The sequence below is a fragment of the Flavobacterium sp. YO64 genome (assembly GCF_004119505.1).
In the GTDB taxonomy this organism is placed as follows: Bacteria; Bacteroidota; Bacteroidia; order Flavobacteriales; family Flavobacteriaceae; genus Flavobacterium; species Flavobacterium oncorhynchi.
The window spans coordinates 1-57,671 of record NZ_NRQV01000019.1 but is presented as its reverse complement, the minus strand read 5'-3'; the positions used below and the strand labels follow the sequence as shown (position 1 = coordinate 57,671).

Sequence of the window (57,671 nt, the reverse complement as noted above, 5' to 3'; positions counted from 1 at the left end):
GAATTCAGTTTGGAGCGCTTCGTGTTCTGAACGACGACACAATTGCGGGCGGAATGGGTTTTGGAACTCATCCTCACGATAATATGGAAATCATTACAATTCCATTAGAAGGTGATTTGGCGCATAAAGACAGCATGGGAAATACTGAAATTATCAAAAATGGTGATATTCAAGTGATGAGTGCCGGAACCGGAATTCAACATAGTGAGTTTAACCCAAATGCTGATCAGCAGACTAAATTATTGCAAATTTGGTTGTTTCCGAATAAAAGAAATGTTACGCCACGTTACCAACAAATTACTTTGAATGTTGCCGACAGACACAATAAATTAGCTCAGGTTTTATCTCCAAATGCTGATGATGACGGAGTTTGGATCCATCAAGATGCTTGGTTCAATATGGGAAATTTTGATGCCGGAATCGAAACTGAATATAAAATCAAAAAAGAAGGAAACGGAGTTTATGCTTTTATTTTGAAAGGAAATGTTACAATCAACGGTCAGGAATTAAACACTCGCGATGCGATTGGAATTTCAGGAACTGACATTTTAAACATTAAAGCCAACACAGACGCTGAATTTTTATTGATGGACATTCCAATGAACTATTAATTCAAAGATTACAATTAATATTTTTTTTAGAAACGATATTTAAGTTGATTTTCAGCTTATTATCGTTTCTTTTTTTGCTCAAATTTCATCAAAAACCAAAAAGAAAACGTAATTTTATTTAATGAAAATTGGTCTTAATTTACTTAAAACTAACTATTTAAAATTTTCAATCATGAATCCAAATAACCTAACTAAAGAATATACAAACGGCGAAGTAACAATTGTTTGGCAATCTGGAAAATGTATACATTCAACCAATTGTGTGAAAAATAATCCTGATGTTTTTCGTCCAAAAGAAAAACCATGGATTGTAGCCGAAGCTTCTACTTCTGAAAAAATTATCGAAACGGTAAAAAAATGTCCATCTGGAGCTTTGACATTTTATATGAATAAGAAAAGCTAAACTTTAAGCATTAGTTTTTTGCTACAGATTACACAGATTAAAGTGATTCTTAGTCGCCACGAATTTCACAAATTTTCACTAATTAAATTGGGTTAAAAATCAAATAAAAATTAGCGGAAATTTGTGAAATTCGTGGCGACATATTTTTTTTTAATCCTTTTAATTTGTGTAATCTGTGGCAAAAAACATTACATTTTTTATTTCTTAATCTAGGTTAAGTGCGTTACCCTTACTACCACCGTAACTTTGTCCTATCAAAATGAAATTAATTATTTAAAAAATAAAATTATGGCAACTACAAAATGGTCAATTGACCCAACACACTCAGAAATTGGTTTTAAAGTTAAACACATGATGTTTACGAATGTTTCAGGTAAATTTGGAACTTATGACGCTACAATTACTACACAAGGAGATGATTTCGAAAATGCAGATATCCAGTTTTCTGGCGATATCGCTTCAATCGATACTGCAAATGCAGATAGAGATGGTCACTTAAGAAGCGGAGATTTCTTTGATGCTGAAAATCATCCAAAATTAGCCTTCAAAGCTTCCTCTTTCAAAAAAGTAAATGATGGAGAATATGAATTAACTGGTGATTTAGATATTAAGGGTATTTCTAAAACTGTAAAATTTCCTGTAGAATTTAGCGGAACTATGACTGATCCTTGGGGAAATACAAAAGTAGGCCTTAACATAGAAGGAAAAATTAATCGTAAAGATTGGGGCTTAAACTGGAACTCAGCTCTTGAAACTGGAGGTGTTTTAGTTGGTGAAGAAGTAAAATTAAACATTGAGTTACAATTTGTAAAACAAGCTTAATACTTTATAAATAGGTTTTAATTTGGTTGGTTAAGAAGCCTGCACTTTTTCTCGGGAGTGCAGGCTTTTTTTGTTTGCTTTTAGGAACGGGGGCTTCGACTTCGCTCAGCCTGACAATCGTATTCTCAAGATTCGTATTTCAGGCTGAGCGAAGTCGAAGCCCTTTTTTACTTTATATTTCGAAATTCCGTTGGCGAAACTCCTGTTTGCTTTTTGAAGAATCTGGAGAAATACGAATAATCTTCGTAGCCAACTTTGAAAGCTACTTCGTTTACGGCTAATTGTTTGTCGATCAACATTCTTTTAATCTCAAGGATTACGCGGTCTGTAATTACTTCTGTGGCGGTTTTTTGCAGAATTTCATTGCAGATTCGGTTTAAATGTTTTAGCGTAATATTTAGCTTTTCTGCATAAAAAGATGGGAGCTTTTCTGTTCTAAAATACTCTTCCAATAATGATTCAAACTTGTTGATTTTAATATTGTATGAATGTGTTTGATGCGAATAAGTTTCACTGTATTTACGAGCAATTTCAATATGAATTGAATCTAATAAATTCAACATTTTATCTAATTGATATTTCGCATTTTCATTACTTTCTTGAATCAATAAATTAAAATACGAAAGAATTCTGGGAATTTCTTTTTCTTCAAAAACCATTTCAGGACGATTATGAATGGAATGATAAAAATTGTAATCGTTGATATTTTTTTGTCCGAAATATAAATTATACAATTCCTGAGAAAAAATAATTACAAAACCCTCGACATCTTCAGACAAACTCCAATGATGCATTTGCCCAGGCTGCAGCACAAACAAACTGCCTCTTTTTATTTCGAATTGATCAAAATCGACTTCATGCAATCCCGAGCCTTTTGTAAAAAAGACCATTAAATAAGAATCATGACGATGCGGTTCTTCGACAAAACTGTGGCTTTTTAGATGTTCTTTAAAGGTATTCACATAAAAATCACGATGAATATCATTGCAGTTAAAATTCTGAACACTATAAACGGGATATTTCTTCATAAAAATGTCTTTATTGTGCTATAATCAGCGAAGATATAAAAAAGCCTTTTATAATACTCTGAATTACCTTTGTATAAATAAAAAATAACAAGATCATGTCAAGCGCATTAACTCATATATTAAGCAACGAATGTCCTATTTGTCATAAAGGAAAAGTATTTACAGACAAAAATATTTTTTTGACTTTCGGACTTCCAAAAATGAATGAATACTGCAGTCATTGTAATTATAAATTTCAAAAAGAGCCTGGTTATTTCTTTGGTGCTATGTATGTAAACTACGGATTAACAGTCGCTCAGGGGATTGCAACGTATTGTATTGCACAGTTTTTCTTTGAGAAAAATTTCGATTTAAGAATCATTCCAATCATTGCTGTTGTTATTACTTTACTAACTTCTTTCAACTTGAGATTCTCTAGGTTAGCATGGATTTATATGTTTAAGGATTATACGAAATAAAAAGTGTTATTTTTGCCTTTCAATTGAAGCTAATTTTCAATTCCAAAAAATAAAACAAATTAGACAAATGAAAGCATACGTATTTCCAGGTCAAGGCACACAGTTTACAGGAATGGGCAAAGACTTATATGAAAACTCGGCTTTAGCCAAAGAATTATTCGAAAAAGCTAATGAAATTTTAGGTTTTAGAATTACAGATATCATGTTTGAAGGCACTGCCGAAGAACTTAAAGAAACCAAAGTAACACAGCCAGCTGTATTTTTACACTCGGTTATTTTAGCTAAAACTTTAGGCGAAGATTTTAAACCAGAAATGGTTGCTGGACACTCTTTAGGAGAATTCTCAGCTTTAGTTGCCAACGGAACTTTATCTTTTGAAGACGGATTAAAATTGGTTTCGCAACGTGCTCTTGCTATGCAAAAAGCCTGCGAAATTACTCCATCTACAATGGCAGCAGTTCTAGGTTTAGCGGATAATATTGTTGAAGAAGTTTGCGCTTCTATCGATGGAATTGTAGTTGCTGCAAATTACAACTGCCCAGGACAATTGGTAATTTCAGGAGAAACTTCAGCAGTTGAAAAAGCTTGTGAAGCAATGAAAGCTGCAGGAGCAAAACGTGCTTTAATTTTACCTGTTGGAGGTGCATTTCACTCTCCAATGATGGAACCAGCAAGAGAAGAATTGGCTGCCGCAATTGAAGCTACAACTTTCTCTGCTCCTATTTGTCCAGTTTACCAAAACGTAACGGCAAATGCGGTTTCTGATGCAAACGAAATTAAAAAGAACTTAATCATTCAATTGACCGCTCCTGTAAAATGGACGCAATCAGTACAACAAATGATCGCTGACGGCGCTACTTTGTTTACAGAAGTTGGACCAGGAAAAGTATTAGCTGGTTTGATTAATAAAATTGACAAAGAAGCAGTTACTGCGAATGCTTAATTACAGAGCTGGACTGCGGTTCGTCTTTTAAATCAAATATTACACAAAAAAAGCTCTGAAAAATATATTTTTCAGAGCTTTTTGTCATTTCGACGAAGGAGAAATCGTAGCGAGTAGCTCGACAAAGTTTGTGGAGTTTCTTGTGGAGATTTCTCCTTCGTCGAAATGACATACTTAAAGGAAATACTAAACTTCGGACTCAAATGCTTTCTTTTCCTTTTTCTTATAATTGACAATAAAAACTCCAAGAATAATAAGCGCTGTCGCTATAATAAAATCAATTGTAATAATTTCATCTAAAAGCAACCAGCCTAAAAATACTGCAATTATAGTATTTACATACGATAAAATAGAAACCTGTACCGCTGTAACATGTTTTAAAGCATAATTATAACAGAAAAAAGCAATTACCGAACCAAAAACCGACAAATACAAAGCCGCAAAAACACTTCTTGAACTCCATGAACTAAAATCTGGATTTGGTGAAAAAATAGATGCCAACACCAGCTGAATGCAAGAAGCCATCGTAAATTGATAAAACAAATTGAGCGTAATATTATTAGATTTTACGGCATGTGTTTTTGTATAAATTGTTCCCGCTGCCCAAGCTAAAATTGCAAATCCCATAAACATCATTCCCGTTTTATAATTTGCATCTAAAAAGGATCCGAGTCCGTCTTTAAAAATAAAAACCACACCAGAAAACCCAATAATTACACCGACAAATCCTCTTAAACTCATTTTTTGCAATCCGAATAAAATACTTCCTAAAAAAATAAGTATAGGAGACAACGCACTTATTACAGAAGCCAATCCGCTAGGGAGCGTTTGCTCTGCAATTGTTGTAAAACCATTTGCAATTACAATCATTAAAACTGACGGAATAAGTTGATGTTTTAAATTTTTCCAGCCAATCCATGTTAGTTGTTTTTTAAATAACAAAATAGCCATCATTACAAATCCTGCCAATCCTTGACGAATTGAAGTAACAAACCAAGGCGGAATAGTTTCAACCGCAACACGGATTCCTAAAAATGTTGTTCCCCAAATAATTCCAACCGCCGCAAGAGCAAAAATCAATTTATAATCTAAACTTTGTTTCATAAAAATGAAATATCATTTAAAAAAAATACCAAATAATCAAAAATCGATTATCTGGTATTTTTTTATTAATTAAAACACACTATTGTGCGTCTCGACAATATATCTTTCTTCAAGTTCTTTCTTTAAGAACGAACTTTTTGCTCCCATTTCCAAGCGCTTGCCATTGCTTCGTCCAAACTTAATTCAGCTTTCCAGCCTAAAACATTGTTTGCTTTATCTGTATTTGCATAAGCTTCAGTAATATCACCTTCGCGACGCGGCATAATTTTATAAGGCAGTTTTTTATCGCTTACTTTTTCGAAACTATTAATTACTTCTAGAACTGAACTTCCTTTTCCTGTTCCTAAGTTAAAGGTTTCTACTTTTGCTAAATTCTTTTTATTCAACAAGCGTTGTAATGCAATTACGTGCGCTTTTGCTAAATCTACCACGTGAATGTAATCACGAACAGCAGTTCCGTCAGGAGTTGGATAATCATCTCCAAAAACAGACAATTCTTTACGAAGTCCTATTCCGGTTTGTGTAATAAACGGTACTAAATTTTGAGGAACACCAATTGGTAATTCTCCAATTTCATTTGTAGAATGTGCCCCAACTGGATTAAAATAACGCAGCAAAATAGCATTGATATTAGTTACTTTGGCTGTATCTGTAATAATTTCTTCTCCAATTTGTTTAGTGTTCCCGTAAGGCGACATTGCAGCTTGCACTGGAGCATCTTCTGTGATTGGCATTTTTTCGGCTTGACCATAAACCGTACATGACGAACTAAAAATAAAACTCGCTTCTGGTTTTTGCTGCAATTCTTGTAAAAGATAAACTAAACTGCTGATGTTATTTTCATAATACAGTAATGGGTTTTCAACACTTTCTCCAACTGCTTTTGACGCTGCAAAATGAATTACTCCTGTAACATCGTTGTGTTTTTTAAAGAAATCCTGAACGGCACTTTTTTCTCTTAAATCAATTTTTTCGAATAAAGGCGTTTTTCCTGTAATTGTCGTAATCCCTTTTAAAACATCTTCGGTAGAGTTTGAAAGATTATCAATTATCACAACTTCAAAGCCTTCATTTTGCAATTCGACTACGGTATGAGAACCAATAAATCCTAATCCTCCTGTTACTAATACTTTCATTTTGTGGTTGTTTTGTGCTGTTGTTTATTTGGTTTAATTATTTTATTTATTCAAAAATTCTAAAACAGAATCTGTTATAAATTTAATTTGTTCATCATCAAGCTCTGTATGCATTGGCAAAGCAATAACTTCTTTTACTAATTGATTTGTAACTGGAAATTGCTCTTCTTTATAACGAGAATCTACATATGCTTTTTGAGAGTGCAACGGAATTGGATAATAAATTGCACATGGAATTCCTTTATCTAATAAATGCTGCATCAAAGCATTTCTATCAGCATCTAAAATTCTTAATACATATTGATGAAAAACGTGATCGTTTTCGTTTACATCAAAATCTGGCGTAATAATATGTGCATTTCCAGCAAAAGCTGCATTGTATTTTGTTGCCGCTAAACGACGTGCTTTATTATACTCGTCCAATAAAGGCAGTTTTGCATTTAAAACTCCGGCTTGAATACTGTCTAAACGCGAATTTACTCCCACAACATCATGGTGATAACGCTCATACATTCCATGATTTACAATTCCACGAATAATGTGCGCCAATTTATCATCGTTTGTAAAGATTGCTCCACCGTCTCCATAACAACCTAAGTTTTTAGACGGAAAAAATGAAGTTGCCGCAACGTGACCAATTACTCCAACTTTAGTTTTTGCGCCGGATTTAGAAATATAATCAGCTCCAATAGCTTGTGCATTATCTTCAATTACATATAAATTATGCTCAGCTGCAATTTCCATAATCGCATCCATATTAGCTGCGCGTCCAAATAAATGTACCGGAACAATTGCTTTTGTTTTTGGCGTAATTGCTTTTTTTATAGCTTCAATATCAATATTCATATTTACCATATCAACATCAACTAAAACTGGTGTTAATTGCAAAAGCGCAATAACCTCAACAGTTGCTGCAAAAGTAAAATCGGCAGTAATTACTTCGTCTCCTGGCTGAAGACCTAATCCCATCATAGCAATTTGCAAAGCATCAGTTCCATTTGCACACGGAATTACGTGTTTTGCTCCTAAATAATCTTCAAGATTTTTTTGAAATTGATGTACTAAAGGTCCGTTTATATAAGTATTAGTATCTAAAACTTCTTGAATCGAAGCATCAACAGTAGTTTTTATTTTTTCATATTGACTCTTTAAGTCAACCATTTGAATTTTTTTCATTTTCAATATATTTTAAAATTAAAGATCTGTTTTACTATCAGATTCTCTAAAAGGAGGAACAAAAATAGTTATTTAATAACTTCAAACCATGAAAATAGTCGAAAGAAATGTATTTTAGCCACAAAAATAAACAGATGCTTTTTCTATATAATTTAGTTATTTCTATTGCGGGCTTTTTTCTGAAAATTGTCGCCCTTTTTAGTCCGAAAATTAAGCTTTTCGTTGAGGGACGAAAAAACGTTTTTTCAATTTTAGAAGAAAAAATAAAACCATCAGACAAAACTATTTGGTTCCATTCTGCATCACTTGGCGAATACGAACAAGGTCTGCCTGTAATTGAAAAAATCAAAGAAAAATATCCTTCTCACAAAATTATTGTAACCTTTTTTTCGCCTTCAGGATACGAAGTGCGTAAAAACAACACTGTTGCCGATGTTACTGTTTATTTGCCATTAGACTCTAAAAGCAACGCAAAACGTTTTCTAAAACTCGTTCATCCTGAATTTGTCTTTTTCATTAAATATGAATTTTGGCTAAACTATTTAAAAGAACTGGAGAAAAGCAAAACGCCGACTTATTTGATTTCGGGGATTTTCAGAGACAGTCAGATGTTCTTTAAATGGTATGGAGGTTTTTATAGAAATGCTCTAAAAGCTTTTGCCTACTTTTTTGTTCAAAACGAAAGTTCCAAACAAAAAATCGAAACAATTGGCTTTAAAAATGTAATTATCTCCGGCGATACACGTTTTGATAGAGTCGCAGCAATTTTAAAAAGAGATAACACACTTGATTATATCGAAAATTTCAAAAAGAATCAGCCAACCATAGTTATAGGCAGTTCTTGGCCAAAAGACGAAGCCTTAATAGCGGAATATATCAATCAAGCACCTGATAATGTAAAATTCATTATTGCCCCTCATAATATTAAGACCGATCAAATTGCTGCGTTGAAATTGCTCCTTACAAAATCTACTATTTTGTATTCTGAGAAAGAAGAGAAAGACTTATCAAATTACAATGTTTTTATAATAGATACTATTGGACTTCTAACAAAGATCTATAGTTATGCTACAATTGCATACGTGGGCGGCGGTTTTGGAAATCCAGGAATTCATAATATTTTAGAACCGGCCACATTTGGAATTCCAATTGTAATTGGACCAAATTTTGCAAATTTTGCGGAAGCTGTTTCTTTAGTAGAACTTGAAGGATGTATGCCGGTATCTACTTTTAACGAATTAAAAACTGTTTTTGATCGTTTATTAAATGATGCTATCTTTTTTAAAGAAAAAAGCAAAATCTGCAAGTCGTTTATTCAAGAAAACAAAGGTGCAACAGATACTATAATGAGGATCGTTTCATAAACAGTCTTTTTCTTTACTCATTATTGCGGTTCTTATTTTTACATTATACACCAATTTACCCATTTTGTTTTTTTTACCATCTTATAAATTCATTAAGAAAACAAAATAAACCTTAATCAAGAGGATCAAAACCACCTATTTCTATAAAGAATATTCAGCAAATAATAATTTGCACAGAAAAATAAACAATTTAAGATAACTTTATCATTCTGGCACATTATTTGTTAACTAAGATAAACGTGAGCAATGAAAATATTTTAAAAAAAAATAAAAAAATATTTTACATATTAAAAAATTTATATCTTTGCCACGAATTAATAATTAACCTTTTATAATAAAGTAAGATGAAAAAAGTATTTTTAAGTTTAGCTGTTGTTGCTGTTTTAACTGTTGTATCTTGTAAAAAAGCTGACGCTGCAGCTACTGAAGCTGTAGATTCTACTGCTGTTGCTGTTGATTCTGCTGCTACTGTAGTTGATTCTGCTGCTGCAACTGTTGATTCTGCTGCTGCTAAAGTTGATTCTGCTGCTACTAAAGTAGAAGAAGCTGCTAAAGAAGTAAAAAAATAATTAGAACCTAAATTCTAAAAATTTTAAAACCATCGATTCGATGGTTTTTTTTGACCCAAATTCAACCTTTGGATTTTACAAATAAAAAAAAGCGCTCACTTCTGTGAACGCTTTTTTTTATTCTTCTACTTCTTCCTCAACCGAAACCTCCTCATCCCCAAAAATAGATTCACCAGATGAGAAATCCAAAATCTCCGATCTCGAAGCATAAGTCACAATTTCCTTAATTCCTTTTTGAAGAAGCAATTCCGTAGTATATTTTCGACTTGTTGCAAAGTGAACATCACCCAGCATCAATTTAAAAAAATACTTCCCTCCCGAGCCTTTAAATTTCAAAAATCTCGAAAGCTCAATTGTCTTTTTAAACTTCTCAATATCTTCTTCACACTCAAACCTCAACTCATAACTCAAACTCGTAAAAATAACCTTTCCTTTCCTAGATGTAAACACAAACTTATATTCATCATTAAACCGCTTGCTAATTACAAAAGCCCCCATATTTTGATTGTTGATTTTAGATTTTAAATTATTGATTTTAGACTCCCTTAGAATCTTCAAAATCAATCTACTCTGCAAATTGATTTTATCATTGAGTTTACACCACAAAAAAAGCCTCTTCAAAAGAAGAGGCTTTAGTACTCAGAGCGGGACTTGAACCCGCACGAACATTGCTGTTCACTGGATTTTAAGTCCAGCGTGTCTACCAATTTCACCATCCGAGCATTGTATGGTTTTGAGCGAAAAACGGGGCTCGAACCCGCGACCTCGACCTTGGCAAGGTCGCGCTCTACCAACTGAGCTATTTTCGCATTTCAAATTCTAATTAAGAACTGCAACACTTGAATTGTCTTGTATTGCGAGTGCAAATTTAGGACATTTATTCAATTACACAAGCGTTTTTTCAAAAAAAAATCAACTTATTTTATAACTTTCTGATAACCTAAACTTTAAATATGAAATTATTTTTTAACCAACATTCTTTTTATCTCGTTAAGCTTCATCAGTGCTTCAACAGGTGTAATCGCGTTTATATCAAGCCCCAGAATCTCCTCTTTTATCTCTTCTAACAAAGGATCATCTAAATTAAAGAAACTCATCTGCATTTCATCATTAACCTCTTTCACTCCATTTAAAGCTTCGCTAGAATGATTTTTTTCTAACTTCTTTAAAAGCTTCTGCGCTTTTAAAATTACAATTTGAGGCATTCCAGCCATTTTTGCCACATGAATTCCAAAACTATGCGCACTTCCTCCTTTTACGAGCTTACGAACAAAAAGAACGGTATCTTTTAACTCTTTTACCGCAACATTATAATTCTGAATTCTAGACAGCGATTCTGTCATTTCATTTAATTCATGGTAATGCGTTGCAAACAAAGTCTTCGCTCTACCAGGGTGCTCGTGCAAAAATTCAGCAATCGCCCACGCAATCGAAATTCCGTCATACGTACTAGTTCCTCTTCCAATTTCATCTAAAAGCACTAAACTTCTATCAGATAAATTATTCAAGATCGAAGCTGTTTCATTCATTTCTACCATAAAAGTAGATTCTCCCATCGAAATATTATCAGAAGCTCCAACTCTGGTAAAAATCTTATCTACAATTCCCATTCTTACGCTGTCAGCAGGAACAAAACTTCCCATTTGAGCAAGTAAGACAATTAAAGCGGTTTGTCTTAAAATAGCCGATTTACCAGACATATTAGGTCCGGTAATCATAATAATCTGCTGCGTTTCTCTATCTAAGAAAACATCGTTTGCAATATAAGGTGTTCCAACCGGCAATTGTTTCTCAATTGCAGGATGTCTTCCGTTTTTTATATCAAGTTCAAAAGTTTCATCAATTTCTGGACACACATATTGATTTTCTACAGCTAACTGAGTAAACGAGCACAAACAATCTAGTTGCGCCACCAAATTTGCATTCATTTGAACAGGCTTAATATAAGTTGCAATCCAAGCAATTAATTGCTCAAAAAGCTCTGTTTCAATTTTATGAATCTTCTCTTCTGCACCTAAAATTTTTGTTTCATATTCTTTTAATTCCTCAGTAATATAACGTTCCGCATTTACAAGTGTCTGCTTACGAATCCATTCTTCTGGAACTTTATCTTTATGCGTATTTCTAACTTCAATATAATACCCAAAAACATTATTGAATGAAATTTTTAAAGAAGAAATCCCTGTTCTTTCTGACTCTCTTCTTTCAATTCCTTCTAAGTATTCTTTTCCTGAAGTTGAGATAGCACGTAAATCATCTAATTCTTCACTTATACCTTTGGCAATTGCATTTCCTTTTGCAATCGCAACTGGCGCATCTTGATTTAAAGTTATTTTGATTTTCTCTCGCAGTAAATCACAAGCATGCAGACTGTCTCCTATAATTTTTACCGCCTCCTGTTTACTTTCCAGCGCTAAGGTTTTAATTGGGACAATCGCATCTAAAGATTCTTTTAAGTAGACAATTTCGCGAGGAGAAACTTTTCCTGCTGCTATTTTAGAAATCAAACGCTCTAAATCTGAAATCTGTTTAATTTGATATTGAATATTATGTAAGACTTCTGGATTTGATTTCAAATATGAAACCACATCATGGCGTCCTTTTATTTTTTTACTGTCCTTAAGCGGCAAAGCCAGCCAACGCTTCAACAATCTCCCTCCCATCGGAGAAAGCGTCCTATCTATAACATCCAAAAGTGTAACAGCATTTGGATTATAACTATGATACAATTCTAAGTTTCGAATTGTAAAACGATCCATCCAAACATATGCATCTTCTGCAATTCGCTGAATAGCCGTTATGTGCTGCACACGATTATGCTGTGTTTCGGACAAGTAATACAAAATCGCTCCAGAAGCAATAATTCCTTCTTTTAATTCTTCTACTCCAAAACCTTTTAAAGAGTTGGTTTGAAAATGTTTGGTAAGCGTTTCGAGTGCATAATCTTCTTTATAAATCCAATCTTCTAAGTAAAAACTATGAAAATCATCGCCAAATGCATCTCTGAAATCGCTTTTATTATTTTTAGGAACTAGAACTTCACTCGGATTAAAATTCTGCAATAACTTATCAATATATTCAGCATTTCCTTGGGCTGTTAAAAACTCCCCTGTTGAAACATCCAAGAAAGAGATTCCGATATTTTTATTAGCAAAATAAACGGATGCTAAAAAGTTATTTGTTTTAGAATGCAAAACCTCATCGTTTAAAGAAACTCCCGGCGTTACAAGTTCTGTAACACCACGTTTTACGATAGTTTTAGTCATTTTAGGATCTTCCAGCTGATCGCAGATGGCAACACGAAGTCCTGCTTTAACCAATTTTGGCAAATAGGTGTTAACTGAATGATGAGGAAAACCTGCCAGCGCTGTTTCTGTATCTGAACCTGCGCCTCTTTTTGTTAAAGTAATGCCTAGAATTTTTGAAGCTCTAATGGCGTCTTCTCCAAATGTTTCATAAAAATCTCCTACTCTGAAAAGCAGACATGCATCAGGATATTTTCTCTTGATTTCGTTGTACTGTTTCATTAAAGGTGTTTCCTTCACTACTTTTTCTTTAGCTGCCAAAATTGATATATTTTAAATGAAAATTAAGACAGCGAATTTATAATTTTTTAACGGCATATTGAAGGCTTCAAAAATTAAAATATTTTAAGCTATTTTTAAGCTCACTTTTAAGAATTTTATATAGATTTGTTCAATCATTTAAACTAAGAATCTAAAAAGATGAAAAAAATAATTTTATTCGCTATGTTAGCAGTTGTTGGTATTACAGCTTCTAACGCTCAAAGCACTAAAAAAGCTGCTGCTAAAGCTGCCAAAGTAGCTAAAATTGAAGGAGCTGGAATGGCTTTTGAAACTGAAACTATTGATTACGGAACTATCGCGCACAATGCTGATGGAAAACGTGAGTTTGTTTTTGTTAATAACGGAACAAAACCGTTAATCATTACAAACACAACAGGATCTTGTGGATGTACTGTACCAACAACTCCAAAAGAGCCGATTGCTCCTGGTGCTAAAGGTATTATTGGTGTAAAATACGCTACTGACAGAGTTGGTGCTTTTACAAAAACAGTAACTGTTACTTCTAACGCTGAAGGACAACCTACAAAAGTACTTACTATTAAAGGTACAGTTTTACCAGATCCAGTAAAAAGCTAATCTGAAAAACAATAAAATAATCGAAAAAGCTTCCTTATCTTTGGAAGCTTTTTTTATGACCTGAATTTATACCAATGAGAAAACTAGAAAACAGCGAACTAGAACGCAAATCAATTGAAGATTTTAAAAAATCAGACAAGACACCTTTAATATTAGTTTTGGATGATATTCGCAGTTTGCACAATATTGGATCTGTTTTTAGAACTTCGGATGCTTTTTTGATCGAAAAAATAATGCTATGCGGTATCACTGCAACACCTCCAAATAAAGAGATTCACAAAACAGCTCTTGGCGCTACTGAAACAGTTGCTTGGGAACACCACGAAAATGTATTAGAAGTTATCGAGAATCTTAAAAAAGAAAATGTAATAACACTAGCCATTGAACAAGTGGAAAGTTCTATTTTTCTTCAAGATTTTAAAGTGGAAAAAAATCAAAAATACGCTTTGGTTTTTGGAAACGAGGTATACGGCGTTGCACAAGAAGCTGTAGCTATTTGCGACGGCTGTATCGAAATTCCTCAATTAGGAACGAAGCATTCTCTAAATATAGCAGTTAGTGCTGGAATTGTAGTCTGGGATTTGTTTCAAAAACTAAACTGGCCAAATAACGATTAAGAAATTATTCTTTTACAAAAAACTGTGATTTTAAATCGAAAAGCAGCTGTAAATGTTAGATTTTTAAATATATTTTTTTATTCTTATAAAATTGATACTTTTATAAAATGAAAAATGTTAATTTCTTTAAAATATCGTTTTTACTACTTCTTTTAAATGTGGTAAAAACTCATGCAAATGAAAATTTTAAAACTGAAAATAGGTACGCAGACATATGCTTACATGACAGTCTTAAAATCAATAAAAAAAGAAATACAACCTTAGATTTTGCTATTACACCTCCCGTTATAACTGCAACTGGAAATCAATTTTACTGTCCGCAAAGCACTATAAAAATTGTAGAGACTATTAGCATAACTCACGATCCTGCTGAACCATCTACTCAAGCAGTTTACATTCAAATTTCATCTGGTTATTCAAGTGGTCTTGACAAACTAGAACTTTCAAACCCAGCTTCGCATCCTGCAATTACAACAAGCTGGGATGTAACCGCTGGAAAATTACGACTATATAGTTCGACAGGAGCAAATATCTTGTATTCCGATTTTGTTAATGCAATTGAAGATGTTGTATATTCTAATTCATCAGCTACAGCCTCTGGCACTAGAACTTTTTCTATAACGATTGGTCAAGCCAATTATCTTCCATCGACACAACATTTTTATTTATTTGTACCAAGTATTGGCATCACGTGGTCGAGTGCAAAAACCGCAGCCGAATCAAGTACTTATTATGGATTACAGGGTTATCTTGCTACTATTTTATCTGCTGATGAAGCTAAATTAATTGGTGAACAAGCCTCTGGAACGGGATGGATTGGAGGAAGCGATGCAGAAACCGAGGGTGTTTGGAAATGGGTTACCGGCCCTGAAGCAGGCACTGTTTTCTGGAACGGAAGTGCAAATGGTTCAACACCAAATTTTGCTTTTTGGAACACTGGAGAACCAAACAATCAAGGAAATGAAGATTATGCTCATATTACCCAGCCCGGCATAGGAATAAAAGGTTCTTGGAACGATTTATCAAATACGGGATCATTAACTACAGGTGATGCTTATCAGCCAAAAGGATATGTTGTCGAATATGGCGGAATGCCAGGAGAAGCTCCTTTACAAATTGCTTCAAGCACAAAAATCACAATTCCCGAAATAACAAGTTTACTTACTCCAAGTCCAGTTTGTGACGCAGGAAGCTTTACTCTAAACGCAACTGCAACTGCCGGCACCACTATTAGCTGGTACGATTCACCTACAGGTGGAACTTTATTAGGAACGGGAAACAGTTACACAACTCCATCACCGATAACAGTAACTACAACTTATTATGCTGATGCGGGCTGTGAAATAAATAGAAAATCAGTAATTGCAACGGTCAATAAAACTCCGAATAATCCAACTGCTGTTTCTTCGAATGTCTCAAGATGCGGATCTGGAAGTGTAACTTTACAAGCCAGTTCAAATATTGGACTTATTAATTGGTATGCTGACTCAACTGGCGGAACAAGTATTTTTACAGGCAATAGTTTTCAAACTCCTGCTATTTCTACAAATACCACTTATTACGCAGAAGCTTCAAATAACGGCTGCATTAACACAAATCGTATTCCGGTTACCATTACTATCTACACTCCTCCTGTTGTTGCAGATGAAACTTTGCCTTTATGCCAATTTCAAACTATAACATTAGATGCTGGAATTACAGGAATGAGTTATTTATGGTCTAATGGAGCAACAACACAGACTACCGACATTACTGAAGGCGGCATTTACACTGTTGATGTAACCAGCCCTGCTCCTGAAAATTGCACAAGCCGAAAGACAATTACAGTTGAAGAACATGAGATTCCGCAAATAGATCGAATTGGTGTCAGCGGTACAAAAGTTGTGATTTATCTTAAAAAAGAAACTGCTTATTTTGAATATTCTGTTGATGGAATAAACTTTCAGGATTCAAATACTTTTTATGATGTTCCTGGTGGATTGCAAACAGCATATGCTCGAGATAAAAATGGCTGTGGACTGGGAATGCAAAATTTTGTTGTTCTTATTTTTCCAGCATTTTTCACCCCAAACAATGATTCTTATAATGACACTTGGGAAGTTACCGGAATGGAAAATTATCCTCAGGCACAGGTTACTATTTTTGATCGATACGGAAAGTTGATTGCGCAGCTAAATGCATCTAAAATGAGTTGGGACGGAACATTCGACAAAACTCTTTTGCCTGCTTCTGATTATTGGTACGCTTTAAAAATTGATAACACACAGCCTATTTTACGAGGTCATTTTTCGCTGAAAAGATAATTTACTAATTAGAGAATATGTCAATTAGAAAATTATCTTATTGACATATTCTCTAATTATCTTAATTCAATTTCTTTCTAATTTCGTCTAAAACAAACAAATAATCTTCTTGTTTTTTCACAAAATCACGATTAGAAACATCAATAATCAAAACATTCAAATCAAATTGGGATTTAATATATTCTAAATAACCATTGTTGATTTTATCTAAATATTCGGCTTCTATATTTTGTTCGTAGCTTCTGCCTCGTTTCTTTATATTTTGAAGAAGTCGTTCTGTATTTTGATATAAATAAACATACAAATCCGGCTTAGGCATTTCTTTGTAGATAATATCAAACAAGTTTCGGTACAAGCGATATTCATCTTCCGCCAATGTGATTTTAGCAAAAATCAGCGATTTAAAAATATGATAATCGGCTACAATAAAATCTTTAAACAAATCAAACTGTGCCAAATCATCTGATAATTGCTGATAACGATCTGCTAGAAAAGACATTTCGAGCGGGAATGCATATCTATTTTGGTCTTTATAAAACTTGGGTAAAAATGGATTATCAGCAAAACGTTCTAAAACTGTTTTCGCATTAAAATCGTCGGCAATTTTATGCACTAAAGTAGTTTTACCTGCACCAATATTACCTTCGAAAGCAATATAATTAAAGTGTTCAAGTGCAATTTCCTGCAAGGGATTTTTTAGATCCTGAACGACTGTACAAACGCTGTCATCTGGCGAAACTGCAATTAACTCCGAAATTGATTTCTGAAAAACCGGATGTTTCCAATCCAATTTTAAATCTGATATTGGTAATAGAACAAAATTTCTATTCTGCATTAATGGGTGCGGAACCTGAAGTTTTTCAGATTCGATAATTTCATCATCATAAATAATCAAATCAACGTCAATAATTCGAGATTGGTATCCGTCTTTATTAGATCGAATTCTGCCTAATTGTTTTTCAACTTTTAAAACCTGATTTAATATTTTTTGTGCAGATGAAGCCGTATGCAAAAGTAAAGCGCAATTATAAAAAGCATCGCTCTCAAAACCCCAAGCAGGTGTTTCATACAATTTTGAAACCTTGATTACCGTTCCCACTTCTTGATGTATCAAATTGATACAACTTTCGATGTTTTTTAACCTGTTTCCTTGATTGCTGCCTATAGATAAAACGACTTGATGCTGTGACTTCATAATAAATGCAAATTAACTAAAACTATTTTAGAATTAACCACATTATTTGTTTCAAGAATTAGAAGTTTCCAACCACTTCAAACTCTTTCTTATTGTCTTTATTTTCTGAAACACGTTTTAAAAATGCATTCAAATCGCTCGTTAGAGGTAATTGGTTTTGACTTTTCCAAAATTGTTCTGAATATGGATATTTTACTTTAAAAATATCTTTATCCATAGACAAATTTGATTTTGCTTTTTCGGCAATAAAACTATTCGTTACAAAAAAATTGGTCGAATAATCATAAAAAGCTTTTGGAACCTTTTCGTTACCAAGCAGTTCAACTCTAACATCTGATTTTGCATTATTTAAATAATATTTATTGGTACTGCTGTTCTTTCTATAATTTGATGTTGTTTTAAAAATCGTTGTTCGATATTCTACATTACCCTTTTTTTGAAACGGTACTTTTTCTCCATCATCATAAAGATCAAAGTGTGTTTCGACAATTGCATAATCCTCCTTATTAATTATAAAATAGCCGTTTGTTTTTTGCCCAACAGAATTATCTAATTTTTTACTAAAACTAATTTTAAAAAAATTATTCGCTGCATTTTTTTCCTGTGTAAGTTCGAAGTCTTCCAATTTTATAGATATCATCGCATTGATGTCGAATAATTTTTCAAAGCTTTGAAATTCAAAATAAATAAAATCTTCTTTATCCTTAATTCCAACTTTTCTCATATTCAAAATCTCAACTTCACATTTGTTATCCGGCTGAGTTTTGGTTTTAAAAATACTTTTTCTTGATACTTTCCCATAAATATCCTGCAGCCTGACTAATTCGTCATTTCTTTTCAAAACACATCGCAGAAAGAAATTTTCATTATAAGGTTCTAGTATATAATTTTCCTTCATTTTAGCATATGCCTTTTTCATAATAGCCATTTCACCGCCTACTACTACTTCTTCAAGCTCAATTGTTTTGCTTTGTAAAAAAATTGTATCTCGTTTATTTACTTCCTCAAAACTAAGTTTTAGATTTTCATAACCAATCAAGCTAAAATTCAATTCATTATAATCTGTAATAAAAGAAAAATAACCCTCTTCATTTGTTATCGAATTATCTTTTAAATTATAAACATTTACTTTCTCCAAAGGCAGTTTTGTCAATTTATCAACCACCACTTTTTTAGTTTGTATTTTTTGTGCTTCGGCATAAAAACCAACGAGAAAAAAAAGGCTCAACAAGGCAATTTTATCTTTCATAGTGCAGTATTTATTTTTATCAAATATAAAATATTCCATCTTCAAACCATACTTATCTTACAAATTATGCTATCTTTAATTAGACGATTAAAAATGTAAAAACTACAAATATTTCGCTGATGCGGATACAAAAGTTAAATCGATTTTAGATTATATTTGTAACAAATCCATCTTTTTGATACTTATTAAAAAAATATACATATGAAATTTTTAGGAAATGTAATCGCCACTGTTATTGGTATTTTTGTATTTATTATGATCTTCTTTTTTGGAGTTATTCTAATTGGAGCCATTTTTGGGGGAGAAGACAAGGTTTCTGTAAAAAGTGATTCTGTTATAGAATTAAATCTAAAACAAATCAATAACGATTATGCAGGTAAGTATAAAGATCCTTGGGTAACTGTTTTTTCAGAAAAAAAAGGAATTGGTTTAACGGATGTTATTAATGCTATTGAAGCGGCAAAAACAGACAGTAATATTAAGGGAATTTCGATTTTAAATGATGAATCATCTTTAGGATTGGCTCAATATAAAGATTTGCGAAATGCTCTTGAAAGCTTCAAAAAATCAGGAAAATTTGTTTGGGCTTATGCTAATACTTATTCTCAAAAAGAATACTATTTAAATTCTGTTGCCAATACTGTTTATTTGAATCCAGCCGGAGATCTTGATTTTAAAGGACTTTCGTCTGAAGTTATGTTCTTTAAAGATTTTCAGGAAAAATCAGGAATTCATATGGAAGTTATCCGTCACGGAAAATATAAAAGTGCGGTTGAGCCGTTTTTAGAAAATAAAATGAGCGATGCAAATAGAGAACAAGTTACTGCGCTTTTAAATTCTATTTGGACAACGGTTTGCAGCGACATTTCGAAAAGCAGAAATATTCCTGTTGCGAAATTAAATGAAATAGCAAATGGTTTATTAGCCAGAACTCCTGCAATGGCAAAAGCAGAACGTTTAGTTGACATTGTTGCTTATGAAGATGTTTATCATAATGCCATCAAAAAAGCTTTGAAAGTAACTGGTGATGATGATTATAACAAAATTTCTATTCTAGATTATACTCAAAACAATATTACTACTGCATTAACAAATACTGCTGATAATCAAATTGCGATTATCTATGCTCAAGGCGAAATTATTGGCGGCGAAGGTGATGTAACTGTAATTGGCGAGGGCTCAATGCGTCGTTCGCTGCAAGAAGCTCGAAAAAATGAAGATGTAAAAGCTATCGTTCTTAGAATTGACAGCCCAGGAGGAAGCGCTTTAACTTCAGATTTAATTTGGAGAGAAATTGAAATCACTAAAAAGGTAAAACCAGTTGTGGTTTCAATGGGAAATTATGCAGCTTCTGGAGGTTATTATATTGCTTGTAATGCAAATAAGATTTTTGCAGAAAGTAATACGATTACGGGTTCTATAGGTGTTTTTGGAGTATTGCCAAATTTCACGCCGTTGGCTACTAAATTAGGAATTTATACAGAACAGGTTAAAACACACGAAAATTCAGCAAATTACAGTCCGTTTGTGCCGCTTGATGAAAAATTTAAAGCGTTTACACTTGAAGGAGTTGAACAGATCTACAAAAATTTTGTTACGCATGTTGCTGAAGGTCGAAAAATGACTTTTGCACAAGTTGATTCTATTGCTCAAGGAAGAGTTTGGTCTGGATCTGAGGCGGTAAAAATTGGATTAGTGGACAAAATTGGAGGTCTTAATGACGCTATTGCTGAAGCTGCTAAAATTGCTAAGATTAAAGATTACAGCACACAAAATTATCCTGAGTACGAAAAAACTTTTAGCGATTTAATGGCTAACCTTCCTTTTGCAAAATCGAAAGAGGCGTTTATAAAAGAAGAAATAGGTGAAGAAAATTATCTGCTTATCGAGCAAGTTAAAAGATTTCAAAGACAAAAAGGTGTGCAGGCAATGATGCCTTTTGGAATAAACATTAAATAATGCTATCTAAAAAAATGAAAACTATATTTCTCTTTTTTTCCGTTTTATTCCTGACAATTGCAAATGCACAAAGTACAGCACAGCATACTTTTAAAGAAACTAATGTAACTTTAAAAATCAATGTTGATCAGCTGTACGGAACTCTAACTGTTCCTGATGAAGTCAAAAAATGTCAGGTTGCTTTGATAATTGCAGGTTCAGGTCCAACTGACCGAAATGGGAACAATCCGATGATGAAAAATAATTCCTTAAAAATGCTGGCAGAAGCTTTAGCAAAAAAAGGAATTGCATCATTACGATTTGATAAAAGAGGAATTGGAGAAAGTAAAGCTTCTGCAATAACAGAATCAAGCTTGGTTTTTGAAAACTATACCGAAGATGTAAAAAGCTGGATTAACTTTTTGAAACTTGACAAACGTTTTACACAACTTACTGTTATTGGTCACAGTGAAGGTTCTTTAATTGGAATGATTGCGGGCGCAAAGGCGAATAAATTTGTTTCTATTGCAGGCGCAGGAGAATCTGCAGATAAACTTATAAAATCGCAAATAGCTTCTAAATCAAACAAACAATTAGAGGATATGACGTTTCCTATTATTGACAGTTTAAAAAGCGGTAATAAAGTAAATAAAGTTGATCCGCTTCTAAATTCACTTTTCAGACCAAGCATTCAGCCTTACTTAATTTCATGGTTTAAATATGATCCTCAAACCGAGATTAAAAAAATCACCGTTCCTATTTTAATTTTACAAGGAAACAACGATTTGCAAGTAAGCGTTAAAGATGCCGAAAATTTGGCTCAAGCCAACAAAAATTCGCAACTGGCTATCATTGATAAAATGAATCATATTATGAAAATTATTGACGGCGATAAACAGGCAAATATGGAAAGTTATAATAATGAAACCCTGCCAATTTCAGAAGTATTGATTGAAAAAATAGTCTCCTTTATTAAAAAATAAATACAATATCATAAATTTAAATCCGTTTGAAAATTATCAGACGGATTTTTTTTATTTTCGTTTTACAGCTATTTCCTACAGTTTTTAAGAAAACTTTATCATCTGTCTCATTCAAAAAAACTATTTTTGCATGAGTCCTAATTTCAAATTAAATCTCAAATCTATAAATATGTTAAAGAAAATTCTAAAAATAAGTGCCATTGTAATTGTGGTTTTTGTTGCCGCATTATTCGCCATTCCTTATTTCTTTAAAGACCAAATCAAAGCAAAAATTGCCGATGCTATAAATGAAAGTGTAGATGCTAAAGTAAGTTTTGCCGATGCTGATTTAAGTTTGTTTAAAAACTTTCCAAATGCAGCGGTAGGAATTGAAAAACTAGTAATCATTAACAAAGCTCCTTTTGAAGGTGATACACTTGTTTCGTTAGGCGAGTTGAATTTAAAAATGAGTATTAAAGAACTTTTTAAAGGAAAAGATGAACCGTTGAACATTCAGGGAATTACTTCTGAAAATGGTTTAGTAAATATTATCTTTAATAAAGACGGTGTAGGAAACTTTGATATTGCTTTGAAAGACAAAAAAGATACGGCTAAGGATAATGCAAGCAAACCACTTTCGTTAAAAATTCAAAATTATAAAATCGAAAACTTCACGTTTAGATACATTGATCAAGGATCAAAAATAAAAATGGCTATTGATAGTTTAAACCATGAAGGAACAGGAGATTTTACCAATTCAAAATTGGATTTAACAACAAAATCAACTGCTAAAGTATCTTTAGATATGGATAAAATCAATTACATGAAAAATGTAAAATTGACTTTAGATGCAGTTTTAGGAATTGATTTAGATCAAAGCAAATACACTTTTAAAGAAAACAAAGCTTTAATTAATCAATTGCCATTAGAGTTTGACGGCTTTATACAAATGGTTGAAGCGGGACAGATTTATGATTTAAAATTTAAAACGCCAACCTCATCATTTACTAATTTCTTAGGTTTAATCCCGTCAGGCTATTCGTCAAGTCTTGATGGCGTAAAAACAACTGGAGACTTTACAGTTGCAGGTTTTGCAAAAGGGCAATTAACAGATACTACTGTACCAAAATTTAATATTGCGATTGCGTCAAATAATGCTTCATTTCAATATCCGAACTTGCCAAAATCAGTTCAAAATATTGTAATCGACACTAAAATTATAAATGAAACTGGGATTTTAAATGATACTTATGTTAATCTAGACAAACTTTCGTTTAGAATCGATCAGGATGTTTTTAATGCTAAAGCAAATATCAGAAACATTACTGTAAATCCTTTTGTTAATGCGGCTTTAAAAGGAACAATCAACTTGGCTAATCTGTCAAAAGCATATCCTATTAAAATGGATAAACCATTGGCAGGTATTTTAAAAGCTGATGTTACTACACAATTTGATATGGCTTCTGTAGAAAAAAGCCAATATCAAAACATTAAAAATGCTGGAACAATGAGTTTATCAGGATTTAAATATACTGATGAAAACAATAAATCGATGAACATCAGCACGGCATTGGTTGAATTCAATCCAAGTACAATTAACTTGAAACAATTTAATGCGACAACCGGAAAAAGTGATCTTGCTATAAATGGTGTTCTGGAAAATTTCTACGGTTTTATGTTCAAAAAACAGGAATTAAGAGGAAACTTCAATATGAGTTCAAATCAACTGGCTGTTGATGATTTTATGACTGCCGGCGAACCTGCAAAAGCAGAAACCAAGACAGAAACAAAAACTGCCGCAAAACCAGCTGAAGCAATGAAAATTCCAGCTTTTTTAAACTGTACATTAAATGCAAAAGCAACAACTGTTTTATACGACAATTTGAAGCTTAAAGATGTTTCTGGAAAATTAATCATCAAAGATGAAAAAGCTTTACTGGAAAACTTTAAAACATCAATTTTTGGAGGAACAATTGGCTTGACTGGTGCAGTTTCAACTAAAACCAAAGTTCCAACATTTGATATGAATTTAGGTTTTAACCAAGTTGATATTGCGCAGACTTTTACGCAATTAGACATGATGAAAAAAATTGCTCCAATTGCTGGAATTATAAATGGTAAGCTAAATTCGACTGTAAAACTAAACGGTAATCTTGATGCAAATGAACTTACTCCAGATTTAAAATCAATTTCAGGAGATTTATTAGGGCAGCTGCTTTCGACTACTGTAAACTCTAAAAACTCTACTTTATTGAATGCTTTAGGTTCGAATATCAAATTTATTGACATGAATAAAGTCAATTTGAATGATATTAAAGCGGCTTTGACTTTTGATAATGGAAAAGTAAACGTAAAACCATTTGATATTAAATATCAAGACATAAAAATTACGGTTGGCGGAACTCATGGTTTTGATCAAACGATGAACTACAATTTAAAACTTGATGTTCCTGCTAAATATTTAGGAAATGAAGCAAACGCTTTTATTGCTAAAATGTCTCCTGCTGACGCTGCAAAACTGCAAAACATACCAATAAATGCTATAATTACTGGTAATTTTTCTAATCCAAAAATTAGTACGGATATGAAAACTGCAGTTTCTAGTTTAGCCACACAAGTAGCCAATCAGCAAAAAGAAAAGCTGACGCAAAAGGGTACTGCAGCTTTGACTGATTTAATCAATAAAAATACTAAAGCAAAAGATACGACGCAGGCAGCGAAAACTGAAAAAGAACAAAAAACGCAAGAGGTTACTAAAAAAGCAAGTGATTTATTGAATGGATTATTTAAGAAGAAGAATTAAATAAAAAAAGGCATCCTGTTAAACGGATGCCTTTCTTTTTTCTTTTACATTTAAATAGCTTTCGAAAAGATATTTAATTTACCATTGTTTAGAATTGAATTAATGGTTTTTATATAGTCCTTTTTAGAATACAAATTAACGTCTATCCCTACGCTGCAATTATCATAAGGCTCGTATTTTTGTATGTTTGAAACAGAGAATAAACCAATTGTAGGTGTTTGAACGGCACTTGCTAAATGCATAATTCCACTGTCAGCACCAATAAATAAATCTGCATTTGCAATAACTGAACCTATTTCGCGAATATCTTTACTATAAAATGTCGGCGCTTTAAAATCAATCTGCGAAACATTTTCTACGGGTAAAATTTCAACAATATTGTAGTTTTTATATTCTGTAGCAAGCTGCGAATAAAAAGATTCCCACCACTCTACTGACAAACATTTTGCACCAGTTGCATAAGTAAAAATGCAAATTGTTCTTTTGGCATTAGAAACTAGATCATTTAAAATTTCTTTGCCTTCAGCAATTTCAGAAGAAGATAATTTGAGATCTATTGGAGCTATGATTTTGTTACTTTTTGCAAATCCTAGTTTTGTTAGATAGTATCGGAAATTATAAACTGGATATTTTGCAATATGATTGTAGTCGCTTTTTACAAGTTGAGATTCTTCTAATAAATCTCCAAAGAATTTGTACTTAGCATTTGAGAACTGGACCGCTAAACGTCCTGAAGAAGAATTTTGATCGACGTTGATCGCAATATCATATTTTCGTCTTTTTATCGAAATCCAAACATTTAGATATTTCAATAAACTTTTGAATGGCTTTTTGGGTAAATCAATAACTTTATCGATACAGTCGTAATTCTCAAAAATTACCGGAGCTAAAGTTCCCTTAACAAACAAATCGACTTTACAATTTGGAAACATTTCCCTTACTTCCTGAACGAGAGGAGTAATCAGTAAAAGGTTTCCTAATCTGGCATTTGGTCTGCAGACTAAAACCCTTTTTATCTCCATTTTGTCTACTAAAACAAAACCGGGATCTTCCTTTGGTTTTCCAATATTCTTAGTCAGACCACGCATTATACTGCGCCTGTATTGATTTACTTTTGTTAAAACACTCATCTGTATCGAATAATTTATGAATTATTAAATCGTATTAATTTTAGAATAAAACCTCTAATGACTTGTTTCCAAATCTAGGTTCTTTATTTTTCTAAAAATAAATTCTTTCAATAAGCATTTATTACAAAATTGTAACCAAATGTATCAATATTTGCATCTTTATGTCTTTGGAAAGAGACATAAAAATACAATAATAATTTCATAAACAACAAAATACTAGATAGTTACGACACAAAAATCGACAGACAGGTAAATTCCCTAGACGTTTATATTGACTACATATCCTTCAGAACCGCGAATATTAAAGACCGTTCCGTTTTCGAAAATTAAATATTGACCTTTAATTCCAATTAGTTTTCCTTGAAATGAAGGTGTTTTATCCAAATTCAAACTTGCAACTTTTGATGGGTAATTCAAAACGGGATAGTTTAACTCGTATACATCGTTTTTCTCACTGTAGAAGTAGTCTTTAACCTCAGCAGGGATTAGGTTTTCTACTTTTGCTTTTTCAAGAATCAAATCACAAGATTCCGCAGTACTCTGCAGCATCTTTCTCCAATTCGTTTTATCGGCATAATGATCTTTTAATGCAACCTCAGTAATTCCAGCCAAATAACGATTTGGAACTTCAACAATTGTAATTGCCTGCGTCGCGCCTTGATCAATCCATCGTGTCGGAACTTGCGTTTTACGCGTTACTCCTACTTTTATCTCACTTGACAATGCCAGATAAACAATATGTGGCTGCAATTGTACTTTTTGTTCATATTCTAAATCTCGATCAGCAACTCCTAAATGTGCCGTACTCAATTCTGGTCTCATGATCCAGTCGCCCACAGCTGGACTTGAATAAAAACACTCGTAACAAAAACCTTGTCTGTAGATTTTTTTCTTTTTATGGCAATTCAAACACTCGTAACCTGCAAAATTAATCTCAATCTCTTTATTCAATAACTGATTAACGTTGATAAAACTGTCCTCAAAAACCAAATAATATTGAATTGGGTTTCCTAGTTCAGTCTGCATTTTTGTAAGTACGCCTTGATATTGCATTTAATTTTAGGTTTTAGATTGCTGATTTAAAAATTTTAGATTCAGTTCTGAGAAGTTCGGCTTTTGAAGTAGAATCTTTGCCTTAAATAGAATTGTTTTTTGCAAAAAAACACTATTTTTGATACAACGGCAAAGTTAATATTTGTCTGTCGATATTCAAATTTTAAGTTTCGTGTTTTTTACGTCAATCTGTAAAGACTAACATCTAAAATCTAAAATTCACTCATGCCCTTATCCATTATAAATTCTTTCGCTTCTTGGGTCCTGAAACAAAGGATACATCAAATAGAACTTTTTCTAAAATATCCAAATGAAGTTCAAGAAGAACTCTTGCATAATTTATTGACAGCATCAGAAAACACAGTCGTAGGAAGACAGTATGACTTTGCATCTATAAATTCTTATCAAACTTTTGCTGAAAGGGTTCCTATTTCAAGTTACGAAGAACTGCAGCCTCTGATTGAACGCACGCGTCAGGGTGAACAAGGTGTTTTTTGGGAGTCACCGATTAAATGGTTCGCCAAATCGAGCGGTACTACGAACGCCAAAAGTAAATTTATCCCTGTTAGTAACGAAGCTTTAGAAGATTGTCATTATAAAGGCAGCAAGGATTTACTTTGTTTGTATTTGAACAATAATGAGGATTCTGAATTGTTTCTTGGAAAGAGTCTTCGCTTAGGCGGAAGTTCTCAAATATATGAAAACAACAATACTTTCTTTGGCGATTTATCGGCAATTTTGATCGAAAACATGCCAATTTGGGCAGAATTCAGCAGTACGCCAAGCAGTAAAACTTCGTTAATGAGCGAATGGGAAACTAAAATTGCTGCGATTATAAATGAAACAAAAAACGAAAATGTAACTAGTTTTGCAGGAGTTCCTTCCTGGATGCTGGTTTTAATGAACAAAGTTTTAGAAAATACAGGCAAGCAAAGTTTATTAGAACTTTGGCCGAATCTTGAGGTTTATTTTCACGGAGGTGTGAGTTTCTCTCCTTACAGAGAACAATACAAGAAAATTTTACCGAGTAAAGATTTTAAATATTACGAGATTTACAATGCTTCTGAAGGCTTTTTTGCGATTCAGGATTTAAACAATTCCAGCGATTTATTATTGATGCTCGATTACGGAATTTTCTATGAATTTATTCCAATGGAAACTTTTGGAACTCCAAATCAAAAGGTAGTTCGTTTAGCTGATGTAGAATTGAATAAAAACTACGCTATTGTTATTACAACCAATTCTGGCTTATGGCGCTATCTAATTGGCGATACCGTTCGTTTTACTTCTTTAAATCCATACAGAATAAGGGTTACGGGAAGAACAAAACATCATATTAATGTTTTTGGAGAAGAATTAATGGTCGAAAACACAGATCAAGCCATTGCAAAAGCCTGTCAAATTACACATACGGAAGTTATCGATTATACGGTTGCTCCTATTTTTATGCAAGACAAAGAAAAAGGCGCACACGAATGGATGATCGAATTCAAGAAAAAACCTGCCGATGTTGGTCTTTTCCAAAAAGTACTGGATGAAACGCTGCAAACTTTAAACTCTGATTACGAAGCGAAACGCTACAACAATATGACACTAAATCCTTTGGTAATTAATGTAGCTCGCGAAAACTTATTCTATGACTGGTTAAAGGAACGTGATAAACTTGGCGGACAGCATAAGATTCCTAGACTTTCAAATCAGAGAGATTATTTGGAGCAGTTGAAGGAGATGTAGGATTTAAGACTTGCCACTAATTTCACTAATTAGCACGAATTTTAATATCTATTTTTCCATAGCCACTAGCTTTAGCTAGTGGTATAAATGCATCTTTTCTTGGCTTTAGCCAAATTCTACATGCCTAATTAATTTGGCTAAAGCCAAAAATCTATTCAATCAATATTACTCCAGCTAAAGCAGGAGGCAATGGATAATAAAAAATGCTTTTTAAAACTTGTCTTTTCTCTTAAAGATTAATTCCACTAAGTCGCATGAGGACTATCCGTGCCAGAGGGACATGCCCATAAAAAAACCTCAGCTTTTCTATAAAAACTAAGGCTTTATTTTTTTATTAAGTTCTGAATGTCATTTCGACGTAAGGAGAAATCACACACAATAATCGACAAAGATTGACGATTCACTTTATGGAGTTTCGATTGTGATTTCTCCTTACGTCGAAATGACAAACTGTTTTATTTACATCATATCAATATAGCGGTCATGATATCCTAAAAGATACAGAACTCCGTCAAGTCCTAAACTTGAAATTGATGTTGAAGCGCTTTCTTTTACTTTTGGCTTTGCGTGGAAAGCGATTCCTAAACCAGCTAAGTTCAGCATTGGCAAATCGTTTGCTCCGTCACCCACAGCAATAGTTTGGTTGATGTGAATTCCTTCTTTTTCGGCGATAGCTTTTAGATGTTCAGCTTTCTTTTGTCCATCTACAATATCACCTAAATATTTACCGGTTAATTTTCCGTCTTTAATCTCTAATTGATTCGCATGCACATAATCGATTCCAAGTTCTTTTTGAAGATAATCTCCAAAATACGTAAATCCTCCAGAAAGAATTGCGGTTTTATAACCGTAATATTTTAGGGCTTTCATCAAACGATGCGCTCCTTGTGTAATTGGTAAATTTACGGCAACATTATGCAAAACTTCTTCGCTCAAACCTTCTAACAAAGCCATACGTTGTTTAAAACTTTCGTTGAAATCAATTTCTCCGTTCATTGCCGATTCTGTGATTGCTCTTACTTGAGGCCCCACTCCATTCAACTCTGCCAGTTCATCTATAACTTCAGTTTGAATTAAAGTTGAATCCATATCAAAGCACACTAAACGACGGTTTCGTCTGTAAATATTATCTTCTTGAAAAGAAATATCTACGTTTAAGGTTCTGGAAATTTCCATGAAACTTGCTGTCATGGCAATCTTATCTACAATATCTCCTGTTAGTGATAATTGTATACAAGATCTTGGATATTCTTCTTTTTCAACAACAGAAGTTCTTCCTGTTAATCTTATTATAGAAACGATATTTAAATTTTGATCGGACAAAAGTTTTGCTACGGCAGCTAATTGCGACGCAGCCAATTTTTCTCCTAAAATATTAATGATATAACGCTGTTTAGATTGTGTTTTTACCCACTTTTCGTAATCTTCAAGGGAAATTGGAATAAACTTTACTTTCACTTCTAATTCATAAGCTTTAAACAGCAAATCTTTCAAAACTGGACCAGAAGTAGAACCTGCTTCGATCTCAAACAAAATTCCTAAAGAAAGCGTGTCATGAATATCGGCTTGTCCAATATCAAGAATAACAGCATCATAAGCCGCTAATACCGCTGTTAAACCAGCTGTAACTCCTGGTTTATCATGTCCTGAAACTTTTAATAAAATAATTTCTTTATTCTCTATTGCCATGTTATCTGAATTGATTTTACGAAGCGACAAAAATCGACAATCTCTTGATGATAAAAAAGAATAACAGTTATTTTTTTACAGCAAAAAAGCACATAATAATGTGCTTTTTTGAGTAATTTAACAATTATGTTCCGCTATTAAAATAACGTAACAAAATTTAAATTTGATTTTTTTTCAGCTTCGAATTCATATTTTTTTAAGCACTATGCTTACACAATTCGTGAATTCACAGTGATAAAAATTATTTTGGAGTTTGATCAAAATTTACCATCCAGTTAATGCCAAATTTGTCCGTGAACATTCCAAAATAAGCGCCCCAAAATGTTTTATCCATTGGCATAAAAACGTTCCCGCCTTCTGAAAGTCCGTTAAAAATTCGGTCTGCTTCTTCTGTACTTTCGACATTAACCGAAACAGAAAAATTTCCTCCAAATTTCACATCGCCTGATTGTTCGGTGCTGTCGCTTCCCATTAAGATGGTATTCCCAATAGGCAGTGAAACGTGCATGATACGGTTGGCTTCTTTTTCTGAAACTTGAGTACAGCCTCCATCTTCAGCAGCGGGCATGTCTTTAAATTTTCCAATATATGGAAATTCTCCGCCAAATACGGATTTGTAATGTAGAAATGCTTCTTCGCAATTTCCATTAAAAACTAAATAAGGATTTACTGTTGTCATGATTTTTTGTTTTTTGTTTGTTACTATTCTTTGTTCTAATTGATTTTGTTATTGTAATTTACATCTCCGAAATTTCTTTAACTACTTCTAAACCTTTTGGAAAAACTTCTTTAAAATAATCGACAAATTTTTCGCCCGAATCGACTTGTGCAATCAAATCTGTAAATTCATCATCTCGAATTAATCTGTAAGTTTCCATTGCCCCGCTCCATTTTTTTGTTTCTTCGTTGAGAGGCTGTTCTTTAAAATCTTTTATTTCGCCTATATGCTTAAAAGCCATATATTCGTTTGGTGTTTTTGTTTCGATTATACTATACATTCCTTCTCCGTTTGGTGACATAAAATGTATTTTATCACCCTCGTTCCAGTCGCTTATAGTATGAGATCCTTCGCAAAAAACACTAGTCCATTTTTTATACGTTTCCTCATCCCATAAAACACTCCAAACTTTTTCGGCCGGAGCTTTAATTCGTATTTTAAATTCTAAGGTTTCCATAATTAAGATAATTTAGCAAAATCCATAAATAAAACATTCCATCGATGACCGTCTGTATCAGCAAAACCGAAGCCATACATCCAACCTTGACTTTCAGCAGGTGGAGCAAAAATAGTACCGCCGGCATCTTGCACTTTTTGAGCTAGTTCATCGACTTCTTCTTTGCTTTCTGCATCAATCGAAATCAAAACTTCAGAGCTTAATTTTGTATCGGTTAAATTGTTTTGAGAAAAACTCGCAAAAAGTGATTCTTCAAAAAGCATTACCACAAATTTCCCTTCACCAACGACCATACAGGTTGAACTTGGCGTATCATGTTCTTCATTAAAAGAGAATCCTATTTTCGAAAAAAAAGCTTTTGAAACCGCCACCTCTTTCACTGGCAGATTCAGCCATATTTGCTTTGTCATTTTTTGATGTTTTTCGTTAAACTTATTTTTTAAAGTGCTAAGGTTCTAAGACGCTAAGTTTTTCCCTTTGAACCTTTGCTTCTTTGCAACTTTGTTCTCTAAAAGAATTAATTATTCTCTACATATCTTTTAAAGTTATCCAAAATGGCCTGCCAGCCGCCGCGCTGCATTTCTTCAGGATTTTGAGTTTCTGGGTCAAAACTTTCAATTATTTCTACTCCATTTTCCGTTTCCTTAAAAGTAATTTCAACCTTTCTGCCGTCGGCCATTATGTATTCAATATTTTCATTTGGCTGCACCAGTGTGTATTCACCTTCAAAATCAAAACTCATACTGCCATCTTTTGCGGCCATAGTCGATTTGAACTTTCCTCCTTCTTGCAAATCATTTTCGGCATAAGGTGTGTGCCAATCTGGAGAGGCAAAACTCCATTTTGTGATATGTTCCGGTAAGGTCCAAAAATCCCAAACTTTACTTATTGATGCATTGACTGTATTTTGTACTGTTATCATTGTTTATATTTTTTTTTAAAATTATTGTTATTCAATATTTTCTACGTATTTTTTAAAATTGTTAATTACAGCCTGACACCATTGTTTCTGCATGCTTTCAGAATCATCTTTTGTGGGTTCAAATACTTCTGTTACTTTTACCTTGCTGCCATAATCTTCAAAATGAACGCTTCCTGTTCTGTTATCTAAAAGCTTATATTCTATTAATCTAAATTTTTCTATTTTGATATACTCACCTTCAAAATCGAAACCTGCGCTTTTATCTTTGGTCTCCATTACGTATTTAAATTTACCTTTTACCTGTAAATCATTTTCTGCTTGAGGCGTATGCCAGTCGTCAAAAGCATAATTCCAGTTTTGTATGTGTTTTGGAGAAATCCAAAAATCCCATACTTTCTCTATAGATGCATTAATTGTATTTTGAACTGTAATCATTTTTTTTCTTTTAAAAATTACATCTGCTCTGGAATTTGAGTTTCATCCATAAAGAAAACTTCCCAATGATGTCCGTCTAAATCTAAAAAAGTTCTTTGATACATCCATCCATAATCGTTTGCTTTTTGATAATCTGTTCCTCCTGCTTTGACTGCCTTGTCTATTATTTCGTCGACCTCTTTACGTGTTTCAACAGAAATAGAAATAAGGACTTCGCTGGTTGTATTTGAATCACAAATCTCTTTATCGGTAAACGTTTTATAAAACTCTTCAAGCAAAAGCATTACATTTATGTTTTTACCAATAATAATACAGGCTCCCTTTTCATTTGTAAATTTCAAATTGGTAGAAAATCCCAATTTATTAAAAAATGAAATTGCTCTTTTTAAATCTTTTACAGCAAGATTTATATAAATTTTTGTCTCCATAATATCTAAAGTTACAAATTATTTAAAGCAAATTTAGAATATTACTATCGGCTTTAGGATACAATAAAAGTCAACTTTAGGGGCATTTGAGACATTTTACTTACATTTGTTACATCATTAATCTTCCAAAAAACCACAGAATCATGAGCACAAGAGTAGGTTTAATCGTCCCTCACGAGTATAAATTGTTGAGTATTGCTGCCATTTTAGAAGTATTTGAAACAGCTAATAAATTAAGTAAAGAACCTGAAAAACCATTTAATATTATGGTTTTTCAATCAGTAGAACAAATTAATGAGGAATCTTTATTTGGATATGAAACCAACTCTATTGAAACTTCAAACAAAGTTTTGGATTTGATTTTGATTCCTGCTTTCACTACTGATGATATGAGCGGAATGATCGCGAAGAATAAAAACTTTATTCCATGGTTAAAAAAACAGCACCAATCTGGAGCTGAACTGGCAAGCTTTTGCACAGGAGCATTTTTGTTTGCTGCATCAGGATTATTAAACGAAAAACTGGCTACTACTCATGTTGATGCCTGCAGTGCTTTTACAAAAGCTTTTCCGATGGTAAAACTAAAACCAGAAGAAACTTTAACTGCTGATGGCAGTTTGTATACAAGCGGCGGCTCGACCTCAACATTTCATTTGTTGATTCTTTTGGTTCAAAAATATTGCGGCAATGAAATTGCAGTACAAATTGCCAAGATTTTCTCTATTGATTTAAATCGATACAAACAAAGTTATTTCAGCACTTTTAGGCCAAATCATCTGCATAATGATACTTTGGTTGCTATGTTACAGCATAAAATTGAAAGCCAATACCACAGCATAGAAAAACTGGAAGAAATCACAAAAGACATTCCCACCAGTGCCAGAAACATGACGCGTCGTTTTAAACAAGTTACCGGGATTCCGCCAATTGAATATCTGCAAAATATTAGAGTCGAGAGTTCTAAAAAATATCTGGAGCAAACGCAGCTTTCTATTTCAGAGATTATTGAAAAAACGGGATATAATGACCCGAAAGCTTTTAGAAAAGTATTTTATAAAATGGTCGGAATGAAACCTATTGAATATCGAGAGAAGTTTAGGGTGCAATAGAAAATTTTTTAAAAAAACCTGCTCAATTTAATGAACAGGTTTAAAAGTAAACTTTGACAAAGTTATTTGAGATAAGAAGCAATTTCCATGCTTTTCAATAATCATAAAAATGAATATTTCACCTCCGTTTCTTTTTTATTAACACAATTACACAAATTGACGATATTATAAAAGTCAAAAAAAGAAATAAAAACAAAAAATCGATTCTTTTATAATTAGTTATTAAACTAGGTATCTGTGTTATTAATAAACCTAAAAAGCAAAAAGACAAAATTTTATTGACTTTGCTAATAAGAAAAACAATTAAAGTTGCCAATATAGGCAAAACAAGAAATCCTTGCCAAAATATCGAATCTGAATTACCAGATAGACTAGTAATAAATTGACGTAAGCAGAATAATAAAAAGGCAAAATATGGAATTCCATTTTCACTAAGCCCTGGTAGCATTAAAAATGAAATTATTGCTACTATTTTTAGAATTTTTATTATGGACATGTTCTTTTCGTTTTTGGTGCATAACTTGGATTAGAAGTATGATTTGGCACTTTTTGTAATGTGTTCGCAACTGTACCAGGTGTCTCGAACGAATTATTACTTGCAACTCCCACAATATTCAATACATCAGCTGTAAAATCTGAACAATTATTAGCATCTAAATCGTACCAACTATTTTGATATTTTTCTGACAAAGATATAATTTTCTGTAATTGCTGTGGAGTAATTTGTCCTATATTTCCTGATACATCATAAGCATGCTCCCCATTTTCACCCATTATTCCTGGTCCAGAAAATGATTTATCATATCCGTTTTCTGGATAAAATCCATAAATCATTACATTATTACCTTGCGAAATAGATATAAAAGCATGACCTACATTAACCTTTGCTAAATTAGTTTTTTCTGCATAAACGGTTAAATTTGCACTTGTTGCTGTATTTAAGCAACTTAAGAACTTTTTAATATCACTTATAGGTAATTTTGGAGGAGGAGGCATAATTGGATTTCCACTTGCATTTCCACCTGTACCACCGTCGCCTACATAACCAGAAGTATAATCTGCTGAACTCCCTCCTGTAATATCTTTCCCTCTTGGTGTGTAATACTGTGCATCTATGTAATTGTTCTGAACCACTACTGGTCTTAAATATACTTGTATACCAGAAGTTACAGGCAAAGATGAATTACCATCATCCGATTCCTGAGGTACTTTAGCAGTAATATTTTTTATATTTACTTTATCTTTAGATAAAACTTCTACTTCTCCATTTTCTACAGCTACATCATTTATAAACTTTGCAGATTTTATAAAACCTGATTTTAGATCCCAAGCAGCAATATATCCGTTAAAACCATTTGATTCTACACTTACAATATCTTCAGTATCTTTATCAGGATAAAACTCATATAAGAGTGCTTTATACCCATTCCTATTTAATTTATAAATGTAAAGCCTTTGTTCCCAAGTTTCGCTTTCGTCTTTTTTTGCTTCTGCAATTGGAACGACAATTAATTGAGCACCATCTTTGGTTTCTTTAATCTCGGCATTTTCCCATTCGTAATTTAAATTTTTAAACAAATCAAGATTATCTCCATTTCCTTCATATTTTTTAAACCATTCTTTGGCAAGTGAAACATTCTTAATTTCTGGACTTAATAAATCCTCATCTTTTTGACACCTCAAAAAAGTGACTGAAATTATCATTACAGTACTTAAAATAATAATTTTTTGAATTTTTTGCTTCATAATTTATAATATTTAAGATTAAAACTACAAATCAAATATATAGAATAAATTCTTACAATAAATTAATTTGTACGAATTTATTTAAATTACCCGAAAATGGGTTGAAATTCTAAAAAAGCATAAAAAAAACCTGCTCAATTAAATGAACAGGTTTATGAAAGAAACTTTGTCAAAGTTTTGAACTTTGACAAAGTAATATCAAGATTTAAGAAGCAATTTCCATACGCTTCAATAAGTTTTTACTTAAAGTATGCTCTGCATAATCTTTATCAATAGATAAAACTTTATCATCTGAACTAGGCAGTTCGTACATTGCATCTGTTAAGATTGCTTCGCAAAGCGAACGTAATCCACGAGCTCCTAATTTATACTCTAATGCTTTATCAACAATAAAATCTAATGCTTCATCTGTAATGGTAAATTCAACCTCATCCATTAAAAATAATTTCTGATATTGTTTTACTAGTGCATTTTTAGGCTGTGTTAAAATCGCACGAAGTGTTTCGCGATCTAACGGATCCATATGTGTTAGAACTGGCAAACGACCAATAATCTCTGGAATCAATCCAAAATCTTTAATATCTTTAGGAATAATATATTGCAGTAAATTGTCTTTGTCAATATTATCAACATTTTTAGAAGTTGAATATCCAACTGCTTGACGGTTTAAACGTTTTGAAATAATACGCTCCACTCCATCAAAAGCACCACCAGCAATAAATAAGATGTTTTGAGTATTTACCTCAACAAATTTTTGATCTGGGTGTTTACGTCCTCCTTTTGGTGGTACGTTTACAACTGTTCCTTCTAATAATTTTAATAATGCCTGCTGAACACCTTCTCCAGAAACGTCACGCGTTATTGATGGATTATCGCTCTTACGTGCAATTTTATCAATTTCATCAATAAATACAATTCCTCTTTCAGCTTTGGTTACATCATAATCTGCAGCTTGTAGTAGACGTGTCAAAATACTTTCAACATCTTCTCCTACATAACCTGCTTCTGTTAATACAGTTGCATCAACAATAGCCAAAGGAACGTCTAACATTTTTGCGATTGTTTTAGCAACCAATGTTTTTCCTGTTCCGGTTTGACCAACCATGATAATGTTACTTTTTTCAATCTCTACTTCGTCGTCTAATTGCTGCTGCATTAAACGTTTGTAATGATTGTAAACTGCAACCGACATTACTTTTTTAGTCTGGTCTTGTCCGATAACGTATTGATCTAAGAAAGCTCTAATTTCTTTTGGTTTCTTTAAAATTAAGTCACCTACAAGTTTTGAGCTTCCGCTTGATTTTAATTCTTCTAATACAATTCCGTGTGCTTGTTCAATACACTTATCACAGATATGTGCATTGATACCCGCGATTAATAAATTAGTTTCTGGCTTTTTTCTTCCACAAAACGAACATTCTAATACTACTTTTGCCATTCTTTATTTAAGTTACTAAGCTGCAAAGATACTAAGTTTCTAAGCTTTTTAATTTAAAACTTAAAAACTTAACTCCTTTACAGCTTAATCTTTATTTTTTGTTTCAAGTTTAATTTTGTTTCAGGTTTCATGTCAATCTTAGAACATTCGTTCCTGCAACTTTCAACCTTTAAAAAAATTATCCTCTTCTTAATACTTCATCAATCATTCCGTATTCTTTTGCTTCGTCAGCAATCATCCAGTAATCACGCTCACTGTCTTTGTGCACTTTGTCAAAAGTTTGTCCTGAATGCTGCGAGATGATATTGTATAATTCATCTTTCAATTTCAACATTTCGCGTAAGTTGATTTCCATATCAGTTGCAACTCCTTGTGCTCCTCCTGACGGCTGGTGAATCATAACTCTTGAATGTGGTAAAGCTGAACGTTTTCCTGCCGCTCCTGCGCATAATAAAACTGCTCCCATAGAAGCTGCCATTCCTGTACAAATTGTTGCTACGTCTGGCTTGATGTATTGCATTGTATCGTAAATTCCTAATCCTGCATAAACGCTTCCTCCCGGAGAGTTTAAGTAAATTTGAATATCTTTTGAAGCATCAGCACTTTCTAAAAATAATAATTGAGCTTGAACGATGTTTGCAATTTGATCATCGATACCTGTTCCTAAAAAAATAATTCTATCCATCATCAATCTTGAAAACACATCTAATTGAGAAATATTCAACTGACGTTCTTCGATAATATATGGAGTCATATTAGTTGGATTCATCGCTGCTATGATTTTGTCATAGTACATCGCGTTTACTCCTTGATGCTTTGTAGCAAATTTTTTGAATTCTTTACCGTAGTTCATATGTATCTGTTCTAAGTTTTACTTTATTTAATATATATATTCTTTTATCAAAGGTTGTACCTCTTTCTAAAGGATGTCAATTTGTCTTCTTTTTTAAGATACTAAGATTCCAAGCTGCTAAGATTCTAAGTTTTTTTCTAAGAAACGTTCACCAACTGAAACCTGAAACAAAAAAAGAACGTCAATAGAAGAAAAACTTCCATTGACGTTCAAATATAATTATTTTTATCTTTCAGTTTCTGTAATAAAATCTTAATTTTTAAAATCAAGTTAATGAAGTCTGCTTCTTAACTTTTGACTTTACAACTCTCGACTTTCAGACTAAAATTTATTCTCCGTAAGAAGCAGCAATAAATTCTTCGTAAGTTACTTCTTTAGTTGTTGGATTTGCTTTTTCTTTAAACAATTCTAACAATTTCTCTGCTACAACTTGCTCAGAAAGTCTTTTCACCTCTTCTTGGTTAGATAAAACTCTTGCTACAATTCCTTGAACTTCTTCGTCAGTTGGGTTAGTTTGACCAAATTGAGCCATTTGTTGTTTGATAGCGCCTGTTGTAAAAGCTTTCAAATCATCAAATGTAATTTGGATATTACTTTGTGCCATAGCTTTTCCTTCGATTAATTGAAAACGTAAACCTTTTTCAGATCTTGCGTATTCAACTTCAGCTTCTTCTGCAGAAAGTTTTTTCTCTCCAACAGTTTGTAACCATTTTTTAAGGAATTCAGCTGGTAAATCAAATTTTGTGCTTTCGATCAAGAAATCTTGAACGTCTAATAATAATTTTTGATCTGCTTGTTGTGCAAATTGAGCTTCAGCGTCTTCTTTAATTTTAGATTTTAAATCTTCTAAAGAAGCTACTTTTCCTTCTCCAAAAAGTTTATCAAATAACTCTTGGTTTAATTCAGCTAATTCAGCTCCGTTGATTGCTTCAATAGCAAAGTTTACTTCGATATCTAAACCGTGAACATCATCATGAGATACTTTTAAGTAATCCATTAATTGGTGATCATCTTCAAATAAACCTTTTGTGCTTACTGCAACAACATCTCCAACTTTTTTACCGATGAATTTATCTCCAGCAGCTTTATTGAAAGTAGATAATGAAATTGTAGTTGTATTGTTGATACCTTTTTCTTCGTTTGAGAAAGTTCCAGTTAAATCAGAATCTGCAGACACCACTTCTTGCGGGATTGCTTTTCCGAATTGTTTTTGGATACGCTCTACTTGACCGTCGATTAATTTATCATCAGCCGTTACGATATATTTTACGATATTATTTTTTGCTTCTAAATCAATTTCGAAATTAGGAACTAAACCAATTTCATATTCGAAAGTTAGTTCTTCAGCATCCCAATCAAAGTTTTCGTTTTCTTTAGCAAGAGGAGTTCCTAAAAGATTTAATCTTTCAGATTGAACAAAACGCTCTAAAGCTAAATCAACTACTTTTTTAACTTCTTCTTGCTTGATCGCTTTTCCGTATTGTTTTTCAACAAGGTCTTTAGGAACTTGTCCTTTTCTAAAACCTTTCACGGTAGCCAATGGCATTTTTTCGTTTATTCTTTTTGCTACTTGACCTTTATAATCCATGTGAACAACGTTTAATACAATCGTTTCATTCACAGCGTCTATTGCTACTCTTTTAATATCCATCTTCTTCTTTAATTTACATAATAAAATTGGGTTGCAAAATTATAAAATTTTTGCAACCCAACCAAGTTTTTAATATATTGTATTTGAAGCGGTTTTTAAGTCACTTTAATACCTTGTTATTTATCGTCTCCTACTATTTTATATGTAATAGATTGCAGAATAGATAATATAACACTAAACAATAAAGCTGTCCATAATGAATCAACTGCAAATCCTCCTACAATATTAGTGCACAACAAAATGATGACAGCATTAATAACCAATAAAAACAATCCCAATGTAACCACTGTTACCGGCAATGTCAAAATAACCAATATTGGTTTTATAAAAAGATTCAATAATCCTAAAACCACTGCAACGATAATTGCCGTAGTAAAACTGGCCACATGCACTCCTGTAAGAAAGTTAGCAATTAACAAAACTAAAGCAGCCGTAATAAGAAGTCTAAGTAATAATTTCATATCTTTTTCTTTTTAAATTTTAATAAAAGTAATACTTTTTTTATCAAAAAAATTACTCTTTTAAAAACGTTGTTGTCAATTCAAAAAACATTTTTGGATTTTCAGCATGAAGCCAATGCCCTGCATTTGGAATGGTTTCTAATTTTAAATTAGGAAAATGTTTTCGAATATCTTCAAGATCTGAATCCTGAATATAACCTGAATTTCCGCCTCTTATAAATAATGTCGGCTTATCAAAAACCAAATTATCTGCCAGCGGTTTTCCAATTGCATCCAAATTATTATTAAAAACAGCGAGATTAAATCTAAATGCTAACTGACCAGGTTCTTTCCAATATAAATTTTTTAATAAAAACTGACGAGTTCCAAAGTCAGGCACGTACTGCGCTACTATTTCCTCAACATCATTTCGACTTGGCTTTACAGAAAAATCAACCGCGTTCAACCCTGCCAAAATATCTTGATGATGCTGTTTATAGAATTTAGGACCAATATCTGCAACGATTAATTTATCTACAATTTCAGGGTGCGTTGTCGCAAAAAGCATAGCTACTTTCCCGCCCATTGAATGCCCAAGAATATCAATTCTAGTTAGATTATTTACCTTACAATATTCAAACACATCCTGAACCATTGCTTCATAACTCCATTCATCAGAATGAAAACTGCGCCCATGATTTCGTAAATCTAAAATATGAACCTGAAATCCTGCTTCTACATATTGTCCTGCAAGTGTTTTCCAATTGTCAGACATACCAAGAAATCCATGCATGATAATAAATGGTTTTCCTTCGCCTTCTATTTTTGAGTATAACATTTATTTTTACATTAAATATTTATTTATCCTTTCTAAGAATCTTTTAGGAAACTTATTTCAATTTATTCAAATACATATTTACAACATTATCTAAACCAAGATAAAGCGCTTCTGAAATCAAAGCATGACCAATAGAAACCTCTAATAATCCTGGAATGTTTTGTTTGAAAAACTGAATATTATCTAAACTCAAATCATGTCCGGCATTTATTCCTAAACCTAATTCATTTGCCAATTTTGCAGCTTCAACATAAGGATCTATTCCGTTTTTATTCCCCAAATCATATTGATGTGCAAAAGCTTCAGTGTACAATTCAATTCGATCTGTTCCTGTTTTTTTCGCTCCTTCAATAACCTCCAAAACCGGATCTACAAAAATAGAAGTCCTAATTCCGTTTCGTTGGAACTCTTGAATAACTTCTGTTAAATAAGATTGATTTGCTATTGTATCCCAACCTGCCGAAGAGGTAATGGCACCAATCGCATCTGGAACTAATGTAACTTGATCAGGCTTGCATTCAAGAACTAAATCAATAAAATTATGCTGCGGATTTCCTTCAATATTATATTCCGTAGTAACAATTGCTTTTAAATCGCGCGCATCTTGATACCGAATATGTCGTTCGTCTGGACGTGGATGAATCGTGATTCCTTGTCCTCCAAAACGTTGTATATCGACAGCAACTTTTAATAAATCAGGAACATTTCCACCGCGTGCATTTCTAAGCGTTGCGATTTTATTGATATTTACACTTAACTTTGTCATATAAATAGATAATTAATTCTAGTAACACTATATTTGTTACGACAAAAATACAAAGTAAAACGCAGCAGTTTTTGGTATTTTTTGATTATTTTGCATGAAATATCTCCAATTGATTTATGACAGAAATTACAAACTATATCACCAATGATTTCGGACCAATTGATGGTCAGGAAACTATAGCATCGGTTCAAGACTTTTTTGCCGAGGTAAATTTTTCTCATTTCCCTGTTTTGGAGGAAGGAATTTTCATTGGAAGTATTTCTTCTGATGATGTTGAAACTTTTGATTCAGATAAAAAAATAATTGATTACAAATATACTTTAGAACGTTTTTTTGCTAGAAAATCAATGATTTGGCTGGATGTTTTAGAAGTTTTTGCAAAAAACCACACCAATACAATTCCTGTTCTTGACGAAAACAACTCTTATGTAGGCTATTATGAGATAGAGGACATTATGAAGTTCTTTCAAGAAACTCCTTTTATAAAAGAGCAAGGCGGAATTATTATTGTTCAAAAAGGTCTTTTAGACTATTCGATGAGTGAGGTAACACAAATCGTTGAAAGCAATAACGGAAAAATACTAGGATGCTTTGTCTCTGAAGCTGATTTAGAAAATGTTCAAATTACCATAAAAATAGGATTAGGTGCAATGAATGAGATAATTCAAACTTACAGAAGATATGGTTATGAAATAATCTCAGAACACCAAGAAGACACTTATATTAACAGCTTAAAAGAACGCTCTGATTATTTAGACAAATATCTTAATATTTAAATTAGAAAATTGGTCAATGAGAAAATTAGAAAATGTTCTCAACTAAATAAATTATCAAATTAACACATTTCCTCATTATCTAATTAAGACGAATGAAAATAGCCATTTACGGACAATATTATCAAAACAGCACTGAACCAATTATAAAAGACATTTTCTTGTTTCTTACTTCAAATAATGTCGAAATTGTCATTGAAGAAAACTTTTTGGAAATGCTCTATGAAAAGCAGCTTGTCAAAAAAGAGTATTCTACTTTTTCATCAAGCACAATTTTAGATGATAGCTTTGAGATGTTGATTAGTATTGGAGGCGACGGAACAATGTTAAGAGCAGCTGCTTTAGTTCGCAGTTCAGGTGTTCCACTTTTAGGTATAAATGCAGGCAGATTAGGTTTTTTGGCGAAAGTTCAAAAAGAAAATATCGACAGCTTACTGCAGTATGTTATTGACCAAAACTACACCACATCTGAACGAACGTTACTTGGTTTAACGTGCGAACCTAAAAATGATGCCTTTGCAGAACTTAATTTCGCAATGAACGAAGTTACAGTAAGTCGAAAAGATACTACTTCGATGATTACTGTAGAAACTCACCTAAACAACGAATACTTAAGTTCGTATTGGGCAGACGGCTTAATCATTTCTACGCCTACCGGCTCTACAGGATATTCATTAAGCTGCGGCGGACCAATTTTAACGCCAGATGTAAAAAGTCTAGTCATTACTCCTATTGCACCGCATAACTTAACCGCAAGACCACTTGTTATACCAGACGACACAGAAATTACATTGCGCGTTTCAGGCAGAGAAGATCAATATTTGGTTTCATTAGACTCTAGAACTTCTTCTGTAAAAAACGAATCAATTTTAAAGATCAAAAAAACTGATTACAAAATAAAAATGGTCGAAATACCAGGCGAAACTTTCTTAAAAACATTAAGAAACAAATTGCTCTGGGGCGAAGACAAGAGAAATTAACCCTATTTCTTACTTAATACTATACGATAATAGGACATTTTCTCGTTCTGCCTGTAGTGAATCATCATTAAATGTCTCAAATTCATATTGTAAATTGAAAAAAAAGCACATTTATGTAAAGGAACGTTGATTCGTATCGATAATTATTATATTTGCACGCAATTCTGAATTAAATGAAGAAAATTTTTAATTTATTGTTATGTTTTTTTCCCTTTATTACACTAAATGCTCAAATCAATGAGATTGGTGTTTTTCTTGGCGGAAGCAACTTTGTAGGCGATGTGGGAAGCACAACTTACATAAATCCAGATAAGCTGGCTTTTGGCGTTTTGTATAAATGGAACAAAAGCCCTCGTCACTCTTATCGAATTTCTTACACGCAATCTACCATTGCGGGAAATGATTTAGACTCCGATGAAACAGGAAGAAGCGGAAGAGGATATCGCTTTGAAAATAACGTAAAAGAAATCTCTGCGGGTTTGGAGTTTAATTTTTTTGATTTTAATTTGCATGATTATCACAGAAAAATTACACCTTATATATACTCTGGATTAAGTTTTTTTATTTATGATGGATTGTATCGCTATAAGACAACCCAAAATATTACACAAAGCACAAACTCAAATTCATTTGCAATACCAATGACACTGGGTATAAAATCAAATATAACATCTCGCTTTGTCTTAGCGGCCGAAGTTGGAGCACGATATACGTTTACAGATAACATTGATGGCAGCAATCCAAACACCAGCAATGCAAACATTTTAAAATTTGGAAATTTAAACAACAATGATTGGTATGTTTTCTCGGGTTTAACGCTAACGTATACCTTTGGACAAAAACCTTGCTATTGCGCACAATAATACAATGAATTTAATAGACTCTATAGATCAATCAAACTTACCAAAACATCTGGCCATTATTATGGACGGAAACGGACGCTGGGCCAAACAACAAGGCTTCCTAAGAGCATTTGGACATGAAAATGGCACAAAATCTGTAAAAAAAACAATTACAACTTGCGCTAAGCTTGGTATCGATTACTTAACCTTATATGCTTTTTCTACAGAAAACTGGAATCGTCCTAAACTAGAAGTTGAAGCATTAATGAAAATTTTAATCAATTCATTAAAAAAAGAACTAGTTACGCTTCAGGAAAACAACATCAGACTTAATGCAATTGGGAATCTTGAAAAATTACCAAAATCCGCACAAAGAGAACTGCTTGATGTAATTGATAAAACTAAAAACAATACTCGTCTTACTCTTACGCTAGCTTTAAGTTACGGATCGAGAGAAGAATTGGTAAATGCCGTTAGAATCATCAGTGATAAAGTTAAAAATAATATAATTTCAATAGACGCTATTGACGATTCAATTATAAATGAGCATCTTTACACGCAAAATTTACCTGATGTAGATTTGTTAATACGAACAAGTGGAGAACATAGAATAAGTAATTTTTTGCTATGGCAGATCGCCTATGCAGAATTGTATTTTACTAATGTCTTGTGGCCAGACTTTAAAGATCAAGATTTATATGAGGCTATTATTAGTTATCAAAAAAGAGAACGTAGATTTGGAAAAACCAGTGAACAAATTAAATAATTTTTTAGTGTTACAAAAAAGAATACAAATAGTCTTTACCCTTTTACTTTTGGGTAGTTTTTCACAAATTAAAGCACAAGAAAGAGTTCCTTTTGATCAAGGAAAAAAGTATATACTGGCCAAAGTTTCTGTAGTTGGTAAGATTAGCTTTAACGAACAAACTGTAGTAACATTTTCTGGACTTCAAACAGGTCAAGAGATAACTGTACCGGGAGAAGAAATCACTGGTGCAATTAAGAAATTAGGCAAACTTGGTCTTTTTGACGAAATCGCTTTTTACATTAATAGAGTTCAAAATGACAGTATTTATCTAGATTTAAATATTGTTGAGCTTCCAAAGCTTAATGAAGTTAAAATCACTGGTGTAAAGAAAAGCAAAATCGAAGCTTTAATTAAGGACAACAATTTAACCAAAAACAAAATTGTAAACGAGAACTTAATTACTACCACGAAAAACTACATCGAAAACAAATACAAAAAAGACGGTTTTTACAATACTAAAGTTACCATTACAACGACACCAGATACAATTGCCGGTAATCAGGTTAATATGTTGGTGCGTATAGACAAAGGCGACAAAGTAAAAATCAGCAATATCGACTTCACTGGAAATAAACAACTTACAGAAAGTCAATTAAGAGCCGCGATGAAAGACACGAAACAGAAAAATGTTTTCCGTGTTTTAAAAGCTTCTAAATTTATTCCAGAAAAATACAAAACCGACTTAGAAAAAGTTATCTCGGCATACAAAGAAAAAGGATATCGTGATGCACGTATTATTTATGACTCTGTTAAATATAACAAAGAGAAAAATATGCTTGGCATTAAAATCAATGTCGAAGAAGGAAACAAGTATTACTTTGGAAATATCAAATTCTTAGGAAATACCGTTTACTCAGATCAGCAGTTAAATCGTTATTTAGGAATCAAAAAAGGAGAAGTTTATAATGGTGTAATGCTTGAAAAAAGAATTGCAGACAATTCAAAACCTGATGGTGAAGATATTACAAACTTGTACCAAAACAACGGTTATTTGTTCTCAAAAATTAATGCTGTAGAGGTAAAAACGGTTAATGATACTATTGATTTTGAAATTAGAATTACTGAAGGTCCAATTGCCTATTTCAACAAAATATACGTTACTGGTAACGACAAAACAAATGACCACGTAATTTATCGTGAGTTAAGAACAAAACCAGGTAACAAATACAGTAAAGAAGAACTAGTTAGAACCATTCGTGAAATTGGACAATTAGGATTCTTTGACCCTGAGTCTATCAAGCCTGAATTTAGAAATGTTGATCCAGGAGCAGGAACAGTAGATATCGAATACCAATTAGTAGAAAAAGGATCTAGCCAGGTTGAACTTCAAGGAGGTTACGGCGGCGGCGGTTTCATTGGAACATTAGGATTATCATTCAACAACTTTTCGGCACGTAAATTATTTGACAAAGATGCTTACAAACCGCTTCCAATGGGAGATGGACAAAAAGTATCATTACGTTTACAAGGAAGTACTTATTTCCAAACTTACAGTTTATCATTTTCTGAACCTTGGTTTGGAGGAAAAAAACCAGTACAATTTAGCTCATCTATCTCGTACAGTAAACAGTTTAATAATAATTATGTTACAAGAACTGTTGATAGAAGCCAAAGTTTTAATATTTTTACAGTACAAGTTGGTTTAGCAAAACGTCTTACTGTGCCAGATGATTATTTTGTATTATCACAATCTATAAGTTACCAGCATTATGATTTAAATAATTACTTTACTGGTTTGTTTACCTTTGGTAATGGAGCATCTCGAAACTTAGCTTACACTATTGGAATTTCAAGAAGTAATAAAGGGGTTAACCCAATATTCCCAACTTATGGTTCTGAGTTTAGTGTCTCAGCTAAAGTAACACCTCCATATTCATTATTTAATGGAGTAGATTATGCTAACTTAGGAAATGAAAAAGAATACAAAACAAGATATACTGGTACAACCACTACTACAGGAGCTGACGGGCAACCAATAAATCCTGGAGATTACACAAAAAGCGAATCTATAAATGGTAGTAATCAAACAGTAAGTGTGGGATCTGACTATGCAAATGCAGATACGGATCAAGCAAAAGTGGATCAGAAAAAATACAATTGGTTAGAATATTATAAAGTTAAATTTAAAGCAGACTGGTATACTAAGGTATATGGAAAATTAGTTTTAAGAACATTAACAGAATTTGGTTTCTTAGGTGCTTACAATCAATCTAGAGGTGTTGTACCGTTTGAACGTTTTTATTTAGGAGGAGACGGAATGGCACAGTATTCTATGGATGGTAGAGAGACTGTACAGCTAAGAGGTTATCCGAACAACTCATTGACGCCAATTATTGAAGACAAGACAAGTTCTAGATATGGCCAGCAAATTGGAGCAACTATTTACAACAAATTCTCAATGGAATTACGTTATCCAATAACTTTAAAACCATCTGCATCGATCTATGCATTGACGTTTTTAGAAGCAGGTTCATCATATCCAACATTCAGGGATTACAACCCGTTCGATTTATATCGTTCTGCTGGAGCTGGTTTACGTGTATTCATGCCTGCATTTGGATTATTAGGTATCGATTTTGGTTATGGTTTCGATGCTCTGCCAGGATCTGTTACAAACAAAGCAAATGGCTGGGAAACTCACTTTATAATTGGACAACAATTTTAGGAATAATACGTTTGGTTAAAAATCATCGAATAAAGTAATGTTATGAGAAAACAATTTTTATTTATATTTTTAGCCTTGATTGTAGCTAATACAAGTCAGGCACAAGGCAAGACAACTAGAATTGGTTACATAGATATGGAATATATCTTGGAGAATGTTTCTGATTATAAAGAAGCAAAATCACAATTAGAGTTGAAAGCTCAAAAGTGGAAACAAGAAATAGAAACAAAAAAAACAAACATCAATACGCTTAAAGAAAATCTTAAAGCAGAAAAAGCTTTGTTAACCAAAGAATTAATTGATGAAAAAGAAACTGAAATTAAGTTCTTAGAAAACGAAATGCTGGATTATCAGCAAAAACAATTTGGAGCTGACGGAAATCTAATTCGACAAAAAGCTGCTTTGGCAAAGCCTATTCAAGATCAGGTATTTACTGCCGTTCAAGATATTGCAGAAGCTAAAAATTATGATTTTATTTTTGATAAATCATCAGATTTGACGATGCTTTTCAGTAACAAAAGATTTGATATCAGCGATCAGGTTATACGTATCTTGAACAGAACTGACAAAAGAGAACAGTTGACGAAAAAACAATTGAAAGATCAGGAAGTACAAGAAAGTAAAGAAAATGCTATCGATGAAAATCCTGCTATGGCTGATCGACAAAAAGTTCTTGATGAAAGAAAAGCCGCTAGAGAAAAGCTTATTGAAGACAGAAGACTAGAGCAAGAAGCCAAGAAAAAAGAGTATGATGACAGGCGAAAAGCGATACTAGAAGAAAGAGAAGCTAAAAAAAATGGCACGGTTTCTGAACCAGCAAAAACAACTCAGGCAGCAAAAACAACCGAAGCAGTTAAAACTGATGGTACGACAGCAAAACCAGCAGCAGCTGAAACAACAACAGCTTTACCTGCAATAGATAAAGCTGCCGAAAGACAAAAACTTTACGAACAGCGTAAAAAAGAATTAGAAGAAAGAAGAAAAAAAATATTAGAAGAAAGAGAAGCGGCGAAAAAAGCAAGAGAAGCCGAAACACAAAAAACTAATACGACCAATAATTAATTAATATTTTAAAAATGATGAAACAAATCAAAACTTTACTAATTGCTGCAATACTAATTTTAGGAGCAAGTAACACAATGAACGCACAGGCGAAGGTTGCCCATGTTGATGTAAGCGACATTATGTCGAAAATGCCTGCTATGCTTGATGCTCAAAATCAACTGCAAAAATTAAGTGGTACGTATGATGCTGAATACAAAAAAATGGTTGATGAATATCAAACTAAAATCAAAAAGTACGAAGCTGAAGCTGCAACTGTAACAGAAGCTGTTAATGGAGATCGTTCTAAAGAAGTTCAAGACATGCAAAAAAGAATTGTTGACTATAGAGACAATGCTCAAAAAGAATTGCAACAAAAAGAAACTGACATCGTAAAACCATTAATGGAAAAAGTAAGAGCTTCTATCCAAAAAATTGGAAAAGCTAAAGGTTTCCAATATGTTTTAGATGGTTCTACTCTTTTATTAGCTGATGGTCCAAACATTACTGCTGATGTAAAAAAAGATTTAGGATTCTAATAAAAACGAATTCGTTAATTAAAAACTGTTCAAATTTTTTAAAAATTTGAACAGTTTTTTTTTACATTTATTTAAAATAAAAAAGACGTATCATTCGCAAATTACAATTAATTTCAACTATCATTTTGTTTCAAAAAATACTAAATTTGTACTATGACAAACGATAATCCTATAGGTGTTTTTGACTCTGGAATTGGGGGAACTTCAATTTGGAGCGCTATTCATGACTTACTTCCAAATGAAAAAACAATTTATCTAGCCGATAGTAAAAATGCTCCTTATGGTCAAAAAACCAAAGAACAGATTGTTGCCTTAAGTAAAAAAAATGTTGATTTTTTACTGGAAATGAAATGCAAATTAATTGTTGTAGCGTGCAATACAGCAACGACAAATGCTATTCGTGAACTCCGTAATGATTATGATATTCCGTTTATTGGAATTGAACCTGCAATAAAACCTGCAGCCAATAACTCTAAAACACAAGTTATTGGTATCCTGGCTACAAAAGGAACATTAAACAGTGAGTTGTTTAATAAGACTGCAGAAATGTTTCAAAACACAACAATTATTGAACAAGTTGGTTATGGGCTAGTTCAGTTAATTGAAGATGGAAATTTGTATTCTACTGAAATGACACAGCTTTTAGAATCATACTTGCAGCCTATGATAGATGCAAACATTGACTATCTTGTTTTAGGATGCAGCCACTACCCCTATTTAATTCCTCAGATTAAAAAAATACTTCCAGAACATATTCAGATTATAGATTCTGGAGAAGCAGTAGCAAGACAAACTCAAAATATTTTACGCGAAAAAGTTGGTTTTACAACAGCTCAAAAAAGTGAACCTATATTTTACGTTAATTCAAATCCAGTTGTTTTAGACTCCATTTTAGAACATAAATATAACGTAGTCCAAAAAGATTTCTAATTTTATTCTATTTTTCTCTTAACAAACCAAATACCATCTAAAGATAAGTTTACAGACAATTTATGATAATTTTCTTTAATTAAATTGTTTGAAATACTTCCTTTTTGCCCGTACGAATATGAAATATTTAAGGCTGAAAAAGTATTTTCGATAGGCAGATTAACTCCTACTGAAATTGAAGCATTGTTAATCCTTTTTCCATCTATTTCGAGATATCCTGTATCAAAATTTGCACCTGCAGAATATTTGACTCTGTCCCAATATTTTCTGTAATTTCGTTTTTCGTTAAAATAAGTAAAACCTAACGCAAATCTGTCTTGATTTACATAATCACCATAGAAATCAGATTGTTTTGTATCACTCCACAAACTTTTTTCATAATCAAAAGTCATATTCAAGACTTTTTTGAATCGTTTACTAATACCAATTCCAATTTCTAAAGGCATATAATAATCGTCTACATCAGAAACTGTTTCAGGTTGAATATCACTCACCACCTCATCATTTATCGACTCAACCGACTGTACTTTTGAACCTTTAATTTGTGCCGGTAATTTAACTGTTGCACCGATAGTAAACGTAGAATCAATTTTATACTGAGTTCCCAACGTTGCACGAAGTCCGTTATAATCTGTTTTTTTATGTATAGTAGTTATTGAATTGAGAATTGTAAAAACTCTGTCATCAACAGTGTTTCCGAATAACAAAGCTGCAGACGCTCCTACTGTAAGTTTTTTACCAAATCGATACCCATAAGAAAAATCAAAATTATTTAATCCTCCTGAACCTGTTGCTGATAAACTATACGATTCCTGACTATCTGAGATTGGCAGGATAAGATTAGAAATTTTAAATGCCGAGCTAGAATACGGACGTAATGCAACACTAAAACCAGAATTTTTAGTAACTGGAAAAGCAAAAGCAATATGAGAAAATTGAAAATTGTTACGATTCTCCTTTTTTGAATTGTTTTGATAGGTTGTTGCAATAGCCTTACCACCAACATCAAACATAAAATGATTTAATGGAAGTGAACCTAATGAAGCTGGATTAAGGTTATTAATAAAACTATCTGATGGCAGTGCAATTCCTGCTGATCCAATTGACGGAAGCAATCCAAAATCAGCATCATACAAACTGCCTACTCCATACAATGAATATGGTGAGCTTGAAATGCTTTGAGAAAATGATGCAAACGACATTAAAATGGCACAGTAAATAAAAACTATTTTATTTTTCATTTAATAAGAGATGTAATATATTTTTAGTTGAATTTTATTGTTTAAATGCTTTTGATCCCCTAAAACAATTCGATCTACGGTTTTAGAAATACCTGGAAGCGTAAGGATCAAAGAAGATTTAGAATCAGAAGCTCGAAGCATTTCCTTTTGTAAAAAATTACCCAACGGAATAGTATATCCGATGTTTTCGTTGAACTCATCACTTTTCTTATTCAAAATACCATAAACTGCTGCTCCAGCAGAATTTAGCAACGAACTGCTTATTCTATTTAAGTTGTCGCCTACATATATTTTTAAGGAATCTGCAAGTGGGTATTTTTCAGAATAAGAATTATTAACTGGTTTTAAAATCAATTGAGCATCGACAATAGCGCCATTATCTGAAATATATTTCAACTGTCTTAAGTTTGGAAAATCGATACGACAAGCCACTCCTGTTCCAGACTGAATAAATCCCTGTCCGTTAGTCGCTGTGCTCGAAAGTTTACTGCTCGATATAGGCAGATTTTGAATTAACGTTCCTGTTTTATCTAATGAAATAGAATTAAACTGCTTTGTAGCATCTAAAATAGAAAAATCGATCACAAAAGGAACCTCATCAACACCCGCTTGATATTTGGAGTAATACAAACGCACTAAACTCTTGGAAGTATTAAACCCAATAACACTTGACGAGTTAGACGATGATGGTACAATTACAAGCCCTTTTAGATACTCTGTAAAAGAGTCAAAATCTGTAATATCTCTTTTCTTTATTTTTTGAAAAAGAGCTTCTCCAAATACATTACTCATTTTTATATTAATCGAATCTTTTCCAACTGGGCGCGGCTTGTATGAAAATGTTCCCAAACTTTCCTCATCGTAACTCAAACTCGAATTATTATAAAAACTTCCAGAATCAGTATTTGGTTTTACTTTTTGCGTTAAGCGATGAATATTAAATGTTTGAATTTTAGTTGTATCGCCATAAAAATAGTTATCATACTTTAACACCATAGAAATGGAATCAAAAACATAATTAACATTCTCTGTATCGGAACCTTCATTATTTAAAGCATAATTACTTGATGACAACTGAAAATAACTACTCGATTTCACCTTCCCAAAAATAGGATCATCGTAATTTCCAACCAATATTCGGCTTTGGTTTGAAGTCACCAGTGAATCAAAATTTATGGTAGACATTTCAACCGTTACAGTATCAATCATAACAACCTTATTGTTCAACGCCAAATAATCAGATCCAACTACAAACTCTCCTGCATCAGTATCTGTTCCGCATGAAAATAATGTAAAAGCAATAAACAACACAAACAATAACTTACGCATAATCAATTTTTTGCGCAAATATATAATGGTGAGGTTTAGACGGCATCATAACATATACAGTCGTACATTTTTGTACTATTAAAGGCAAAAAAGCATCTACAATAGACAAAGTATCGTCAATAACTCATTCGCCTTTAAAAAGTCTGATTTAGTCTATCAAAATGGGCAATACATATATCTTCTTTTTTTTAAATCCTTCTCCAACCTACTTTTGAACCAATAAATAAATTTTAATACACTATGAATAATTTTAAAAAAGGAATATTATTCGCTTCATTACTTTCTAGTCTCTTCTTTATAAGTTGCAGCAATGACGACGAGGATGATGAATTAATGGGAAACTGGGTAAAGAAATCGGCTTTTGACGGACCGGCAAGATCTAGCGCCACAAGTTTTGTAATTGGTGATTATGCTTATGTTGCAGCTGGTTATACTGGCGATGTATACTTGAAAGATTTATGGGCTTACAACTCAAATGGAGACTATTGGGAGCAAAAAGCAGACTTTATTGGTGTAGGAAGAAGTTCTGCATCTAGCTTTGCATTAAACAATAAAGGCTATATTGGACTTGGCTATGACGGAACTAATAAACTGAAGGATTTTTATCAATACGATCCTTCCAACAACAGTTGGACTCAAAAAACAGATTTTGCTGGAACAGCTCGTTATGCTGCTGTAGGTTTTCAGGCTGGTGGTAAAGCTTATTTTGGAACGGGTTATGATGGAAACTATCTAAAAGATTTCTATCAATATGATGATCAAGCAAACAGCTGGACACTTGTAAACGGTTTTAGCGGTAATAAAAGACGTAATGCAACCGTATTCGTAATTGCTGATAAAGCGTATCTGGCAACAGGGATTAACAATAGTGTTTACCAGGGAGATTTTTGGGAATTTGACCCTTCAACTGATACTTGGACAAGAAAAAGAGATATTGATAAAAATACCACTGATGATTATTCGTATAATGACGAATATGCAATTGTACGTGCCAATGCATCAAGTTTTAGCATGAATGGACTAGGATATGTAGTTGGAGGCGAAAATATAAAAACAATTTGGGAGTACAATCCAACTACTGATCTTTGGGTTGAAAGAACTCCGCTTGAAGGCGCAACAAGAACTGATGCTGTAGGTTTCACTATAAATAATCGCGGTTTTTATATGTTAGGAAGAATTGGTTCTTCTTATTTTGATGATGCTTGGGAATTTAAACCTTTGGAGGAACAAAATGACAATGATAATTAATACTAAACAATTCTTTTGGAGTAACATCCAGAAGAATTTATTGCTTTTGTGTCTTGTTTTACAAATAGTTTCTTGCGGAAAAAAAGAGATTTATAGAACAGAAACTTTTCAAACCAATTCTGGCTGGGGATACTCGATTTCGTATAAAGATAAAATCATTATTAAGCAATCGATTATCCCCGTAATAAGTGACAACAAAAGTTTTTCGACTCAAGAAGATGCATTAAAAACTGCTCATTTGGTGGTTGAAAAACTCAGCCAAAACTTATCACCAACAGTAACTAAAAATGAATTAATTTTATTAAAAATAAAATTATAAATGAAAATCGGAGCCATCAAAAATACTAACTCAAATAAAATTCTATTCCATTGTATTATATGGGTTTTCTTCATTCTGACTTCTTTAATTCAGTTTTATGAAAGTCCGTTTAGAATCAATAATGATTTTTATATTCAGTGGGCATCAGGAATAATGTTGTTTTACCTCAACTATTATTACATGGTTCCGTCTCTTCTTTTACAAAAAAAGTACTGGCAGTATTTTTTATTTGCCTTTATAATTATTGCTGCTTTTATGATCATCAGAATTAATTATTTTATTCCTGAATTCAGACATTTACCTCCTTCAAATATTGTCCGCCCACATTTCATGCCAAATGAAACTGTACTTTTACGAAAAACTGACAACTTAAAAATCGAAATGAAACGTCCGCTTTTCTTTAAAATCGGCCCTTCTTTTTTCTATATTTTAATTCTTACCATAAGTGCAATTATTAGAACCCTGACAGAGTTTTACAGCAACGAACAAAACAAACTAATTGCCGAAACGCATCGAACAAATACGGAACTGACTTATTTGCGCAAACAAACCAATCCGCATTTTTTATTCAATTCTTTAAACAGTATTTATTCTCTAGCACATAAAAAATCTGATTTGGTCCCTGATGCCATCGTCACATTATCTGAGTTAATGCGTTATATGCTGTACGAAACAGATAATAAAACGGTGGCTTTAGAAAAGGAAATAAATTATATTCAGAATTATATTGAACTGCAAAAACTAAGACTTAACAACATTGAAGATATTGTAATTAATGTTCATGGTAACACTAAAAATAAGTTTATCGAACCTTTACTGCTGATATCATTTGTTGAGAATGCCTTTAAGTACGGAACAGATTATAAAGGTGCAGCACATATCAAAATTAAAATTTTCATTTCAGAAAACAATCTTGATTTCTGGATTGAAAATACAATTGAAAATTATATAAAAGACCCCGAAAATTCAGGGATTGGTCTCGTAAATATTCAAAACAGACTGGATTTACTTTACCCAAATGCTCATGAACTAACTATAAACCAAGACAGCCAATTTTACCGCGTGCATTTAAATCTAAAATTAGATGAAATTAAAACTACTGTAAATTAAACATTGAAATTATGGACAGAAAAAAATTCATCCGAAATGGTCTTTTGGGCATCACAGCTTTGGCTGGTGCTTCAAAAATATTAGAGTCGTGCTCTAAAAGTGATAATGATGATTCTGGCACAGATTTATCTGGTGACGGAAGCTGCACAGTTTCACCATCTGAAACTAAAGGTCCTTTTCCTATCAAAACACCAAGTCAATTAGTTTTAGAAAATATAAAATCAGACCGAGTTGGAGTTGCTCTATTAATCAATTTAATTATTGAAAATAAAAACAATAACTGCCTGCCTCTGTCGAATGTTTTAGTTGATGTATGGCATTGCGACAAAGACGGCAATTATTCTGAATACGGCGGAACTCAAATGCAGCAGACGGATTATACTTCTGTTCATTTTTTAAGAGGAAGACAAACAACAAATGCTAAAGGAGAAGTTTCATTTATTTCTATTTATCCCGGCTGGTACCAAGGCAGAGCTCCTCATGTACATGTTGAAGTTTTGTCGAGCAGCGGATCTTCATTATTAGTTACTCAAATTGCTTTTCCTGAAAGCACTTCGAGTACTGTTTACTCAAGTACTAATTATGCTGCTCACGGACAAGCTGACACTTCTAATATTAGAGATAATGTTTTTGCAGACAGTATTGCCAGCGAGCTGGCAGTTTTAACAGGTAATTTGACGGATGGTTATACTTTGACCAAAACAATTACTGTAAATGGGTAATTAAAATCAAACCAGTATTTTATGATAATTTTAAAACTTAATTCACTGGTTTAAAACTACTTTTGAACTCCAAACCGAATAAATTTAAACTCTTACAGATGAAATGTGTAATTATAGATGACGAACCATTAGCTGTTGAATTATTGGAAGATTTTGTACAAAAAGTTGATTCGCTTGAATTGATCAGTACTTTTAATAATGCTATTGATGCCGTTTCATTTATCAATCAAAATAATGTTGATTTGATTTTTTTAGACATTCAAATGCCGCATTTTTCAGGGATAGATTTTTTAAATACGATCGAGAAAAAACCACTTGTAATTTTTACAACTGCCTATTCTGATTATGCTGTCGAAGGGTTTAATCTTGGTGCTGTCGATTATTTAGTAAAACCAATTCCTTTTCACCGTTTTCTAAAATCAGTAGTACGTGCACAGCAAATTGTTAATCCAACTGCGGCTGTTTCTTCAATTGCTGAAAATACACTTGTTCCAGAGCTCGAACAGGATTTTATGTTTGTAAGAGCTGAATACGAAAATGTTAAAATGAATTTTGCTGATATCTTATTCATCGAAGGTTTAAAGGATTATGTAAAAATCTATACAACCGATAATAAATATACACTAACATTAATCAGCTTAATAAAACTTGAAAATTTACTTTCAAGCAAAGGGTTCTCCAGAATTCACAGATCTTATATCATTAATATAAAACATGTGAAATCGATACAAAAAAATAAAGTTTTGATTAGCGATAAACGGATTCCTATAAGTGAAAGCTACAAGAATGCTTTCTTTGAAAAAATCAATCTTTAATTTAGAAAATTCCAATACTAAAAATTCCAAATTCCGGTAAATCACGTTTCATTGGAAT

At 32.7% G+C, this 57,671-nt stretch carries 54 protein-coding genes and 2 tRNA genes (1 of these 56 running past the window's edge); 28 read left to right on the top strand and 28 right to left on the bottom strand.

Annotated elements, in window-relative coordinates:
• The 3 genes from BOW57_RS14315 to BOW57_RS14305 all read left to right on the top strand — a co-directional run.
• Positions 1 to 611: the 3' portion of a pirin family protein gene (locus BOW57_RS14315; protein WP_129055184.1), read on the top strand. Its footprint begins 106 nt before the window's first position; 611 of the gene's 717 nt are visible here — the last part of the coding sequence; the start codon falls outside the window, past its left edge; it ends in the stop codon at positions 609 to 611.
• A 172-nt stretch (positions 612 to 783) separates the two neighbouring features.
• The gene (locus tag BOW57_RS14310) at positions 784 to 1,014 is read left to right on the top strand and encodes a (4Fe-4S)-binding protein (RefSeq protein ID WP_089054975.1); all 231 of its coding nucleotides are present in this window, start codon (positions 784 to 786) and stop codon (positions 1,012 to 1,014) included.
• A gap of 288 nt (positions 1,015 to 1,302) precedes the next feature.
• Positions 1,303 to 1,836: a YceI family protein gene (locus BOW57_RS14305; RefSeq protein WP_129055182.1), complete on the top strand. Its 534-nt coding sequence runs from the start codon at positions 1,303 to 1,305 to the stop codon at positions 1,834 to 1,836.
• A 167-nt stretch (positions 1,837 to 2,003) separates the two neighbouring features.
• On the opposite strand, the gene BOW57_RS14300 is transcribed toward BOW57_RS14305, so the two are convergent.
• Positions 2,004 to 2,864, bottom strand: coding sequence for a helix-turn-helix domain-containing protein (locus tag BOW57_RS14300; RefSeq protein ID WP_089054500.1), 861 nt, complete (start codon positions 2,862 to 2,864; stop codon positions 2,004 to 2,006).
• Positions 2,865 to 2,959: 95 nt separating this feature from the next.
• Here BOW57_RS14300 and BOW57_RS14295 point away from each other — a divergent pair, with 95 nt between their 5' ends.
• Both BOW57_RS14295 and fabD read left to right on the top strand, forming a co-directional pair.
• Complete coding sequence (locus BOW57_RS14295; protein WP_071636409.1) at positions 2,960 to 3,322, top strand: DUF983 domain-containing protein; 363 nt, start codon at positions 2,960 to 2,962, stop codon at positions 3,320 to 3,322.
• Positions 3,323 to 3,389: 67 nt separating this feature from the next.
• Positions 3,390 to 4,265 carry an ACP S-malonyltransferase gene (fabD, locus tag BOW57_RS14290; protein WP_129055180.1) on the top strand — a complete coding sequence of 292 codons (876 nt, stop codon included), beginning with the start codon at positions 3,390 to 3,392 and terminating at the stop codon, positions 4,263 to 4,265.
• A 186-nt stretch (positions 4,266 to 4,451) separates the two neighbouring features.
• Here the strand turns inward: fabD and BOW57_RS14285 are convergent, their stop codons facing one another.
• From BOW57_RS14285 to BOW57_RS14275, 3 genes are all read right to left on the bottom strand, one after another.
• Positions 4,452 to 5,369, bottom strand: coding sequence for a DMT family transporter (locus tag BOW57_RS14285; protein ID WP_129055178.1), 918 nt, complete (start codon positions 5,367 to 5,369; stop codon positions 4,452 to 4,454).
• A 122-nt stretch (positions 5,370 to 5,491) separates the two neighbouring features.
• Positions 5,492 to 6,505, bottom strand: a complete 1,014-nt coding sequence (gene galE / locus BOW57_RS14280; RefSeq protein WP_129055176.1) for a UDP-glucose 4-epimerase GalE — start codon at positions 6,503 to 6,505, stop codon at positions 5,492 to 5,494.
• Positions 6,506 to 6,547: 42 nt separating this feature from the next.
• Positions 6,548 to 7,681, bottom strand: a complete 1,134-nt coding sequence (locus tag BOW57_RS14275; protein WP_129055174.1) for a DegT/DnrJ/EryC1/StrS aminotransferase family protein — start codon at positions 7,679 to 7,681, stop codon at positions 6,548 to 6,550.
• Positions 7,682 to 7,815: 134 nt separating this feature from the next.
• On the opposite strand from BOW57_RS14275, the gene BOW57_RS14270 reads away from it, so the two are divergent.
• Together BOW57_RS14270 and BOW57_RS14265 are read left to right on the top strand one after the other, a co-directional pair.
• The gene (locus BOW57_RS14270; protein WP_129055172.1) at positions 7,816 to 9,045 is read left to right on the top strand and encodes a 3-deoxy-D-manno-octulosonic acid transferase; all 1,230 of its coding nucleotides are present in this window, start codon (positions 7,816 to 7,818) and stop codon (positions 9,043 to 9,045) included.
• 344 nt (positions 9,046 to 9,389) lie between these two features.
• Positions 9,390 to 9,614, top strand: a complete 225-nt coding sequence (locus tag BOW57_RS14265) for a hypothetical protein (protein WP_089054494.1) — start codon at positions 9,390 to 9,392, stop codon at positions 9,612 to 9,614.
• A 117-nt stretch (positions 9,615 to 9,731) separates the two neighbouring features.
• Here BOW57_RS14265 and BOW57_RS14260 read toward each other — a convergent pair whose 3' ends face one another.
• The 4 genes from BOW57_RS14260 to mutS all read right to left on the bottom strand — a co-directional run bounded on the left by BOW57_RS14260 (position 9,732) and on the right by mutS (position 13,180).
• Positions 9,732 to 10,112, bottom strand: coding sequence for a DUF1508 domain-containing protein (locus BOW57_RS14260; protein ID WP_089054508.1), 381 nt, complete (start codon positions 10,110 to 10,112; stop codon positions 9,732 to 9,734).
• Positions 10,113 to 10,250: 138 nt separating this feature from the next.
• Positions 10,251 to 10,336: transfer RNA gene (locus tag BOW57_RS14255), tRNA-Leu, on the bottom strand.
• 14 nt (positions 10,337 to 10,350) lie between these two features.
• Positions 10,351 to 10,423: transfer RNA gene (locus tag BOW57_RS14250), tRNA-Gly, on the bottom strand.
• 150 nt (positions 10,424 to 10,573) lie between these two features.
• Positions 10,574 to 13,180: a DNA mismatch repair protein MutS gene (gene mutS / locus BOW57_RS14245; protein WP_164973716.1), complete on the bottom strand. Its 2,607-nt coding sequence runs from the start codon at positions 13,178 to 13,180 to the stop codon at positions 10,574 to 10,576.
• A 159-nt stretch (positions 13,181 to 13,339) separates the two neighbouring features.
• Here mutS and BOW57_RS14240 point away from each other — a divergent pair, with 159 nt between their 5' ends.
• The 3 genes from BOW57_RS14240 (at position 13,340) to BOW57_RS14230 (ending at position 16,697) form a co-directional block, all read left to right on the top strand.
• A complete protein-coding gene (locus BOW57_RS14240) occupies positions 13,340 to 13,777 on the top strand; it encodes a DUF1573 domain-containing protein (protein WP_089054493.1) in 438 nt (145 codons plus the stop codon).
• Positions 13,778 to 13,851: 74 nt separating this feature from the next.
• Positions 13,852 to 14,394: an RNA methyltransferase gene (locus BOW57_RS14235; RefSeq protein WP_129055170.1), complete on the top strand. Its 543-nt coding sequence runs from the start codon at positions 13,852 to 13,854 to the stop codon at positions 14,392 to 14,394.
• 107 nt (positions 14,395 to 14,501) lie between these two features.
• Positions 14,502 to 16,697, top strand: a complete 2,196-nt coding sequence (locus BOW57_RS14230; protein WP_129055168.1) for a T9SS type B sorting domain-containing protein — start codon at positions 14,502 to 14,504, stop codon at positions 16,695 to 16,697.
• Positions 16,698 to 16,758: 61 nt separating this feature from the next.
• On the opposite strand, the gene folK is transcribed toward BOW57_RS14230, so the two are convergent.
• Positions 16,759 to 17,892, bottom strand: a complete 1,134-nt coding sequence (gene folK, locus BOW57_RS14225; RefSeq protein WP_129055166.1) for a 2-amino-4-hydroxy-6-hydroxymethyldihydropteridine diphosphokinase — start codon at positions 17,890 to 17,892, stop codon at positions 16,759 to 16,761.
• A gap of 58 nt (positions 17,893 to 17,950) precedes the next feature.
• Positions 17,951 to 19,141, bottom strand: coding sequence for a carboxypeptidase-like regulatory domain-containing protein (locus BOW57_RS14220; RefSeq protein WP_164973715.1), 1,191 nt, complete (start codon positions 19,139 to 19,141; stop codon positions 17,951 to 17,953).
• A gap of 201 nt (positions 19,142 to 19,342) precedes the next feature.
• On the opposite strand from BOW57_RS14220, the gene sppA reads away from it, so the two are divergent.
• The 3 genes from sppA (at position 19,343) to BOW57_RS14205 (ending at position 24,844) form a co-directional block, all read left to right on the top strand.
• A complete protein-coding gene (gene sppA, locus BOW57_RS14215) occupies positions 19,343 to 21,100 on the top strand; it encodes a signal peptide peptidase SppA (protein WP_129055162.1) in 1,758 nt (585 codons plus the stop codon).
• A gap of 14 nt (positions 21,101 to 21,114) precedes the next feature.
• Positions 21,115 to 22,062 (top strand): alpha/beta hydrolase, encoded by a 948-nt coding sequence (locus BOW57_RS14210; RefSeq protein ID WP_129055160.1) that lies wholly within the window; start codon positions 21,115 to 21,117, stop codon positions 22,060 to 22,062.
• 169 nt (positions 22,063 to 22,231) lie between these two features.
• Positions 22,232 to 24,844, top strand: coding sequence for an AsmA-like C-terminal region-containing protein (locus BOW57_RS14205; RefSeq protein WP_129055158.1), 2,613 nt, complete (start codon positions 22,232 to 22,234; stop codon positions 24,842 to 24,844).
• A 50-nt stretch (positions 24,845 to 24,894) separates the two neighbouring features.
• Here the strand turns inward: BOW57_RS14205 and BOW57_RS14200 are convergent, their stop codons facing one another.
• On the bottom strand, positions 24,895 to 25,974 hold the full coding sequence (locus BOW57_RS14200; protein WP_129055156.1) for a glycosyltransferase family 9 protein: 1,080 nt from the start codon (positions 25,972 to 25,974) through the stop codon (positions 24,895 to 24,897).
• Between the two features lie 258 nt (positions 25,975 to 26,232).
• Complete coding sequence (locus BOW57_RS14195; protein ID WP_129055154.1) at positions 26,233 to 27,027, bottom strand: DUF2797 domain-containing protein; 795 nt, start codon at positions 27,025 to 27,027, stop codon at positions 26,233 to 26,235.
• 225 nt (positions 27,028 to 27,252) lie between these two features.
• Here BOW57_RS14195 and BOW57_RS14190 point away from each other — a divergent pair, with 225 nt between their 5' ends.
• Positions 27,253 to 28,761: a GH3 auxin-responsive promoter family protein gene (locus tag BOW57_RS14190; RefSeq protein ID WP_089054484.1), complete on the top strand. Its 1,509-nt coding sequence runs from the start codon at positions 27,253 to 27,255 to the stop codon at positions 28,759 to 28,761.
• Between the two features lie 459 nt (positions 28,762 to 29,220).
• Here the strand turns inward: BOW57_RS14190 and serB are convergent, their stop codons facing one another.
• The 7 genes from serB to BOW57_RS14155 all read right to left on the bottom strand — a co-directional run bounded on the left by serB (position 29,221) and on the right by BOW57_RS14155 (position 33,410).
• Positions 29,221 to 30,450 carry a phosphoserine phosphatase SerB gene (gene serB, locus BOW57_RS14185; RefSeq protein WP_129055152.1) on the bottom strand — a complete coding sequence of 410 codons (1,230 nt, stop codon included), beginning with the start codon at positions 30,448 to 30,450 and terminating at the stop codon, positions 29,221 to 29,223.
• A gap of 241 nt (positions 30,451 to 30,691) precedes the next feature.
• Positions 30,692 to 31,129, bottom strand: a complete 438-nt coding sequence (locus tag BOW57_RS14180; protein ID WP_129055150.1) for a VOC family protein — start codon at positions 31,127 to 31,129, stop codon at positions 30,692 to 30,694.
• Between the two features lie 58 nt (positions 31,130 to 31,187).
• The gene (locus tag BOW57_RS14175; RefSeq protein ID WP_129055148.1) at positions 31,188 to 31,625 is read right to left on the bottom strand and encodes an SRPBCC domain-containing protein; all 438 of its coding nucleotides are present in this window, start codon (positions 31,623 to 31,625) and stop codon (positions 31,188 to 31,190) included.
• A gap of 2 nt (positions 31,626 to 31,627) precedes the next feature.
• Entirely contained in the window at positions 31,628 to 32,035 is a 408-nt protein-coding gene (locus BOW57_RS14170) for a VOC family protein (RefSeq protein ID WP_089054480.1), read from the bottom strand.
• 107 nt (positions 32,036 to 32,142) lie between these two features.
• Positions 32,143 to 32,547 carry an SRPBCC family protein gene (locus BOW57_RS14165; RefSeq protein WP_129055146.1) on the bottom strand — a complete coding sequence of 135 codons (405 nt, stop codon included), beginning with the start codon at positions 32,545 to 32,547 and terminating at the stop codon, positions 32,143 to 32,145.
• A 27-nt stretch (positions 32,548 to 32,574) separates the two neighbouring features.
• A complete protein-coding gene (locus tag BOW57_RS14160; protein ID WP_129055144.1) occupies positions 32,575 to 32,982 on the bottom strand; it encodes an SRPBCC domain-containing protein in 408 nt (135 codons plus the stop codon).
• Between the two features lie 17 nt (positions 32,983 to 32,999).
• Positions 33,000 to 33,410, bottom strand: coding sequence for a VOC family protein (locus tag BOW57_RS14155; protein ID WP_129055142.1), 411 nt, complete (start codon positions 33,408 to 33,410; stop codon positions 33,000 to 33,002).
• Between the two features lie 143 nt (positions 33,411 to 33,553).
• On the opposite strand from BOW57_RS14155, the gene BOW57_RS14150 reads away from it, so the two are divergent.
• Entirely contained in the window at positions 33,554 to 34,519 is a 966-nt protein-coding gene (locus BOW57_RS14150; protein ID WP_089054477.1) for a GlxA family transcriptional regulator, read from the top strand.
• A 486-nt stretch (positions 34,520 to 35,005) separates the two neighbouring features.
• On the opposite strand, the gene BOW57_RS14145 is transcribed toward BOW57_RS14150, so the two are convergent.
• The 7 genes from BOW57_RS14145 to BOW57_RS14115 form a co-directional block, all read right to left on the bottom strand.
• Positions 35,006 to 36,265: a hypothetical protein gene (locus BOW57_RS14145; protein WP_129055140.1), complete on the bottom strand. Its 1,260-nt coding sequence runs from the start codon at positions 36,263 to 36,265 to the stop codon at positions 35,006 to 35,008.
• 205 nt (positions 36,266 to 36,470) lie between these two features.
• Positions 36,471 to 37,703, bottom strand: coding sequence for an ATP-dependent Clp protease ATP-binding subunit ClpX (gene clpX, locus BOW57_RS14140; RefSeq protein ID WP_089054474.1), 1,233 nt, complete (start codon positions 37,701 to 37,703; stop codon positions 36,471 to 36,473).
• A 178-nt stretch (positions 37,704 to 37,881) separates the two neighbouring features.
• A complete protein-coding gene (gene clpP, locus BOW57_RS14135) occupies positions 37,882 to 38,556 on the bottom strand; it encodes an ATP-dependent Clp endopeptidase proteolytic subunit ClpP (protein ID WP_089054473.1) in 675 nt (224 codons plus the stop codon).
• A 328-nt stretch (positions 38,557 to 38,884) separates the two neighbouring features.
• Positions 38,885 to 40,207, bottom strand: a complete 1,323-nt coding sequence (locus BOW57_RS14130) for a trigger factor (RefSeq protein ID WP_129055138.1) — start codon at positions 40,205 to 40,207, stop codon at positions 38,885 to 38,887.
• A gap of 116 nt (positions 40,208 to 40,323) precedes the next feature.
• On the bottom strand, positions 40,324 to 40,668 hold the full coding sequence (locus BOW57_RS14125) for a phage holin family protein (RefSeq protein ID WP_129055136.1): 345 nt from the start codon (positions 40,666 to 40,668) through the stop codon (positions 40,324 to 40,326).
• Positions 40,669 to 40,720: 52 nt separating this feature from the next.
• Positions 40,721 to 41,485 carry an alpha/beta fold hydrolase gene (locus BOW57_RS14120; RefSeq protein ID WP_129055134.1) on the bottom strand — a complete coding sequence of 255 codons (765 nt, stop codon included), beginning with the start codon at positions 41,483 to 41,485 and terminating at the stop codon, positions 40,721 to 40,723.
• Between the two features lie 52 nt (positions 41,486 to 41,537).
• Positions 41,538 to 42,251: a pyridoxine 5'-phosphate synthase gene (locus tag BOW57_RS14115; protein ID WP_129055132.1), complete on the bottom strand. Its 714-nt coding sequence runs from the start codon at positions 42,249 to 42,251 to the stop codon at positions 41,538 to 41,540.
• A 116-nt stretch (positions 42,252 to 42,367) separates the two neighbouring features.
• Here BOW57_RS14115 and BOW57_RS14110 point away from each other — a divergent pair, with 116 nt between their 5' ends.
• The 8 genes from BOW57_RS14110 to murI all read left to right on the top strand — a co-directional run bounded on the left by BOW57_RS14110 (position 42,368) and on the right by murI (position 50,829).
• Positions 42,368 to 43,027, top strand: coding sequence for a CBS domain-containing protein (locus tag BOW57_RS14110; protein WP_089054468.1), 660 nt, complete (start codon positions 42,368 to 42,370; stop codon positions 43,025 to 43,027).
• A 92-nt stretch (positions 43,028 to 43,119) separates the two neighbouring features.
• Positions 43,120 to 44,004, top strand: coding sequence for an NAD kinase (locus BOW57_RS14105; RefSeq protein ID WP_089054467.1), 885 nt, complete (start codon positions 43,120 to 43,122; stop codon positions 44,002 to 44,004).
• 173 nt (positions 44,005 to 44,177) lie between these two features.
• Positions 44,178 to 44,867: a DUF6089 family protein gene (locus BOW57_RS14100; protein WP_129055129.1), complete on the top strand. Its 690-nt coding sequence runs from the start codon at positions 44,178 to 44,180 to the stop codon at positions 44,865 to 44,867.
• Positions 44,868 to 44,871: 4 nt separating this feature from the next.
• The gene (locus tag BOW57_RS14095) at positions 44,872 to 45,612 is read left to right on the top strand and encodes an isoprenyl transferase (protein WP_129055127.1); all 741 of its coding nucleotides are present in this window, start codon (positions 44,872 to 44,874) and stop codon (positions 45,610 to 45,612) included.
• Positions 45,545 to 48,319, top strand: coding sequence for an outer membrane protein assembly factor (locus tag BOW57_RS14090; protein ID WP_164973714.1), 2,775 nt, complete (start codon positions 45,545 to 45,547; stop codon positions 48,317 to 48,319). Before BOW57_RS14095 ends, BOW57_RS14090 begins: the two co-directional genes overlap by 68 nt.
• A gap of 42 nt (positions 48,320 to 48,361) precedes the next feature.
• Complete coding sequence (locus BOW57_RS14085; RefSeq protein WP_129055125.1) at positions 48,362 to 49,381, top strand: OmpH family outer membrane protein; 1,020 nt, start codon at positions 48,362 to 48,364, stop codon at positions 49,379 to 49,381.
• A 14-nt stretch (positions 49,382 to 49,395) separates the two neighbouring features.
• Positions 49,396 to 49,899, top strand: coding sequence for an OmpH family outer membrane protein (locus BOW57_RS14080; protein WP_199170255.1), 504 nt, complete (start codon positions 49,396 to 49,398; stop codon positions 49,897 to 49,899).
• Positions 49,900 to 50,052: 153 nt separating this feature from the next.
• Positions 50,053 to 50,829 (top strand): glutamate racemase, encoded by a 777-nt coding sequence (gene murI, locus BOW57_RS14075; RefSeq protein ID WP_089054464.1) that lies wholly within the window; start codon positions 50,053 to 50,055, stop codon positions 50,827 to 50,829.
• Between the two features lie 2 nt (positions 50,830 to 50,831).
• On the opposite strand, the gene BOW57_RS14070 is transcribed toward murI, so the two are convergent.
• Together BOW57_RS14070 and BOW57_RS14065 are read right to left on the bottom strand one after the other, a co-directional pair.
• On the bottom strand, positions 50,832 to 52,070 hold the full coding sequence (locus tag BOW57_RS14070) for an aromatic hydrocarbon degradation protein (protein ID WP_129055123.1): 1,239 nt from the start codon (positions 52,068 to 52,070) through the stop codon (positions 50,832 to 50,834).
• Positions 52,071 to 53,399 carry a DUF4270 family protein gene (locus tag BOW57_RS14065; RefSeq protein WP_129055121.1) on the bottom strand — a complete coding sequence of 443 codons (1,329 nt, stop codon included), beginning with the start codon at positions 53,397 to 53,399 and terminating at the stop codon, positions 52,071 to 52,073.
• A gap of 240 nt (positions 53,400 to 53,639) precedes the next feature.
• Here BOW57_RS14065 and BOW57_RS14060 point away from each other — a divergent pair, with 240 nt between their 5' ends.
• The 5 genes from BOW57_RS14060 (at position 53,640) to BOW57_RS14040 (ending at position 57,613) form a co-directional block, all read left to right on the top strand.
• Positions 53,640 to 54,647, top strand: a complete 1,008-nt coding sequence (locus BOW57_RS14060) for a kelch repeat-containing protein (RefSeq protein WP_129055119.1) — start codon at positions 53,640 to 53,642, stop codon at positions 54,645 to 54,647.
• Positions 54,637 to 54,966, top strand: a complete 330-nt coding sequence (locus BOW57_RS14055; RefSeq protein WP_129055117.1) for a DUF4907 domain-containing protein — start codon at positions 54,637 to 54,639, stop codon at positions 54,964 to 54,966. Before BOW57_RS14060 ends, BOW57_RS14055 begins: the two co-directional genes overlap by 11 nt.
• A complete protein-coding gene (locus BOW57_RS14050) occupies positions 54,967 to 56,076 on the top strand; it encodes a sensor histidine kinase (protein WP_129055115.1) in 1,110 nt (369 codons plus the stop codon).
• 11 nt (positions 56,077 to 56,087) lie between these two features.
• Positions 56,088 to 56,798 (top strand): intradiol ring-cleavage dioxygenase, encoded by a 711-nt coding sequence (locus BOW57_RS14045; RefSeq protein WP_129055113.1) that lies wholly within the window; start codon positions 56,088 to 56,090, stop codon positions 56,796 to 56,798.
• A 98-nt stretch (positions 56,799 to 56,896) separates the two neighbouring features.
• Positions 56,897 to 57,613 (top strand): LytTR family DNA-binding domain-containing protein, encoded by a 717-nt coding sequence (locus BOW57_RS14040; protein ID WP_129055111.1) that lies wholly within the window; start codon positions 56,897 to 56,899, stop codon positions 57,611 to 57,613.
• Positions 57,614 to 57,671: the final 58 nt, after the last annotated feature.

Coding starts and splice junctions, on each gene's coding strand:
- BOW57_RS14195 (WP_129055154.1), bottom strand. CDS start 27,027: ATGCAATATCAAGGCGTACTTACAAAAATGCAGACTGAACTAGGAAAC.
- BOW57_RS14115 (WP_129055132.1), bottom strand. CDS start 42,251: ATGACAAAGTTAAGTGTAAATATCAATAAAATCGCAACGCTTAGAAAT.
- fabD (WP_129055180.1), top strand. CDS start 3,390: ATGAAAGCATACGTATTTCCAGGTCAAGGCACACAGTTTACAGGAATG.
- BOW57_RS14160 (WP_129055144.1), bottom strand. CDS start 32,982: ATGATTACAGTTCAAAATACAATTAATGCATCTATAGAGAAAGTATGG.
- clpX (WP_089054474.1), bottom strand. CDS start 37,703: ATGGCAAAAGTAGTATTAGAATGTTCGTTTTGTGGAAGAAAAAAGCCA.
- BOW57_RS14040 (WP_129055111.1), top strand. CDS start 56,897: ATGAAATGTGTAATTATAGATGACGAACCATTAGCTGTTGAATTATTG.
- clpP (WP_089054473.1), bottom strand. CDS start 38,556: ATGAACTACGGTAAAGAATTCAAAAAATTTGCTACAAAGCATCAAGGA.
- BOW57_RS14145 (WP_129055140.1), bottom strand. CDS start 36,265: ATGAAGCAAAAAATTCAAAAAATTATTATTTTAAGTACTGTAATGATA.
- BOW57_RS14045 (WP_129055113.1), top strand. CDS start 56,088: ATGGACAGAAAAAAATTCATCCGAAATGGTCTTTTGGGCATCACAGCT.
- BOW57_RS14050 (WP_129055115.1), top strand. CDS start 54,967: ATGAAAATCGGAGCCATCAAAAATACTAACTCAAATAAAATTCTATTC.
- BOW57_RS14085 (WP_129055125.1), top strand. CDS start 48,362: ATGAGAAAACAATTTTTATTTATATTTTTAGCCTTGATTGTAGCTAAT.
- BOW57_RS14090 (WP_164973714.1), top strand. CDS start 45,545: ATGAGGCTATTATTAGTTATCAAAAAAGAGAACGTAGATTTGGAAAAA.
- BOW57_RS14100 (WP_129055129.1), top strand. CDS start 44,178: ATGAAGAAAATTTTTAATTTATTGTTATGTTTTTTTCCCTTTATTACA.
- BOW57_RS14295 (WP_071636409.1), top strand. CDS start 2,960: ATGTCAAGCGCATTAACTCATATATTAAGCAACGAATGTCCTATTTGT.
- BOW57_RS14305 (WP_129055182.1), top strand. CDS start 1,303: ATGGCAACTACAAAATGGTCAATTGACCCAACACACTCAGAAATTGGT.
- BOW57_RS14130 (WP_129055138.1), bottom strand. CDS start 40,207: ATGGATATTAAAAGAGTAGCAATAGACGCTGTGAATGAAACGATTGTA.
- BOW57_RS14060 (WP_129055119.1), top strand. CDS start 53,640: ATGAATAATTTTAAAAAAGGAATATTATTCGCTTCATTACTTTCTAGT.
- BOW57_RS14165 (WP_129055146.1), bottom strand. CDS start 32,547: ATGATAACAGTACAAAATACAGTCAATGCATCAATAAGTAAAGTTTGG.
- BOW57_RS14150 (WP_089054477.1), top strand. CDS start 33,554: ATGAGCACAAGAGTAGGTTTAATCGTCCCTCACGAGTATAAATTGTTG.
- BOW57_RS14180 (WP_129055150.1), bottom strand. CDS start 31,129: ATGACAACAGTAAATCCTTATTTAGTTTTTAATGGAAATTGCGAAGAA.
- BOW57_RS14070 (WP_129055123.1), bottom strand. CDS start 52,070: ATGAAAAATAAAATAGTTTTTATTTACTGTGCCATTTTAATGTCGTTT.
- BOW57_RS14190 (WP_089054484.1), top strand. CDS start 27,253: ATGCCCTTATCCATTATAAATTCTTTCGCTTCTTGGGTCCTGAAACAA.
- BOW57_RS14240 (WP_089054493.1), top strand. CDS start 13,340: ATGAAAAAAATAATTTTATTCGCTATGTTAGCAGTTGTTGGTATTACA.
- BOW57_RS14285 (WP_129055178.1), bottom strand. CDS start 5,369: ATGAAACAAAGTTTAGATTATAAATTGATTTTTGCTCTTGCGGCGGTT.
- BOW57_RS14210 (WP_129055160.1), top strand. CDS start 21,115: ATGAAAACTATATTTCTCTTTTTTTCCGTTTTATTCCTGACAATTGCA.
- BOW57_RS14235 (WP_129055170.1), top strand. CDS start 13,852: ATGAGAAAACTAGAAAACAGCGAACTAGAACGCAAATCAATTGAAGAT.
- BOW57_RS14265 (WP_089054494.1), top strand. CDS start 9,390: ATGAAAAAAGTATTTTTAAGTTTAGCTGTTGTTGCTGTTTTAACTGTT.
- folK (WP_129055166.1), bottom strand. CDS start 17,892: ATGAAGTCACAGCATCAAGTCGTTTTATCTATAGGCAGCAATCAAGGA.
- serB (WP_129055152.1), bottom strand. CDS start 30,450: ATGGCAATAGAGAATAAAGAAATTATTTTATTAAAAGTTTCAGGACAT.
- BOW57_RS14055 (WP_129055117.1), top strand. CDS start 54,637: ATGATAATTAATACTAAACAATTCTTTTGGAGTAACATCCAGAAGAAT.
- galE (WP_129055176.1), bottom strand. CDS start 6,505: ATGAAAGTATTAGTAACAGGAGGATTAGGATTTATTGGTTCTCATACC.
- BOW57_RS14260 (WP_089054508.1), bottom strand. CDS start 10,112: ATGGGGGCTTTTGTAATTAGCAAGCGGTTTAATGATGAATATAAGTTT.
- BOW57_RS14310 (WP_089054975.1), top strand. CDS start 784: ATGAATCCAAATAACCTAACTAAAGAATATACAAACGGCGAAGTAACA.
- BOW57_RS14205 (WP_129055158.1), top strand. CDS start 22,232: ATGTTAAAGAAAATTCTAAAAATAAGTGCCATTGTAATTGTGGTTTTT.
- BOW57_RS14170 (WP_089054480.1), bottom strand. CDS start 32,035: ATGACAAAGCAAATATGGCTGAATCTGCCAGTGAAAGAGGTGGCGGTT.
- BOW57_RS14095 (WP_129055127.1), top strand. CDS start 44,872: ATGAATTTAATAGACTCTATAGATCAATCAAACTTACCAAAACATCTG.
- BOW57_RS14125 (WP_129055136.1), bottom strand. CDS start 40,668: ATGAAATTATTACTTAGACTTCTTATTACGGCTGCTTTAGTTTTGTTA.
- BOW57_RS14270 (WP_129055172.1), top strand. CDS start 7,816: ATGCTTTTTCTATATAATTTAGTTATTTCTATTGCGGGCTTTTTTCTG.
- BOW57_RS14220 (WP_164973715.1), bottom strand. CDS start 19,141: ATGAAAGATAAAATTGCCTTGTTGAGCCTTTTTTTTCTCGTTGGTTTT.
- BOW57_RS14105 (WP_089054467.1), top strand. CDS start 43,120: ATGAAAATAGCCATTTACGGACAATATTATCAAAACAGCACTGAACCA.
- BOW57_RS14110 (WP_089054468.1), top strand. CDS start 42,368: ATGACAGAAATTACAAACTATATCACCAATGATTTCGGACCAATTGAT.
- BOW57_RS14120 (WP_129055134.1), bottom strand. CDS start 41,485: ATGTTATACTCAAAAATAGAAGGCGAAGGAAAACCATTTATTATCATG.
- BOW57_RS14200 (WP_129055156.1), bottom strand. CDS start 25,974: ATGAGTGTTTTAACAAAAGTAAATCAATACAGGCGCAGTATAATGCGT.
- murI (WP_089054464.1), top strand. CDS start 50,053: ATGACAAACGATAATCCTATAGGTGTTTTTGACTCTGGAATTGGGGGA.
- BOW57_RS14080 (WP_199170255.1), top strand. CDS start 49,396: ATGATGAAACAAATCAAAACTTTACTAATTGCTGCAATACTAATTTTA.
- BOW57_RS14300 (WP_089054500.1), bottom strand. CDS start 2,864: ATGAAGAAATATCCCGTTTATAGTGTTCAGAATTTTAACTGCAATGAT.
- BOW57_RS14155 (WP_129055142.1), bottom strand. CDS start 33,410: ATGGAGACAAAAATTTATATAAATCTTGCTGTAAAAGATTTAAAAAGA.
- sppA (WP_129055162.1), top strand. CDS start 19,343: ATGAAATTTTTAGGAAATGTAATCGCCACTGTTATTGGTATTTTTGTA.
- BOW57_RS14275 (WP_129055174.1), bottom strand. CDS start 7,681: ATGAAAAAAATTCAAATGGTTGACTTAAAGAGTCAATATGAAAAAATA.
- BOW57_RS14065 (WP_129055121.1), bottom strand. CDS start 53,399: ATGCGTAAGTTATTGTTTGTGTTGTTTATTGCTTTTACATTATTTTCA.
- BOW57_RS14230 (WP_129055168.1), top strand. CDS start 14,502: ATGAAAAATGTTAATTTCTTTAAAATATCGTTTTTACTACTTCTTTTA.
- BOW57_RS14175 (WP_129055148.1), bottom strand. CDS start 31,625: ATGGAAACCTTAGAATTTAAAATACGAATTAAAGCTCCGGCCGAAAAA.